The organism is Actinomyces sp. W5033 (assembly GCF_051303165.1).
Genome location: NZ_JBPPGD010000004.1, coordinates 1 through 57,671, shown reverse-complemented (window position 1 = coordinate 57,671; position 57,671 = coordinate 1). Strand labels below are relative to the sequence as shown.

General features: G+C 67.9%; 43 protein-coding genes, 2 tRNA genes, 1 other RNA gene and 5 pseudogenes (1 of these 51 running past the window's edge). 21 read left to right on the top strand and 30 right to left on the bottom strand.

All coding sequences use genetic code 11. The features are described from left to right. From ACSJJR_RS03745 to ACSJJR_RS03735, 3 genes are all read right to left on the bottom strand, one after another. Positions 1 to 126: the 5' end (the start) of a dipeptide/oligopeptide/nickel ABC transporter permease/ATP-binding protein gene (locus ACSJJR_RS03745; RefSeq protein WP_435942154.1), read on the bottom strand. 2,016 nt of this gene lie to the left of the window's left edge; the window shows 126 of its 2,142 coding nt (coding positions 1–126); the start codon lies at positions 124 to 126; its stop codon lies beyond the left edge, outside the window. Continuing rightward, on the bottom strand, positions 126 to 1,091 hold the full coding sequence (locus ACSJJR_RS03740; protein WP_435942153.1) for an ABC transporter permease: 966 nt from the start codon (positions 1,089 to 1,091) through the stop codon (positions 126 to 128). Before ACSJJR_RS03740 ends, ACSJJR_RS03745 begins: the two co-directional genes overlap by 1 nt. A 224-nt stretch (positions 1,092 to 1,315) precedes the next feature. Further along, complete coding sequence (locus ACSJJR_RS03735) at positions 1,316 to 2,941, bottom strand: ABC transporter substrate-binding protein (RefSeq protein WP_435942152.1); 1,626 nt, start codon at positions 2,939 to 2,941, stop codon at positions 1,316 to 1,318. A 242-nt stretch (positions 2,942 to 3,183) separates the two neighbouring features. Between ACSJJR_RS03735 and ACSJJR_RS03730 the strand changes: the two genes are divergently transcribed. Together ACSJJR_RS03730 and ACSJJR_RS03725 are read left to right on the top strand one after the other, a co-directional pair. Further along, positions 3,184 to 3,930 carry a FadR/GntR family transcriptional regulator gene (locus ACSJJR_RS03730; RefSeq protein ID WP_435942151.1) on the top strand — a complete coding sequence of 249 codons (747 nt, stop codon included), beginning with the start codon at positions 3,184 to 3,186 and terminating at the stop codon, positions 3,928 to 3,930. Between the two features lie 143 nt (positions 3,931 to 4,073). Next, positions 4,074 to 6,047, top strand: coding sequence for a solute carrier family 23 protein (locus ACSJJR_RS03725; protein WP_435942150.1), 1,974 nt, complete (start codon positions 4,074 to 4,076; stop codon positions 6,045 to 6,047). Between the two features lie 476 nt (positions 6,048 to 6,523). Here the strand turns inward: ACSJJR_RS03725 and ssrA are convergent. Next, positions 6,524 to 6,894, bottom strand: a transfer-messenger RNA (tmRNA) gene (ssrA, locus tag ACSJJR_RS03720). Positions 6,895 to 7,112: 218 nt separating this feature from the next. Between ssrA and ACSJJR_RS03715 the strand changes: the two genes are divergently transcribed. Continuing rightward, entirely contained in the window at positions 7,113 to 8,108 is a 996-nt protein-coding gene (locus ACSJJR_RS03715) for an aldo/keto reductase (RefSeq protein WP_435942149.1), read from the top strand. A 28-nt stretch (positions 8,109 to 8,136) separates the two neighbouring features. Here ACSJJR_RS03715 and smpB read toward each other — a convergent pair whose 3' ends face one another. The 4 genes from smpB to ftsE all read right to left on the bottom strand — a co-directional run bounded on the left by smpB (position 8,137) and on the right by ftsE (position 11,744). Further along, a complete protein-coding gene (smpB, locus tag ACSJJR_RS03710) occupies positions 8,137 to 8,664 on the bottom strand; it encodes an SsrA-binding protein SmpB (protein WP_435942148.1) in 528 nt (175 codons plus the stop codon). Positions 8,665 to 8,760: 96 nt separating this feature from the next. Further along, positions 8,761 to 10,122 carry a peptidoglycan DD-metalloendopeptidase family protein gene (locus tag ACSJJR_RS03705; RefSeq protein WP_435942147.1) on the bottom strand — a complete coding sequence of 454 codons (1,362 nt, stop codon included), beginning with the start codon at positions 10,120 to 10,122 and terminating at the stop codon, positions 8,761 to 8,763. A gap of 2 nt (positions 10,123 to 10,124) precedes the next feature. Then, the gene (ftsX, locus tag ACSJJR_RS03700; protein ID WP_435942146.1) at positions 10,125 to 11,042 is read right to left on the bottom strand and encodes a permease-like cell division protein FtsX; all 918 of its coding nucleotides are present in this window, start codon (positions 11,040 to 11,042) and stop codon (positions 10,125 to 10,127) included. A 12-nt stretch (positions 11,043 to 11,054) separates the two neighbouring features. Next, entirely contained in the window at positions 11,055 to 11,744 is a 690-nt protein-coding gene (gene ftsE / locus ACSJJR_RS03695; RefSeq protein ID WP_435942145.1) for a cell division ATP-binding protein FtsE, read from the bottom strand. Between the two features lie 156 nt (positions 11,745 to 11,900). On the opposite strand from ftsE, the gene ACSJJR_RS03690 reads away from it, so the two are divergent. Beyond that, positions 11,901 to 12,524 carry a TY-Chap domain-containing protein gene (locus ACSJJR_RS03690; protein ID WP_435942144.1) on the top strand — a complete coding sequence of 208 codons (624 nt, stop codon included), beginning with the start codon at positions 11,901 to 11,903 and terminating at the stop codon, positions 12,522 to 12,524. Positions 12,525 to 12,593: 69 nt separating this feature from the next. On the opposite strand, the gene ACSJJR_RS03685 is transcribed toward ACSJJR_RS03690, so the two are convergent. The 4 genes from ACSJJR_RS03685 to ACSJJR_RS03670 all read right to left on the bottom strand — a co-directional run bounded on the left by ACSJJR_RS03685 (position 12,594) and on the right by ACSJJR_RS03670 (position 16,676). Continuing rightward, complete coding sequence (locus tag ACSJJR_RS03685; protein WP_435942143.1) at positions 12,594 to 13,244, bottom strand: single-stranded DNA-binding protein; 651 nt, start codon at positions 13,242 to 13,244, stop codon at positions 12,594 to 12,596. Positions 13,245 to 13,389: 145 nt separating this feature from the next. Continuing rightward, positions 13,390 to 14,871: a GTPase gene (locus ACSJJR_RS03680; RefSeq protein ID WP_435942256.1), complete on the bottom strand. Its 1,482-nt coding sequence runs from the start codon at positions 14,869 to 14,871 to the stop codon at positions 13,390 to 13,392. 53 nt (positions 14,872 to 14,924) lie between these two features. Next, positions 14,925 to 16,511: a GTPase domain-containing protein gene (locus ACSJJR_RS03675; RefSeq protein ID WP_435942142.1), complete on the bottom strand. Its 1,587-nt coding sequence runs from the start codon at positions 16,509 to 16,511 to the stop codon at positions 14,925 to 14,927. A gap of 89 nt (positions 16,512 to 16,600) precedes the next feature. Further along, positions 16,601 to 16,676: transfer RNA gene (locus ACSJJR_RS03670), tRNA-Arg, on the bottom strand. Positions 16,677 to 17,033: 357 nt separating this feature from the next. On the opposite strand from ACSJJR_RS03670, the gene ACSJJR_RS03665 reads away from it, so the two are divergent. Together ACSJJR_RS03665 and ACSJJR_RS03660 are read left to right on the top strand one after the other, a co-directional pair. Beyond that, the gene (locus ACSJJR_RS03665; RefSeq protein ID WP_435942141.1) at positions 17,034 to 17,360 is read left to right on the top strand and encodes a hypothetical protein; all 327 of its coding nucleotides are present in this window, start codon (positions 17,034 to 17,036) and stop codon (positions 17,358 to 17,360) included. A gap of 167 nt (positions 17,361 to 17,527) precedes the next feature. After that, the gene (locus ACSJJR_RS03660; protein ID WP_435942140.1) at positions 17,528 to 19,045 is read left to right on the top strand and encodes a hypothetical protein; all 1,518 of its coding nucleotides are present in this window, start codon (positions 17,528 to 17,530) and stop codon (positions 19,043 to 19,045) included. Here ACSJJR_RS03660 and ACSJJR_RS03655 read toward each other — a convergent pair. Both ACSJJR_RS03655 and ACSJJR_RS03650 read right to left on the bottom strand, forming a co-directional pair. Continuing rightward, the gene (locus ACSJJR_RS03655) at positions 18,996 to 19,904 is read right to left on the bottom strand and encodes a DNA adenine methylase (protein ID WP_435942139.1); all 909 of its coding nucleotides are present in this window, start codon (positions 19,902 to 19,904) and stop codon (positions 18,996 to 18,998) included. The genes ACSJJR_RS03660 and ACSJJR_RS03655 overlap by 50 nt on opposite strands. 13 nt (positions 19,905 to 19,917) lie before the next feature. After that, positions 19,918 to 20,049 (bottom strand): hypothetical protein, encoded by a 132-nt coding sequence (locus tag ACSJJR_RS03650; protein WP_435942137.1) that lies wholly within the window; start codon positions 20,047 to 20,049, stop codon positions 19,918 to 19,920. A gap of 223 nt (positions 20,050 to 20,272) precedes the next feature. Here ACSJJR_RS03650 and ACSJJR_RS03645 point away from each other — a divergent pair, with 223 nt between their 5' ends. Beyond that, on the top strand, positions 20,273 to 21,271 hold the full coding sequence (locus ACSJJR_RS03645) for a DNA-processing protein DprA (protein WP_435942136.1): 999 nt from the start codon (positions 20,273 to 20,275) through the stop codon (positions 21,269 to 21,271). A gap of 34 nt (positions 21,272 to 21,305) precedes the next feature. Here ACSJJR_RS03645 and ACSJJR_RS03640 read toward each other — a convergent pair whose 3' ends face one another. From ACSJJR_RS03640 to ACSJJR_RS03630, 3 genes and pseudogenes are all read right to left on the bottom strand, one after another. Continuing rightward, positions 21,306 to 21,680 carry a hypothetical protein gene (locus ACSJJR_RS03640; RefSeq protein ID WP_435942134.1) on the bottom strand — a complete coding sequence of 125 codons (375 nt, stop codon included), beginning with the start codon at positions 21,678 to 21,680 and terminating at the stop codon, positions 21,306 to 21,308. Positions 21,681 to 21,820: 140 nt separating this feature from the next. Beyond that, complete coding sequence (gene mobF, locus ACSJJR_RS03635) at positions 21,821 to 25,387, bottom strand: MobF family relaxase (protein WP_435942133.1); 3,567 nt, start codon at positions 25,385 to 25,387, stop codon at positions 21,821 to 21,823. A 61-nt stretch (positions 25,388 to 25,448) separates the two neighbouring features. Next, positions 25,449 to 25,864 (bottom strand): annotated as a pseudogene (locus tag ACSJJR_RS03630) (IS256-like element IS6120 family transposase); the annotation flags it as partial. Between the two features lie 838 nt (positions 25,865 to 26,702). Here ACSJJR_RS03630 and ACSJJR_RS03625 point away from each other — a divergent pair. Beyond that, positions 26,703 to 28,757: a hypothetical protein gene (locus ACSJJR_RS03625; RefSeq protein ID WP_435942131.1), complete on the top strand. Its 2,055-nt coding sequence runs from the start codon at positions 26,703 to 26,705 to the stop codon at positions 28,755 to 28,757. 60 nt (positions 28,758 to 28,817) lie between these two features. After that, positions 28,818 to 30,104 (top strand): Ppx/GppA phosphatase family protein, encoded by a 1,287-nt coding sequence (locus ACSJJR_RS03620; protein ID WP_435942130.1) that lies wholly within the window; start codon positions 28,818 to 28,820, stop codon positions 30,102 to 30,104. A gap of 436 nt (positions 30,105 to 30,540) precedes the next feature. Here the strand turns inward: ACSJJR_RS03620 and ACSJJR_RS03615 are convergent. Further along, positions 30,541 to 31,894: pseudogene (locus ACSJJR_RS03615) on the bottom strand (ISL3 family transposase). A gap of 15 nt (positions 31,895 to 31,909) precedes the next feature. On the opposite strand from ACSJJR_RS03615, the pseudogene ACSJJR_RS03610 reads away from it, so the two are divergent. Beyond that, positions 31,910 to 32,710, top strand: a pseudogene (locus ACSJJR_RS03610) (SCO6880 family protein); the annotation flags it as partial. Between the two features lie 113 nt (positions 32,711 to 32,823). Beyond that, positions 32,824 to 33,315: pseudogene (locus ACSJJR_RS03605) on the top strand (SCO6880 family protein); the annotation flags it as partial. Between the two features lie 21 nt (positions 33,316 to 33,336). Here the strand turns inward: ACSJJR_RS03605 and ACSJJR_RS03600 are convergent. Next, positions 33,337 to 34,116 carry a hypothetical protein gene (locus ACSJJR_RS03600; protein ID WP_435942128.1) on the bottom strand — a complete coding sequence of 260 codons (780 nt, stop codon included), beginning with the start codon at positions 34,114 to 34,116 and terminating at the stop codon, positions 33,337 to 33,339. Between the two features lie 213 nt (positions 34,117 to 34,329). Between ACSJJR_RS03600 and ACSJJR_RS03595 the strand changes: the two genes are divergently transcribed. The 7 genes and pseudogenes from ACSJJR_RS03595 to ACSJJR_RS03565 form a co-directional block, all read left to right on the top strand. Continuing rightward, positions 34,330 to 34,980 carry a hypothetical protein gene (locus ACSJJR_RS03595; RefSeq protein ID WP_435942127.1) on the top strand — a complete coding sequence of 217 codons (651 nt, stop codon included), beginning with the start codon at positions 34,330 to 34,332 and terminating at the stop codon, positions 34,978 to 34,980. After that, entirely contained in the window at positions 34,977 to 36,458 is a 1,482-nt protein-coding gene (locus ACSJJR_RS03590) for an ATP-binding protein (RefSeq protein ID WP_435942125.1), read from the top strand. Before ACSJJR_RS03595 ends, ACSJJR_RS03590 begins: the two co-directional genes overlap by 4 nt. 349 nt (positions 36,459 to 36,807) lie before the next feature. Beyond that, a complete protein-coding gene (locus tag ACSJJR_RS03585; protein ID WP_435942123.1) occupies positions 36,808 to 36,999 on the top strand; it encodes a hypothetical protein in 192 nt (63 codons plus the stop codon). Then, complete coding sequence (locus ACSJJR_RS03580; RefSeq protein ID WP_435942121.1) at positions 36,996 to 38,786, top strand: TraM recognition domain-containing protein; 1,791 nt, start codon at positions 36,996 to 36,998, stop codon at positions 38,784 to 38,786. Before ACSJJR_RS03585 ends, ACSJJR_RS03580 begins: the two co-directional genes overlap by 4 nt. Before the next feature lie 82 nt (positions 38,787 to 38,868). Beyond that, a complete protein-coding gene (locus ACSJJR_RS03575; protein ID WP_435942119.1) occupies positions 38,869 to 39,309 on the top strand; it encodes a single-stranded DNA-binding protein in 441 nt (146 codons plus the stop codon). A 31-nt stretch (positions 39,310 to 39,340) separates the two neighbouring features. Next, positions 39,341 to 39,880 (top strand): hypothetical protein, encoded by a 540-nt coding sequence (locus ACSJJR_RS03570; protein ID WP_435942117.1) that lies wholly within the window; start codon positions 39,341 to 39,343, stop codon positions 39,878 to 39,880. A 383-nt stretch (positions 39,881 to 40,263) separates the two neighbouring features. Next, a pseudogene (locus ACSJJR_RS03565) lies at positions 40,264 to 41,358 on the top strand (recombinase family protein); the annotation flags it as partial. Positions 41,359 to 41,938: 580 nt separating this feature from the next. On the opposite strand, the gene ACSJJR_RS03560 reads toward ACSJJR_RS03565, so the two are convergent. Both ACSJJR_RS03560 and orn read right to left on the bottom strand, forming a co-directional pair. Then, positions 41,939 to 42,014 (bottom strand) — tRNA-His (locus tag ACSJJR_RS03560). Positions 42,015 to 42,184: 170 nt separating this feature from the next. Further along, positions 42,185 to 42,805, bottom strand: a complete 621-nt coding sequence (gene orn / locus ACSJJR_RS03555; protein WP_435942255.1) for an oligoribonuclease — start codon at positions 42,803 to 42,805, stop codon at positions 42,185 to 42,187. Between the two features lie 193 nt (positions 42,806 to 42,998). On the opposite strand from orn, the gene ACSJJR_RS03550 reads away from it, so the two are divergent. Beyond that, positions 42,999 to 43,877, top strand: coding sequence for a polysaccharide deacetylase family protein (locus tag ACSJJR_RS03550; protein WP_435942115.1), 879 nt, complete (start codon positions 42,999 to 43,001; stop codon positions 43,875 to 43,877). 40 nt (positions 43,878 to 43,917) lie between these two features. Here the strand turns inward: ACSJJR_RS03550 and cimA are convergent, their stop codons facing one another. The 3 genes from cimA to ACSJJR_RS03535 all read right to left on the bottom strand — a co-directional run bounded on the left by cimA (position 43,918) and on the right by ACSJJR_RS03535 (position 47,915). Next, positions 43,918 to 45,555, bottom strand: coding sequence for a citramalate synthase (gene cimA, locus ACSJJR_RS03545; protein ID WP_435942254.1), 1,638 nt, complete (start codon positions 45,553 to 45,555; stop codon positions 43,918 to 43,920). A gap of 60 nt (positions 45,556 to 45,615) precedes the next feature. After that, entirely contained in the window at positions 45,616 to 46,779 is a 1,164-nt protein-coding gene (locus ACSJJR_RS03540; RefSeq protein ID WP_435942113.1) for a branched-chain amino acid aminotransferase, read from the bottom strand. A 71-nt stretch (positions 46,780 to 46,850) separates the two neighbouring features. Next, a complete protein-coding gene (locus ACSJJR_RS03535; protein ID WP_435942112.1) occupies positions 46,851 to 47,915 on the bottom strand; it encodes a 3-isopropylmalate dehydrogenase in 1,065 nt (354 codons plus the stop codon). 180 nt (positions 47,916 to 48,095) lie between these two features. Between ACSJJR_RS03535 and ACSJJR_RS03530 the strand changes: the two genes are divergently transcribed. Continuing rightward, positions 48,096 to 48,569 (top strand): DUF4282 domain-containing protein, encoded by a 474-nt coding sequence (locus ACSJJR_RS03530; protein ID WP_435942110.1) that lies wholly within the window; start codon positions 48,096 to 48,098, stop codon positions 48,567 to 48,569. Between the two features lie 79 nt (positions 48,570 to 48,648). Here the strand turns inward: ACSJJR_RS03530 and ACSJJR_RS03525 are convergent, their stop codons facing one another. From ACSJJR_RS03525 to ACSJJR_RS03510, 4 genes are all read right to left on the bottom strand, one after another. Then, positions 48,649 to 49,236, bottom strand: a complete 588-nt coding sequence (locus ACSJJR_RS03525) for a flavodoxin domain-containing protein (RefSeq protein ID WP_435942108.1) — start codon at positions 49,234 to 49,236, stop codon at positions 48,649 to 48,651. 166 nt (positions 49,237 to 49,402) lie between these two features. After that, the gene (gene ilvC, locus ACSJJR_RS03520; RefSeq protein WP_435942107.1) at positions 49,403 to 50,434 is read right to left on the bottom strand and encodes a ketol-acid reductoisomerase; all 1,032 of its coding nucleotides are present in this window, start codon (positions 50,432 to 50,434) and stop codon (positions 49,403 to 49,405) included. A 9-nt stretch (positions 50,435 to 50,443) separates the two neighbouring features. Then, positions 50,444 to 50,956 (bottom strand): acetolactate synthase small subunit, encoded by a 513-nt coding sequence (gene ilvN, locus ACSJJR_RS03515; RefSeq protein ID WP_435942105.1) that lies wholly within the window; start codon positions 50,954 to 50,956, stop codon positions 50,444 to 50,446. A 5-nt stretch (positions 50,957 to 50,961) separates the two neighbouring features. After that, positions 50,962 to 52,746 (bottom strand): acetolactate synthase large subunit, encoded by a 1,785-nt coding sequence (locus ACSJJR_RS03510; RefSeq protein ID WP_435942104.1) that lies wholly within the window; start codon positions 52,744 to 52,746, stop codon positions 50,962 to 50,964. A 380-nt stretch (positions 52,747 to 53,126) separates the two neighbouring features. Between ACSJJR_RS03510 and ACSJJR_RS03505 the strand changes: the two genes are divergently transcribed. Continuing rightward, positions 53,127 to 54,737: an aspartate:alanine exchanger family transporter gene (locus ACSJJR_RS03505; protein ID WP_435942103.1), complete on the top strand. Its 1,611-nt coding sequence runs from the start codon at positions 53,127 to 53,129 to the stop codon at positions 54,735 to 54,737. 76 nt (positions 54,738 to 54,813) lie between these two features. Here ACSJJR_RS03505 and ACSJJR_RS03500 read toward each other — a convergent pair whose 3' ends face one another. Together ACSJJR_RS03500 and ACSJJR_RS03495 are read right to left on the bottom strand one after the other, a co-directional pair. Continuing rightward, a complete protein-coding gene (locus ACSJJR_RS03500) occupies positions 54,814 to 56,097 on the bottom strand; it encodes a threonine/serine ThrE exporter family protein (protein WP_435942253.1) in 1,284 nt (427 codons plus the stop codon). A gap of 169 nt (positions 56,098 to 56,266) precedes the next feature. After that, positions 56,267 to 57,475 (bottom strand): IS110 family transposase, encoded by a 1,209-nt coding sequence (locus ACSJJR_RS03495; RefSeq protein ID WP_435941460.1) that lies wholly within the window; start codon positions 57,473 to 57,475, stop codon positions 56,267 to 56,269. Positions 57,476 to 57,671 lie beyond the last annotated feature (196 nt).

The following is a 57,671-nucleotide window of genomic DNA, read 5'->3' as shown; positions in this document are numbered from 1 at the left end:
GATCGCCACGAGGACGAGGGCCGCCAGGACGGTGACGGCGATCTTGGAGCCCAGGGGCAGCGCCTTCCAGCCCTGGAACCGGGTACCGGGCGCGGCGACCTTGTCGAGTGTGCGGCGGTGCAGCATCAGATGCTCCTGATTCGCGGGTTGACGAGCACGTACAGCATGTCCACCACGATGTTGATGATGATGAACGCGGCGGCGACGGTGATCGACACGCCCTGGACGATGTTGACGTCGTTACGGGTGATGCCCTGGAAGATGAGCTGACCCATACCCTGGATGTTGAAGATGATCTCGATGACGACGGCGCCGCCCATGGCGTAGCCCAGGCGCAGACCGAGGACGGTCAGCGGGGTGATGAGGGCGTTGCGCAGGACGTTGCGTGCGACGACGGTGCTCTTGGGGATGCCGGCGCCGATGGCGGTGCGCACGTAGTCACGGTCGAGCTCCTCGACCATGGCGGTACGCACGATACGGGTCAGGGTGCCGGAGTTCGGGACGGCGATGGCGAAGGCGGGAAGCGCGATCTGGCGCATGTAGGCCCCGGCGTCGTCGGAGAAGTGCACCCAGTCGGTGACGACCGAGGGGAACAGCCCCGCGCCGCCGGGCACGTCCGCGAGCCACTGGATGAGCAACAGCGCCAGCCAGAAGGACGGGGTCGCCAGCGACAGGATGGAGATGACGCGGATGACCTGGTCGGGCCAGCGGTCCCGGTAGAGGGCCGCCACGACGCCCAGGACGAGGGCGATGATGACGGCGAGGAAGATGCCGATGAAGGTCAGCTGGAGGGTGATGGGAAAGGCCTTGGACACAAGGTCCGTGATCCTGACCCCCGTGAAGCTCTCACCGAGATCGCCGCGCACGAGGCCCACCATGTAGGTCCAGTAGCGGAGCAAGAGCGGGTCGTTGAGGTGGTGGGCTTCGCGGTACTGCTCGAGGGCGTCAGCCGAGGCGGACTCACCGAGCGCCAGGCGCGCGGGGTCTGCGTTCGAGAACGACATGACGATGAAGACGAGCAGCGTCACGCCCAGCACCATGAGCGGCAGCGCGACGAGGCGCCGCCCGATCAGGCGGAGGAGGTTGGACACTGGGTGCTCCTTTGCTTCGGTGTCCTGCACCGCACGCGGGTACGCGCGGCTGCAGAGAGGACGACAGCGGTGCCGTCCCCCCTATTGTCTGACGTCTGACGTCAGATGGCAAGCGTTTAGGTGTGTTGTGCCTGACGCCCCTGGGTTTGCCAGGCGCCAGACACAGCGGGTGCCGGGGGCCGCAGCGGACATCCCACTGCGGCCCCCGGCACCCGGAGTCAGTCTCAGACGGTCGTACCGACCTCGACGAAGGACAGACCGGTCAGCGCGATCGGCTTGAAGCCCTGCAGCGTCTCGCTGTTGTAGGCCGTGGGCGTCTTGCGGTGGAAGATCGGGTAGAGCGGCACCTCGGCGGACAGCAGGTCGAAGATCTCCTGCCACTTGGTGAGCTGCTTGTCACCGGTGAGCTGGACGGCCTCGTCGAGCATGGCCTGGACCTTCGTGTAGGTCTCGGTGCCCTTCCAGTGCATACGCGTGTCGGTCCACACGTCGCCGCCGTACCACCAGCGCAGGAGGAGGTCGGCGTCGGAGCCGAAGACCGAGGGGTCACCCGGCGCCACGACGACGTCCCAGGCACCCTCGGCGGAGTCCACGTAGCCGTAGACGTCGGAGGACTTCTTCTCCTGGTAGTTGACCGTGATGCCCAGGGCCTCGAGGTTCTGGCGGATGATCGGGCGGACGTTGGAGAACCAGCCGTGGTCGGTGCACAGCAGGTTGATCTCGGTGACGCCGGCCTCGGCAATGAGGCTCTTGGCCTTCTCGACGTCGTAGGTGTAGACGGTCGAGGCCTTCTTGTAGGCCGGGTGGTCCTCGTGCACGAAGCAGGTGGCCGGGGTGGCCAGGGTGCCCATGCCCGTCTTGCAGATGGAGGCGTAGTCCAGGGCGTACAGGACGGCCTGACGCGCCTTGGCGTCGGTGAGGACGGCGTTGTTGAACATGACGAAGAGCAGACCGAAGCCCTGCTGCGCGGCGACCTTGATCGGGTCCGTCATGGAGGTGAGGTTGGCCACCGGCACGGCGTCGATCGCCTGGACCGTGTTGGAGGTCATGGCGTTGGTGCGCGTGGTGTCGTCCGGTAGGACCTGCCACACCATGGACTTGGCCAGGGCGGGCTTGGAGCCGGTGTAGGCCTCGTTGCGCTCGAAGACGACCTTCTGCGAGCCGGCGCCGTTGTCCGTCATCGTGTAGGGGCCGGTGCCCACGGGCATGAGGTCGAAGGCCTTGGCGTCGGCCTCGACGGCGGCCTTGGGGACGATCTTGACGACGCTGATGCGCTCGGCCACGAGCGAGTAGGCGTACTTGGTCGTGATCGTGACGGTCTTGTCGTCCTTGGCGGTGACGGAGTCAACGAAGGTGATGAACTGGGCGTACAGCGACTTGTTGTCGGGGTTGAGGACGCGCTCGAAGGAGAAGACGACGTCCTCGGTGGTGACGGGGCTGCCGTTGGAGAAGACGGCACCGTCACGCAGGGTGACCTCGTAGGTGGTGTCGTTGACCATCTTGGGCAGCTCGGCGCCGAGGGCGGCGTAGACCTCACGGCTGGCGGGGTGGAGCTCGGTCAGACCCTCCATCGTGTGCCAGTTGGCGGCGACCGTCAGGGCGGAGGTGGTCGTCATCGGGTCGTAGCCGTTGGTGCCCAGCTCGTAGGAGATGCCGGCGGTGATGGTGCCGTCAGAGCTGGTGGCCGCGGGAGCCTCAGACGCAGCGCCACCCTGGGTGGAGGTGGAGGTCGAGCCGCTGTCGCTACCACCGCAGGCGGCCAGGGTGGCGGCGACGCCGGCAGCCAGGCCGAGGGTGGAGGTGATGCGGATGAAGTCGCGCCGGGAAGCGCGGGGGGTTGAGATCGCCATTGATGGTCTCCTGAAGTCTGACGTCTGTTGTCTGACGTTGGTAGGATCACTATAACACACGTGACGCCGCTTCGTCGCCCCGTCACGCGTCACGTCACATTGTGCGCCGCAGGCAGGCTGCGGGCACGCTGTGCGTGGGGAGGGGGAGCACGGGCCGGCGCGTCACCACCCACGGACACCACGCGCAGCAGCACCTGCGCTCAATACCCTAGAACGACCGGACACCGGGGACAATGACGCCCATGGCACCCACGCGCGGCACCTACACATCCTTCACCGACGCCAACACGACACAAGCCTCGACGGCCATCAACGCGATCAAGGACTACATCCTCGCCAAGCACCTGCAGCCCGGCGACCCCCTGCCCACCGAGTCCCAGCTCTGTGCGGTCCTCGGCGTGTCGCGCTCCTCCGTCCGCGAGGCAGTGCGCACCCTCGTGGCCCTCGACATCGTCACCGTGCGCCACGGGCACGGCACCTTCGTGGGCCAGGTCTCCATGCGCCCCATGGTCGAGTCCCTCGTCTTCCGCGGGCTGCTCAAGCCCGGTGACGACTTCCGGTCCCTGCGCGACGTCGTCGAGGTGCGCGTCACCCTCGACGCCGCCCTCGCCGAGGAGGTGGTGGCCGCGTGGAAGGGCCGTGAGGACCCCACGATCGACGCCGTCGTCGAGGAGATGGAGGAGCTGGCTGCCGCCGGGAGCACCTTCACCGACCAGGACCACCAGTTCCACTCCATGCTCCTGGAGCCGCTGCCCAACCAGCTCTTCCGCCACCTCATCAATGCCTTCTGGGCCGTCCACACCCTCACCGTGCCGCTGCTGGGCGCCCCGACCCCCGAGGACATCCAGCACACCGCCATGGCCCACCGAGCCATGCTCGAGGCCGCGCGCGCCGGCGACCCCGAGGCCTACCGGCGCGCCATCATCGACCACTACGCGCCACTGCTGCACGTGCTGGAGGCCAACCGGGGGGCGCAGGGCGCCTCGTGACGCGCCCTGCCGCCCGCGGACGCCCTCGTGCCCCGGGGCGCGCCGTGACGTCCTCGTCACACCGTGCCCTGGGTCATGCACCCGGCGTCGGGAACTGATCTCACAATAGGTCTGACATCCCCTGTCCCGACCTAGGAGTCCCCGTGTCATCAGGCCTGACCACTCCCACCGGACCCGCCGCCCCGCCCACCCGGGCGAAGGACCCCGTCGACGCCGTGCCGCCCCTCGGGCGTCTGACGGTCCTCGGCGTCCAGCACGTCCTGGCCTTCTACGCCGGCGCCGTCGTCGTCCCCCTCGTCATCGCCACGGGGCTCAACCTCGACAGCGCCACGACCATCCACCTCATCAACGCCGACCTGCTGACCTGCGGCATCGCCACCATCATCCAGTCCGCCGGACTGGGCCCGCGCATCGGCGTGCGCCTGCCCCTCATCCAGGGCGTGACCTTCACCGCCGTCTCGCCGCTCATCGCCATCGGCCTGGCCGCCTCCGGCGGCGCCGGCGGCACCCAGGGCCTGGCCGCCATGTACGGCTCGATCATCGCCGCAGGCCTCGTCACCTTCCTCGTGGCCCCCTGGTTCGCCCGGCTGCTGCGCTTCTTCCCGCCCGTCGTCACCGGCACCCTGCTCACCGTCATGGGCACCACGCTCATGAGCGTGTCCGCCAACGACATCGTCAGCTGGGGAACCGCCGCGGCGGCGGCCGGGCAGGACCCCGCGGGCCCCACCCTGCGCGGCCTGGGATACGCCTTCCTCACCCTCGCGCTCATCGTGCTCGTCCAGCGCATCTTCAAGGGCTTCGTCTCCACGATCTCCGTGCTCATCGGCCTGCTGCTGGCCACCGCCGTCGCCTGGGCCCTGGGCGACGCGAGCTTCTCGGGTGTCGCCGAGGCCGACGCCCTGGGGATCACCACGCCCTTCTTCTTCGGCCTGCCCGAGTTCACCCTCACCGGCATCGTGTCCATGCTCATCGTCATGGCCGTCACGGCCGTGGAGACCACGGGCGACGTCTTCGCCACCGGTGAGGTCGTCGGCCGCCGCATCACCCCCGCGCACGTCGCCAACGCCCTGCGGGCCGACGGCCTGTCCACCGTGCTCGGCGGCATCATGAACTCCTTCCCCTACACCTGCTTCGCACAGAACGTCGGCCTGGTGCGCCTGACCCAGGTCAAGTCCCGCTGGGTCGTCACCTGCGCGGGCGTCATCATGATCATCCTGGGGCTGCTGCCCAAGGCGGCCGCCGTCGTCCAGGCCATCCCCACCCCCGTCATCGGCGGCGCCAGCCTGGCGATGTTCGCCTCCGTCGCCGTCGTCGGCATCCAGACCCTCGGCAAGGTCGACATGACCGACAACCGCAACGCGGTCATCGTCTCCACCTCAGTGGGTCTGGCGCTGCTGGTGACCTTCAAGCCGGACATCGCCACGATGGTGCCGTCCTGGCTGGCGATCCTCTTCGGCTCGGGCGTCACCATCGGTGCGCTCACCGCCATCATCCTCAACCTCCTGTTCTTCCACGTCGGCCGTCAGAAGGGGGCCGACGTCGCCCGCGTCGAGGGCCGGCCCCTGGGCCTGGACGACGTCAACGCCATGGACCGCGACGAGTTCGTGCGGGTCTTCTCCCGCCTGCACGCCGGCGCCACCTGGCCGGCCGAGCGAGTGTGGGGCGCGCGCCCCTTCGCCACGACGACGGCCCTGCGCCAGGCCTTCGAGGACGAGGTCCTCGCCGCCTCCAGCCAGGAGCAGGAGGCCCTCATCGCCGGCTACACCGACGTCGTCGACCTCCTGCTGGGCACGGGCGGAGACGAGCAGGCGCGCCTGGACACCGCCTCACTGGCGCTGGGCGAGCCCGACGACGCCGAGCAGGCCGAGCTGCGGGGCCTGTCCGAGGCCTACCGCAGCAAGTTCGACCGCCCGCTCATCATGTGCGTCGAGAGGGTCGCCGACCGCCGCCAGCTCATCGCCCGCGGCTGGGCCCGGGTCGAGGGGTCCCCGACGCGCGAGGCACGCACCGCCGTCGGCGAGGTCATCGACATCGCCGACGAGCGCTTCAGCGAGATGGTCGCCGACGCCAACCCCATCCGCTCCGCCTGGGCACGCAAGTTCGAGCAGCTCGGCTGAGGCCAGACCCGGCCCGTGAGGTGGGGCCCCTGCGACTCGCACGGGGCGCCACCTCACGTTGTGCCTGGGGGTCCCGCTCAGGCAGGTAGCAAGGCCCCTCACCCCTGAGGAAGGAGGCCGAGGGGCGTGCACGATGCTCCCGTGTCTGAGCGTCTCGCCTCCGTCGTCCTCAGGTCAGATGTGCACAGCGGCTCAAGGTGGGTGCGCAGGACCGGGCGCGGGCTCCCTCGGCCGGCACCATGACGACCCCTTCGAGGGGGCCCAGCGGGAAAGGCGGTGCTCAAGCGCAGGGGACGACCCTCGGTCACGAGGAAAGCAACAGTGAGACCGCCAGTGCTCATCAGCCACGGAAGGCCTGGAGCCCTGCCTCACACAGCACCTCGATGCCGCCAGGCTCAACGAGGCTCTCGACCACCGACACGACAATGGGGAGCTGCGGGCTCGAGCCCGAAGGCGCAAGCTTGCAGCTCCCCTTGTGGTGGAGATGGGGGGAATCGAACCCCCGTCCGACGGTGGTGCAACAGGACTTCTCCGGGTGCAGCTCGCTGCTGCTTTTCTCAGCCCCGGCGTCTCACGCGAGCAAGGACGCCGACGGGCTCAGTCACCTCAAAGTCCCGAGGTCCCCGGTGACGAAGGACCTCAGCAGTGGCTCCCTGGATGACGCCAGGAACCGGGGCGGAAGCAGTCCCCGGGCTGACGGACTTCGAGGCTCGCTCAGGCGGCGAGGGCGAAGTCGGTGCGAGTGTTATCGGCACCTATTGGTTCGCACAGAGCGTTGACGAGATGACTGTGCGTCCTCGACCCGCTTCTCCTGAACCCACGACCGTCGTCGAAACCGATCATCCCCTGTGCAGTTGTGCCCGGCTGCCCGGGCGCACACGCTCCTGACGGAGCCTCTGCACTCTAGCAGCGCACCGTCCCGCCGCGCCAGAGGCGGCTGTCACTCGCCGTCGCCCCAGCACCGCGTGTCGATACCGGTCCCGCTCGCTCCCCCGGCCGCCGTCGACTTGGAAGGATGGCCCCGTCCTCCTCCTCAGGAGGGCGAGCACGACGAAGGAGCACGTCATGGAGTCACGCCCGCTGCCCGCGCTGGAGCGCAGCATCTCAAGCATCGGTATCGGGACCTGGCAGCTGGGCACCGACTGGGGCGAGGTCACGCCCGCCGACGCCGAGGCGACCCTCCAGGCCGCGGTCGACGCCGGCGTCACCTTCATCGACACCGCCGACGTCTACGGCGACGGACGCTCCGAGCGCCTCGTCGGGGCCTTCGTCAGGGCGCGGCCCGAGGCGGGGCTGACCGTGGCGACCAAGATGGGCCGCCGCGCGGAGCAGACCTATGAGAGCTACAACCGGGACAGCTTCCTGGCCTGGAACGACCGCTCCCGCCAGAACCTCGGGGTCGAGACCATCGACCTGGTCCAGCTGCACTGCCCACCCAGCGAGGTCATCGAGGCCCAGCGCACCTGGGACTGGCTCGACGAGATGGTCGCCGAGGGGCGCGTGCGCGCCTACGGGGTGAGCGTGGAGACCTGTGCGCAGGCCCTGGAGGCCATGCGCCGTCCGGCCTGCGCGAGCGTGCAGATCATCCTCAACATCCTGCGTCGCAAGCCCCTGGAGGAGGTCCTGCCCGCTGCCCTGGCCACCGGCACCGCGATCATCGCGCGCGTCCCACTGGCCTCCGGCCTGCTGTCGGGGCGCTACCGCGAGGACACGGTCTTCGCCGCGAGCGACCACCGCTCCTACAACCGCGACGGCTCCGCCTTCGACGTCGGCGAGACCTTCTCCGGGGTCCCCTACGAGGTCGGCGTGGCGGCGGCCCGTGAGCTCACCGCCCTGGCCCGCGAGCTCGGCCCCGAGGGCGCGAGCCCGGCCCAGGTGGCGCTGCGCTGGGTCATCGACCAGCCGGGAGTCACGACCGTCATCCCCGGCGCCCGCAACGCCGCGCAAGCACGGGCCAACGCCGAGGCGGGCTCACTGCCCCCGCTGAGCGCGGACCTTGAGGCGGCGCTGGCCGAGCTGTACGAGCGTCTCATCCGCGAGCACGTGCACACGCGCTGGTGAGACGGGCCCCTCGGGCCCCTCAGCCCCCTCAGCCCCGACGGCGGTTGGCGTCCGCCATGGCGCGCGCGGCCTCACGCCGGTCCTGGGCCTCGCGCAGTGAATGGCGCTTGTCCCAGTCCTGCTTGCCCCGGGCGAGCGCGATCTCGACCTTGACGCGCCCACCGACGAAGTACAGCTCCAGAGGCACGATCGTGTAGCCCTTGGCCTGCACCCGCATGGCCAGACGCTCGATCTCGTTGCGGTGCAGGAGCAGCTTGCGCTTGCGCCTGGGCGCGTGGTTGTTCCACGTGCCCTGGAGGTACTCGGGGATGTGGGCGCCCTGGAGCCACGCCTCGCCCCGGTCGATCTCGACCCAGGCCTCGGTCAGGGAGGCGCGGCCCATGCGCAGCGCCTTGACCTCGGTTCCGGTCAGGGCCAGCCCCGCCTCGAAGCGGTCCTCGATGAAGTAGTCGTGGCTCGCCTTCTTGTTGCGGGCGATGGTCTTGTGGGCGTCGGAAGCCGCCTTGGCCCGCTCACCCGCGGTCGGCTTCCTCGGCCTCGTCGGCTGCTTGGCCATGCGACTCCTCTCCTGGCCCGTGCGCCCGCCGTGCGCGGGGCAGGGGCCCACCCTACGCGGGCTCCAGCCGGGGCAGAAACCCGGCAGGACGAGCGCTCAGAAACCCGGCAGGGTCATGGGGTCGATGGAGGAGCCGTTGAGGTAGACCTCGAAGTGCACATGAGGCCCCGTGGCGCCCCCGGTGGCGCCGGTCAGGCCGATCTGGTCGCCCTTGGTGACGTAGGAGCCGTTGCCCGCAGTGATCGAGGACATGTGGCAGTAGTACAGGACGACGGACTGGCCGTTGATGACGCCGCCGTTGATCATCACGCCATTGCCACACGAGCTGTTGATGTTGTACGTGAGTGTGCCCGAGACAGCGGCGTACTGGGGCACGCCCTGGGCGGCGACGAGATCGACCCCCGCGTGCAGGGCACTGGCGCCGGTGATGGGGTGGATGCGGTAGCCGTAGGGCGAGGCGACCGTCAGCGGCCCGGTGATGGGGTGGCCGATGGCGCCAGAGCCGAGCGTCGCCGCAGCAACGGAGCCGGACGAGGCCCCCGTGTAGCCGGCGCTGGCCTGGTTGGAGGCGTCGATCTGCGCGATGGTGGCGGCCGCCGCCTCCTGGTCCGCCTGGGCCTGGGCCAGCTGGTCCTGGAGCCCCACCTTGCGGCTCTCAAGAGCGGCAGCGGCCGCCTCCCTGCCGGCGGTGAGGGTCGCGACCTCGTCACGCCGGGCCTGCGCCGCGTCCGCAGCCTCCTGCGCCTCGGACTCAGCGGCGTCGGCCTCCTCCTTGAGCATGCTGACGCGCTCGGCGACAGCGTCCTGGCGGGTGCGCCGGTTGGCGGTCTGGGCCCGCTCCTGCTCGGCGGCGGTCAGGACCGAGGACTGCACGCCGGAGGCGATCTCCATGGTCGAGGCCCGCCGGGTCAGCTCCTCCACGGAGTCGGAGGCGAGCACGTAGGACCAGGAGGTGATGGCGGAGTCGCCCTGGTAGGCGGAGACCACGAGCGAGGCCACAGAGTCCTTGTTCACCGAGGCGCTGCGCTCGGAGGCGGCGGCCTCGCTCTCCAGGGCCGAGAGCTGGGACTGGGCGACGTCGAGCCGGTCCGCAGCCGCCTGCTGCGCGCGCTCCTTCTCCGCCAGCACCACCTCCGCGCCGGCCAACGCCGTCTCTGCGGCCGTCAGCTCGCTCTGGGCCGCCTGCAGGTCGAGGTAGGCCTGGCCGAGCTCTGCGGAGACGCCCTCGAGCGAGGCGGTGATCTCACTGGCGCGCTGCTCGGCCTGGTCCCGGTCCACGACGGCGTCGGAGCGCTCGTCGGCTGTGGCGGCCGGCAGGAGCACGCTCACCGGCGCCGCGAGCAGGCACAGGGACGCAAGGACGGCCATGCCGCGGCGGGCCGCGGGCCCTGCCCTGTGCCACAGGCTCCGTGGGTGGCGGCGTCCGGCGTCGGTGAGGCGGTGCGGGAGCGGAAGCATTGTCAGACCCTCGTGTACTTCGACAGGGACAAAGCGGATGAGACGGCCGCGATGACGATGGCCGCCAGGATGAGCCAGGGGGCGACGCGCAGGACGTCGTCGGTGCTGATGAAGGCGGTCGTGAAGGAGATCGACTTCGCGAGCCACCCCTCGACGAGGTAGTGCACGCCCGCGTAGAGGCCACCGACGGCCAGCAAGGCGCCCGCGAGGGCCGCGAGCGCCCCCTCAAGCATGAAGGGCAGCTGGATGAAGAGGTTGGAGGCGCCGACCAGACGCATGATGCCGGTCTCACGCGAGCGGCTCATGGCAGACAGCCGGATCGTCGTCGTGATGAGCAGGACGGCGGCGACGGCCATGATGGCGGCCAGCCCTGCCGTGACCCAGGAGGCACGGTTCATCACGAGGAACAGGGGCTCAAGGGTGGCCCGCTGGTCAACAACGCGCTCGACACCGCTGCGTCCCGCGAACTGCTCGGAGACCACCTGGTACTGCTCGGCGTCAACGAGCTTGATGCGGAAGGACACGGGCATCATGTCCTCGGTCGCGTTCTGGCCGATCTGGGTGTCGCCGTAGCCCTTCATGAAGCTCTCGTAGGCCTCGGCCTTCGACTCGATCGTGTAGCTGGCGATGTAGGGGGCCAGGGCGTTGGAGGTGACGAGGTCCTCGATGGCGTCGATCTGCTCCTGGGTGGCCTCCCCGTCCGCGCACTCCGCCCGGGCGGAGGAGGCCGGGCACATGTAGACGCTCACCTCGACCTTGTCATACCAGTCGCCCTTCATCGTGCTGATCTGGGCCTGCAGGAGGGCCGAGGCACCCACGAAGAGCAGCGAGACGAAGGCGACGAGGATGACGGAGACCGTCATCGCAAGGTTGCGCGTGAGCCCCTTGAGGGTCTCGGTCAGGATGAGGCGGAATCGCATGCTGGTGCTCCTTCAGCGGTCAGAGCCGTAGACGCCGCGGTCCTGGTCGCGCACGACCCTGCCGTCCTTGAGCTCGATGACGCGCTTGCGCATCTGGTCGACGATCTCGTCGTCGTGGGTGGCCATGACGACGGTGGTGCCCTGGCGGTTGATCCGGTCGAACAGCCGCATGATGCCGACGGAGGTGGAGGGGTCGAGGTTGCCGGTCGGCTCGTCGGCCAGGAGCAGCTTGGGGCGGTTGACCATCGCGCGGGCGATGGCGACGCGCTGCTGCTCGCCACCACTGAGCTCGTGGGGCCTGCGGTCCTCCTTGCCGGCGAGGTCGACGAGCTCCAGGGCCTCGGGGACCGCGGAGAGGATGTAGTGGCGAGGCTTGCCAATGACCTGGGAGGCGAGGGCGACGTTCTCCAGCACGGTCTTGTTCTCCAGGAGCCGGAAGTCCTGGAAGACGAAGCCCATCTCCCGGCGCAGCTGAGGCACCTTCCAGGAGGACACCTGGGACAGGTCGCGCCCCAGGACGTGGATGCGCCCGGAGGTGGGGCGCTCCTCGCGCAGGGTCAGGCGCAGGAAGGTGGACTTGCCGGAGCCGGAGGCACCGACGAGGAAGACGAACTCGTCCTTCCCGATCTCGATATCGACGCCGTCGAGGGCGGGGCGCGCTCCCCTCTTATAGACCTTGGAGACGTGGTCGAAACGGATCATGGGTGGGGTCTGCTCTCCTGGCTGACGGCTGGCTCCCTGCGACGCGGCGCGCCCGGGCTCCCTGCCACCGTATCCAGCAGGGCCGCGTACGCGGCCGAGACACGCCCAGGACCGGCTGTGGTGAGCCCCGCGCGCTGGGCCGCTAGCGTGCGGGGCGTGAGTCCCTCCCCCACGCCCGCAGCCTGCTTCCCCGACCCCGCCGACGGCGCAGCAGCTGCCGACACCACGGTGCCCGCCGGCGCCGCGGTGGCCTCAGGCGCTCAAGCACCCGGTGGACCGTTCTCCTTAGACGGCGTCCTGCCCCCGTTCGACGACCTCGTGGACCTGGGCTCCTGGGCCGCCTTCGAGCCCTCGCTGGCGGCCCTGCTCGACGGCCAGTCCCTGTCAGGGCCGGGCAGGAAGGGGCTCACGCTCCTGCTCACCGCGCCGTGCGCGGTGGTCACGCAGGCGCAGCTCGAGCAGCGTCTGGGGCTGCGCTCCCTGCTGCGCGGCCGCCGCAGACTCCTGCCCTCGCCCGAGGTGCCGGGCCTCGTCGTTGTCGCACGGGCCGACGGGGTCGAGGTGGACGTCCCGGTGCTCGACGGCGAGGGCCGCCACCTGCTGGGGCCCGACGCCCGTGAGGCCCTCGGGCGGCTGGGATGGGTGCTGCGGGAGGACGTCATGGTCCGGCTGCTGCCCGACGGCGCGTCGGCAGCGCAGGCCGTCACACGGGTGCTCATCGAGATGCTGAGCGTCGCCCACCCTGCCGACCTCGACCACCTCATCACGGTCACCGGCTAGGGGTGGCCAGCCCCGCACCCGGGGCGGTGCCACGGCTACGCCTTGAGCACCACGCGTGGGCATCGGCTGCTACACGTTGACGTCGACCACCTCGTAGGACAGCTCGGCCTCGGTGAAGCCACCGCCGTCACCGTCCAGGGGCGGCAGGGACGTGGTCCAGGGGTCCTCGTCCGGGTCGGCTCCGCAGGAGCCCGCGTGGGTCCCAGAGCCCGTCTGGGCAGCCACGCTGCTACCGGCCTCGGCACCCGTCTCCAGGCCGGGCCCAGGCACCGTTCCCGGGCCGGCAGCCGTCGTCCCTGGTGAGTCCGCCGAGGGCGCGCAGGCGGACGTCTCGGCACCGCGCGGTGGGCTCATGACCGGCTCGACCCGCATGTAGGAGGAGGCTCCCCGGTTGAGGTCGTGACCGCCCGAGGTGACGGTGATGACGTTGCTGGTCTGCACGGGACCGCTCTCAGGGTGCCAGGTCTCCTGGGTGAGACGGCCCTGGAGCAGGACGGGGTCGCCCTTGCGCAGGCTGCGTGCCAGGTTCTCCGCCAAGGGTCCCCAGGCCTTGGCCGTGAACCACAGGGTCTCCTCGTCGTGCCACTGCCCGGTGGCGTCACGGTAGGCCGGGGTGGAGGCGACGCGGAAACGGCAGTAGGCACGGCGGTTGGGCGTGGTGGCGACGGTGGGCGTCGTGCCCACGACGCCCTGGACGGTGATGTCGATCTGGCGGCTCATGGAAGCTCCTCCTGATGCTGGTGCCGGCGGCGTTGCCGACGTGCCAACCGTGCCGCCGTGGGGGCACCGGCGCGAGGAGTCCGCCACCCGCCTGTGGACACCAGCGTCCTTGGGTGCCCCGCAGGGCACCTGTGGAGCCCGGCCGTCAGCCGCTCAGGCCCAGCGCCCTGCGCAGCTGCGCATGGCGCTCGAGCACCCGCGTGGCGGGCGAGACCAGTCCCCGCTCCACCACCGAGTCCACACGTGTGCGCACCAGCCGGGCGTAGACCGCGGCCTCCCGTCCTGCCCGGCGGCGACGGGCCCACGCCGCCCACCCGGCGGCCGCGCAGCCCAGCAGGGCCGCCAGTACCGGCCCGAGGAGGGTGTCCCAGGCCAGCAGCGGTACACCGCCCCCGCCCAGCAGGGACAGTGCGAGCCAGGCCGCAGCCCCCAGGACAGCGAGCAGACCCGCCCACCACCCCAGGTCGATGAGCGTCGAGCGCGGTGAGGGCAGGGGGACGGAGCCGACCCCCTCAGCCGTCTGCGCGCCCAGGGCGTCCGGGCCGGCCACGGCCTCCTCGACGGAGCGCGCCCAGGCCCCGGGCAGGCCATGGGTGACACGGGCGAGCCACTGGCTGCGGGCGGAGGCGACAGCCGCGCGGGCCGGCGGCTCAGGGCGGGCCAGGGCGCCGGGCAGCGCCCTGGACAGGCTGGTGGCGACGCTGGCCTCGACCGCTCGGGCCCCCGAGGCCTGCACGAGCGCGTCCACCACCTCGGTGCGCGGTCCGTCCTCCACGTGCCTGGCAGTGGCGGCGACGGTGCCCGCCAGGCGGGCGGCGATGGCGTTGAGCTCGGCCTCGGCGGTACGCGCCGCGTTGGACGGCCTCGCAACCCGCTCGATGAGCAGCCGCCGGACCTGGTCGAGGTTGTCGCCGCGCACGGCGGAGACGGGCAGCACGGTGACGTCGGCAAGGCCGTCCTCCACCAGGAGGGCGCGCACGTCCTCCAGGAGCTGGTCCTGGCCGGAGGCCGGCAGCTCGTCGATGTGGTTGACGAGCACGAGCATGTCCTCCTGCCGGGCGCCCAGCCTGCGCAGGTAGCCGTCATGAAGGGCGGAGTCCGCGTACTTCTGCGGGTCGAGCACCCACACGAGGATGTCCGCCAGCGGCACGAGCCGGTCCACCTGGAGGGCGTGGGCCGTCGTGACCGAGTCGTAGTCCGGCACGTCCAGCAGCACAAGGCCGGCGAGCTCGTCCTGGTCGGCGGCGTCCAGGAGGGACTCGCGGCGGATGCGTCGGCCCTGGTCCACCCCCAGGAAGGTGAGCAGGGCGCTCGCGTCGTCACCCCAGGAGCAGGCGGCGGCCCTGGAGGTGGTCGGCCGGCGGGCGCCGACGTCGGCGAACTCCAGGGCACTGAGCGCGTTGAACAGGGAGGACTTGCCGGAGCCGGTGCCTCCGAAGAGGGCGACGACGGTGTGGTCCACCCCGAGGGCGAGCCTCTCGGCGACGGCGTCCAGGCCCGCGCGGGCCGGCAGGGCGAGCGCGGCGGGGACCTCCGTGGGGCAGGCGTCCAGGGCGGCACGCATCGCGGCGAGCCGGGAGTCGAGGACGGCCGCGGGGCTCGGCGTCAGGGTGGCCGGGTGAGTCATGTCCTCGTCGCTCTCCTTGGTGGTCTCACTCATACCTGCGTCCTTGGCCCGCGTCACTGGTCACCGGGACGCACGAGCACGGACAGCTCGCCGGCACGCAGACGCAGGGCGGCGGCGAGGTCAGGGTCCGGGACCAGGCTGAGCCCGGAGCCCGCCCTCACGGCGGCCTCAAGCGCCGCCGTGAGGGCACTGGCCAGGCGGGCTCGCGCCTCATCGACGGCCTCCGCCAGGCCCAGCCGGGCGGAGGCGGCGCGGGCGCCCTCAAGGCCGCAGGCGGCCACAATGACGAGATGGCCGGCGGCCGGCGCGTCCAGGCCCTTGACAGGCGTCGTGGCACTGAGCGTGCCCTCCACCCACGAGGCCACCGCCTCCTGGGCGCCGGGCCCGCGGCCCAGCAGCCGACCGGCGTGCTCAGCCGCGCCGGCGGCGGACCATGCGCCCGTGGCCTCCTGCGTGACAGCGGCCAGGTCAGCCGTCAGGCGCAGGACCAGGGCGTCACGCAGGTCATCGACGACCTCGGCCAGGGCACGGCAGCGGGCCCTGGCGGTGCGGCCGAACCAGCCCGCGCGCAGGCGCGAGCCTGTGGCCAGTGCGGCGAGAGGCCCTCCAGCCGAGGCGTGGGAGACCCACCGGGTGGTCGGTGCGCCCTCCGCAAGTACCCCGCGCTCGACGTCGTCCCGCAGGGCGCGACAGGGCCCGGCCAGCAGGTCGCGGCCCGCCTGCTCCAGGCGGCGTCCGGCGTCCCCCTGGGCGTCAACGGCGTCGGCCAGCGCGAGGAGGTCACGGCGCAGGGCGGGCCACAGCTCACGGTCCGCGCGGCGCACGAGGCCCGCCGCGCGGTGGCGGCCGGCCAGCAGCTGCATCCAGTCGCGCAGCTCACGCACCGCCCCGGCCGGAAGCAGGCCCTCGTGGGGACCGACGTCGGGCACGACGAAGAAGGGCGAGCCGGCCAGCCCGAGCCCGTCGAGCCTCTCGACGAGGTCGAGACGGACCTCGCCCAGGACAGCCGCAGGCACGCGGTTGAGCACGACGGCGATAGAGGCGCCACGGGAGACCGCCTCCTCGAGCGTGGCCCAGGGGGTGTGGTCGCCGTAGCGTGCGGCGGTGGTGACGAAGAGCCACAGGTCGCAGGCCTCGAGCAGCCGGGCGGCGAGGGCTCGGTTGCCCGCCTGGACGGAGTCGAGGTCCGAGGCGTCGATGAGGGTGAGTCCGGCCGGCTGCGCCTCGCAGACGACGGTCTGGACGACCTCGCTGACAGGGTGGGTCTCGAGGGCGGGGGCGTCCTCGGGGTTGACGACGAGGACGGGGACACGGGTCGTGGGGCGCAGGACGCCGGCCTCGGAGACCTCGGTGCCCAGGACGGAGTTGACGAGGGTGGACTTGCCCGCCCCCGTGGAGCCGCCGACGACGACGACAGCCGGCACGTCGGCGTCCTCCAGGCGCGGCAGGACGTGGTCACGCAGCTGGCCGGTCACGCTCGCGCACAGGCGGCGCGCGTCCCCCACGCCGTCCACCGTCAGTGTCAGGGGCAGCGCCTCAAGGTCCCGGACGGTGTCGGACAGGACGTCGATGAGGCGTCCACGGCTGATGACCGTGGAGGGGACACCGAGGCCGTCGGCCTGAGGGCGGGAGGATGGCATAGGCCAACACTAGGGGCGCGGTGGTCTTCTGGCCGCATTGAGCGCCCTCGGGGCCGGCCGCGTGGCGCGCGGGCAGGCGCACGGGCAGGTGGTGCCCCCACCCGGACTCGAACCGGGAACCTGCGGATTAGAAGGCCGTTGCTCTATCCATTGAGCTATGGAGGCACGTCGCCCTGCCGGTGGCGCCCGGCGCGGACGGCGACGGCCTGGGCCGCGAGGCGCACAATACCAAGCGCGCGGCCTGGAGCCGACGTTGTGAGCCAACGAGCACGGTGCCACGCACGACGTCCACGTCCTCGCAGCGCAGTAAGCTGCCCGCACCCCTGTGAGCCCAACAGGCCCCGTCCTGCCGGGCACCAACTTCTTGTGGGACACCGGGGCAAACAAGTGGGGTGCCTGAGTAGCACGTTCGGCAACTCTGCCCCCAGAACGAAGGCCCTGGTCAACCGCTTGAATCGTGGGGTCTACGGGGTGTCCCGACGGCCCGGAAGCACTGCCCCGAGGGATGATCGTGGTCCTGTTGTGGGGACTGTCGAGACGGCTCAAACTTTCCTCACGGCCGCCGAGGTGGACGCGCTCGTGGGTGACTACCTGGCCGGGATGAGCGTGAAGTCTCTCGCCGAGACCTACGGCATCCACCGCGCCACGGTGTTCTCGCACCTACGCCGGCGTAACGTGCCGAGTCGCCGGCCGGGGCTGGGTCTGGACGAGAAGGCGGAGGCGGTGAGGCTGGCCCGAGCTGGTGTCTCGATGCGGGCGATCGCTCGTCTGACGGGAGTGGACCGCAAGGCCGTACGCGCAGCGCTGGTTGAGGCAGGACTCATCGTGGGTGGCGCCGATGCCTCATAGCGCTGTTCCGGGTCGCTGGTCGTGGAGAGTTTTGCCGGACATCGTCGCTCTCGTCGTGTCTCGCCCCACAGACCGAAACAGAAGGCTAGCGTTCGGCATGAACGACTGCTCTCGCCGGTTGGCCGAGGGCGTGGATCGCCGGACGGAGCACGAGAGCGGGGCTGGGTATGGCTTACGAGCAGCTACCGATAGTCGAGGTCGACCTCGATCAGCTCTTCCTTGACCTGGAGAACTACCGCATACCGACGCGCCGCGACGACGAAGCTGGTGCGCTGAAGTACTTGTTTGCGTCGGAGGACGTCCTCGGAGCGGCGCGACTGATCCTCCGTGACGGTTACTTCGACAACGAAGTCCCGATTGTGACGTCGGCATCGGACTCCGGGAGCGGTTCCCCATACACCGTGTTGGAAGGCAACCGTCGAGTCAGTGCGCTCAAGGCGCTTCGGGACCCGACGATCGTGCCCGGCCATGAGGCAGAGATTCGAGCCCTGCTGAAGCGGTACGCAGTGGAGGCGGAGAATCTTCCGGAACGAGTTCGTGTGATCGTCGCTCCCGACCGAGCGGCAGCGGCACCTCACGTAGCAAGGTTGCATACCGGCATCTCGAAGAGGCGCTGGAGCCGTGATCAGCAGGCCACCTTCTACTATTCGCTCATCGACGAGCAGACCACGGTTGACGATGTGAAGGCGCAGTACCCGGACGTCGAGGTCGCCAGGTTCATGAAAATGGCCGTAATGCGGCGCTTCCTAAGTGCAGCACCGTTTTCTGATCACTCTCTCCGCGAGTATGCTCAAAGTGACGCCTTGAAGATGTCAGCCTTCGAATATGCCTACCGAAACAAGGAGATTGCCTCTGCGATCGGCGTGGAGTTCGATAAGGATGGCATGCTCCTGCCGCGGGCATCGACGCCCGAAAAGATTGCTGTGAAGTTGACGAAAGAGAAGCTCAGCGCTTTGGAGTATCTCGTCGGCGAGTTTCGTGCCGGCCATCTCAACACTCGCTCGCCAGAGTTCAAGAAGAGCAAGCAGGAATATCAGTCCCTGGTGAATCGCCTCAACGGCGTCTCGACTCCTACTTCGCCACAACCAGCGCCGCCCGATCTTCCCGCGCAACCAACGCCATCAGGACCATCCCAAGGCGGTCCGTCCAGTGTGTCCGGCGGGCCCGGCAGTGGTCGGGGTGGAACCGGCCTGACTCCACCTGGCGCACCTGGTGGCACCGGCAGCCGTGGGCCCAACCATCCAGACACGAAGGACACGCTTGACCTGTCGGGGCTTGACTACGAGAACGCGCCACTGAATCTCAAGCTGCGATACTTCGAGCTGCGCAGGATCAGCCTCACGAATCTCCCAATCGCGGCCGCGATCCTCATGCGCTCAGTATTGGAGGCGACCATCAAGGTCCATTTCGAGGGCGACCCAAACCCCGCCACCGGCCAGTTGAGCGATGCATTCAAGCATGTCGTGCAGGCCTACGGTCAAGAGAAGTCTCTCAAGTCGACCATTGCCACTATTCAGTCGGGTAACGCTCACAAGCACGGGTCGATCCAGTGGTTCAACCTCATCGCGCACAGCGCCGATGCTTCCGTTAGCGCGGATGACGTCCGGCAGGCATGGAAGGTCGTGAACCCGCTGCTTAGGCGTTTGTTGCGCCAGTCATCGCGGGCGTCGTCAGCGACGACTTGATCACCCGCGCGACCGAAGTGGATGCTACGAGCAGCTCTTCCGCCTGTCCCGGATACCTAGCGGAGTAGGTGAGCTCTAGTCGGCACTGGAACTGATCTCGGTACAGCTTTTCGATCAGTGGAGCCGCGTCATAGGTTATTAACCAGTGCGCCTCTTCGACTGAGTTGACGATCGTCGAGAGGGCCTTGTGGTCCCGCCCGTCGAAGGCGTTTAAGTAAAGTTGCGATCCTGCCTGCACGTAGGGTGGGTCGATGTACATAAACGATCGCTCATCGTGAGAGTACTGCTGAATCACGGTCCGGCCATCGAGGTCAGAGACCGTGATGTGATCTGCCAGGTCGCCGATTGCCGTCAACCGTTGAACGAGAGTTTGTCGGTTGAACCGGGCATCAATCTTGTACTTCCCCTCCTGGCGCTGCCCACCGATAACACCTGCGTTCAGAATCCCCGAGCGATTAGTGCGGTTCAGGAAGAAGAAGGCGAATCCGAGACGGAGTATATCGCTCTCATCTCGGCTCCGATATATCTCTCGTTGCCTCAGCCACTCGTCTATGGTCAACGGCGTTGACTCGACCAGCTCAACAAAGCTCGCATTGTGGGCAACGACAGACCTCCAAAAGGCATGGACGGCCGGGTCGATGTCATTGATAACCAAGTGCCGAACGATGCCCTCACGAAGTAGCGCGATCCCTGCGCCTGCGCCCCCGGCGTAGGGCTCGATGTATCGGGCTTCTTCGACGCCCAGGGCGGTGATGATGTCAGCAAAGAACCCCGCGAGCGCTGACTTACCGCCTGGGTATCGAAGCGGGGAGAGTGTGCCGTAACGGCGTGATCCAACGACACGCAGGCTGTCATTCATTGGAGTCTTTCCCTCACTCGATGTGCAGCAACTCGGCAGCGAGCAGAGCAGAAACGCGCGTCACCTCGGCCGAGAAAGGGGTCGCCGCAGTGCTCACAATCTCGCCATGCGTCGCGACGACGAAGGCGCTCGCGACGCAGAGCACGGTCCAACTCTGTTAGGCCAGCCTCAGGTAGATCGCCCAGACTCTTCATGTTACGAATAGTACTCGTTACGCGGCGAGCTGCGAGTTGCAACGCGGACAGTGCGCCAGGTGTGGATCTTCGGCGGCACCGCCTTCGCGCTCAGAGCGGAGGGAGCTCCGAGCCTCGTTGCCGCGAGATGCTCAGTGCGCACCTCCTCGGCAGGAAAGCCGAGAGGAAGCGAAGATGGCTGGCTTGACCGACCTTGCAGGTGATGAGCGGGCGGCGCGGATGGTGTTGTCCCTTCTTGTTGAGCCCAATGATCGGGTGACGGGTCGTCTTCTTGCTCGGCTTGGAGCGGTGGGGACGCTCTGGCTTGCCGAGCACGACAGCGCGGTGGTGGGCCTCAGCCCTGTGGACGCGCAGTTCTGGCGGGGCCACTTCGACGTCCCCGCGGTGAAGGGCATCGCCTCCCGTCTGGACCAGGTTCAGCGGTCAGGGGTTCGGGCACTCATTCCCGGTGATGCCGACTGGCCTGCTGCACTCAATGATCTGGGCGTGGGAGCCCCGTACGTGTTGTGGGCTCGTGGTGCGTCGTCATTTCTCGCTCGCCCGGTGCAGGACTTCATCACGATCACGGGGGCACGCGCTTCCACTTCTTACGGCGACCATGTTGCCCGCGAGCTCGCCGCTTCGATGGCTGCGGACGAGCGGGGGGTCGTCGCCGGTGGCGCGTATGGGATCGACGGTGCTGTGCATCAGGCGGCGCTCGCCGCAGGTGGGGACACGATCGCGATTCTCGCTAACGGAGTTGACCGCCCCTATCCTGCTGGCCACCGTGACCTACTCGAACGCGTGGCCGATGTCGGGCTTCTTGTCAGCGAGGTGCCGCCCGGTGCAGTTCCGACCAGGAATCGGTTCATCGCCCGCGCGCGGCTGATGGCGGCGCTCTCGTCCGCGACGGTCGTCGTCGAGGCGGGAAGCCGGTCGGGCTCCTTGGTGGTGGCGCGTCACGCTTTCGAGTTGGGTCGGGGCGTGGGGGCCGTACCAGGCCCGGTGACGAGTGTCGCGAGCATCGGGTCGCATCGTCTGCTTCGGGATGGCACCTCTTCGCTGGTCGCCGACACGTCTGATCTTGCACGTCTGGCGGAACGCGGCTCTGGCCACCGTGTTTCGGTGCCACGTGCGCAGATCAAGACGGATCGACTCCGCGCAGCCACGCCTGAGCCTGCACACACGTTGTAACCGGGTACCGGCGGTCGAACGGCGGAGCTCTGTCTCAGCGGTTGATTCGAGCGAGTTCGGGCTGAGACAGCTCATCGTGCGCGCTGGGCTCGACACGATGCCTGGCCCGGTTGTCGTGGGCGCGAGCCCTAACCAGCAGCACCACGCTCACTGGGCCGATGACGACCATCTTGAAAGCGTTCCAGATGCAGACCAGCACGACGATGTGGAGCCATCCGGGGCCACCGTTGTCGATGAGCCCGGTGCACCAGACGGCTATGGCCAGGTAGGGAACGGCCAGCAGCATCGCCGGCACGCCCCACTTCAGTCCTCGCCTGGTCCGGATGAGATCGAGGACGATGTTGCTTGGCATGTAGCGGCGCAGGAAGTAGCGGGCCTTGACGCTCAGCCCCCACAGAAAGTCGATCATGATGGGCTCCTCTCAACACGCAGGTGCATCGTTGAGGCGGTGCGTGGAGAGCGACCCGAAGGTCTGCCGCGGAGGGCCCAAAGGTAAGGAGAAATCCGCCTCACCTCAAGGCTACGCCTACCGCCGGACAATCGGAAGCGTCACATGCTGCGTCCAGTCTGGGCCTGACTCCTCCTCACGGCCTGGAGCCCAGCCGCCGAAGCGGGGTTCTCCTCTGAGAGGCGGAGCACCCGGTCAAGAGCGGCCCGCGCTCGCGCGGCGTCGATCTTCTGCGTCGCGGTGGCTGGTTCCGGGCCGAGGGGTGTTTGGCTGGTGATGCGGTATCGGTCGCGGTATGCGGCGACTGTGCGTGCGGCCCTCCGCCAGACCGCGGCTTGGTGTTGGTCGCTGGGTGGGGTTCCGATGGCTTTGGTCCAGGGCGCGTTCTCGGTCAGGGCGGTGTCGAGGACGGCGTCGGCGCGCGTTTCGATGAGTGCTTCTCGTTCGTGGAGGGCGGCTCGCATCTCGGTGTCGCTCACGCCGTGGGCGTGTGGGATGAGGCCGGCGATGAGGCGTGGCGGTTTCCTAGTTCGTCCTGATCCTGCTGGCCGCGCGGTGGTTCGTTCGATGCGGTGGTGGAGGATGGCGGCGATGTCGTCGGCGTCACCGAACCCCCGGACAGCGACGAGCCGCGGCAGGAGGGCATCAAGGTCGTGGTGGTTGGCTTCGGCTCGGCGGAGTTCGGCGGTGAGCGGGCCAAACGCTTCGGATCCGATGGCGCGGTCGGCTTCGTCTGCGGTGAGGCCAGAAGTGCGGATGAGGGTGGCCAAGCGGTCGTGTTGGGCGGCTGCGGCGATGGTTTCGTATTCGGCGGCGAGTTGCGCGATCGAGCCCCACTGGTCGTGTTCGGCGGTGATGGCCTGGTGGGCGGAGAGTTCGGCTCCGGAGTGTTGTAGTACTCCGTAGAGCACGCTGCGCGCGGTCACGTGCGGGTTGTCCCCGGGGTGTGGCTGGGTGTGGTCGTCGGCGCGGTCGAGGGTGACGTAGGCGTGGTTGGAGTGCCGGCCGCGGGTCATCGCGACGTAGAAGGTTTCCCTGGTAGAGGTGGGTTCGACGAGCACGTGCGCGGTGTCGGTGGTGGTGCCTTGGGCGCGGTAGGCGGTGACCGCGTAGCCGAGGTCGACGTGTTCGGCAACGTAGGCGGCTGGGAGGAGGATGCTGCCGCCGAACCGGTATCCGGGCTTGCGGATCGTGAGGGTGCCGTCGTCGCCGACGCCGGTGATGGTCCAGATGTCGCCGTTGCGTACCCAGTCCCGCCCACTGGCGGTGCGGAGTCTGCGGTTGTTGAGACGGGTGATGATCGTGTCGCCGATTCCGGCGGTGGTGCCGTCGCTCAGTTCGACCTCGCGGCTGGGGGTCAGGGTGCCGTCGAGGATCAGGTCGGCTCGGGCGCGTCGGTTGAGGGCGGACACGTCTTCGTGGGTTTCGGCGATCAGCAGCGAGACGAGACCTTGGTCGCGGTCGGCCCGCCACGCGGTGTAGGCGGCGTCGGTCATGGTGTCGTGGTCGCCGTCGGTGATGCGGTGGTGGTCGAGGTAGGTGTCGATGACGTGGGGGTGTCCGTGACGCAGCCCGAGGGATGCGGTCTTCTCCCAAACGTGGGTGAACCGGTACACGTCGACCAGTTCTGGCGTGTCGACCCGGTTGTTGGTGATCATTGCGAACGCGCCGCCGGCGTCCACGGATTGCAGTTGGGCGTAGTCACCGACCAGCAGTACCTTCGCCCCGGCAGTGTGGGCGAGGTGGGTGATGCGGTCCAACGAGAGGGTGCCGGCGAGGGAGGCTTCGTCGATGATGACGAGTTGCCCCGGCTGGAAGGTGGTGCCGTGCAGGAGATGGCTCTGCCACCATTTCGCCGTGTTCTCGGTCGCGATCCCGAGATCGTCGGCCAACACTTGGGCGGCGACCGCTGAGGGGGCGAGACCGACGACGGAACCAGGCCCGTGTTCGGCTTCCCAAGCGCGGCGCAGCGCGTTCATGGCGGTGGTCTTGCCCGCCCCCGCGGGGCCGACCAGGACGTCGAGCATCCGCCCGGAGGCGGCGATGCGGGTCAGGGCGTCGGCTTGGTCGTCACCGAGCATCCGCCCATCCGAGTCCGGTCTACCGGTGGCCTTCTCGACCGTCGCCAGCGTCACTGTTGGCCCGGTGAGGTCGTTGGCGCGGTGCAGGAGCCGGTCCTCGGCCGCCAATAGGGCCTCGGAGGAGAACACGGTCGAGTCTTTCGGCCGGAACACCGTCGAGCCGTCCGCCCGACGGAACACCAACGGGGAACTGGCCAGGTCTGGTGGGGTCAATCGGAGTGATGCGTGTTGGGCGGCGTCGGCGACCATCGCGATGATCGTTTCCCGGTCCTGCATGGTGGCGAATCGCCAGCCCATCGTCTGCCGGGACGCCTCCGCTATGAGGTTCCAGCGCCGCCAGGTCGAACGCTTCTCCCCGACGGCCTCCACCACGCGCTGGCCGATCTCGCCGATCATATCGAGCGGCACATCGTCGGCGCGGAGCAGTAGCGGCTGCTCGTTGTTGGTGACCTCGCGTGCCCACAGGGTCGCGTCCCGGCCCAGGATCGTGGTGGCCCGGGTCCGCCAGCCGGCGGTGAGATCGGCCAGGGACCGGACCTGCTTGTCCGGCCGGGTCGTCAACGTCGCCTGCGCCCGCAGTTTCACGACCACCGCAGTGGACGGCCGTCGCCCATGCTCCTCGACATAGGCCGCAATGAGCCGATCAGTTTCGGCGTCGATGTGCCGGGCGCGGGTCGAGAACTCGGTCACCAGATCCTCCGGCACGCCCGAGATCGCCCACGCCGGGTTCCGGTCGCGGCCCATCTCCCGCGGCTCCCACTCGACGCCGAACGTGCGGGTCATGTGGTCGGCGAACACCGCCTCATGCAGCTCCGAGAGCGCGACCACTGCGGCGTGCATCGGGCGACCATCCAAGCTGCGCCATCTGCCGTCCAGGACCGTCTTGGCCTTGTTGCTGATCACCACATGCGTGTGGAGATGGGGATCGCCGGCACGGGAGTCGAAATGATCGAACGCGGTCGCGACCAGCCCGGTGACATCAACCTGTGCAACCGCGCCATCCCCACCGGTTGCGCCCGTGCGGGTGGCTGCAACCTCCTGCTCCATGAACGCAACCACCTCCGCAACCGCCCGATGATGCGCCTCCCCAATCAGTGCCTGCACCCCGGCATCCGCCACGGCCCACAACACGGATGCGGACTTCGGAACCGAGAACGTGAAGTCGAACCCCGCCACCGCCCGCCGGGTACCCCGGGCCGTCTCCTCGGCCACGATCTGGGCGACCACCTCGCCCTTCGCCCCCGGCGACAATGCCGGGTCGACAGCGGCGATCCGGGCATCGATCCGCCCCGTCTGGCTCTTGTACACCGGGAAGGCGCGGCCCAGTGGATCCCCGGTGATCGGGTCACACCCCGCGCCCATCAGAAGCTGAAGCTGGGCCTCGGACACCCGATCGCCCACCCGCAGCTCGCCGGCCCCCAGCGCAGCCACACCCGCCCCAAGCCAACGGCCAGGCGGCGTGCCCTCCTCCAAGTAGTAGCGAGTCAACGGCGTCGACAACGACCGGACGCCATCAGCCACCGTCACCGTCTTCAACAGGTACCTGTAACCGTCACCCGCCGACATCACCCGCATCGAAACCGTCACACCCACCTCCGCTCCCAATCGGCAGGTGAGCGCCCACACTCGCTGTGCCCTGTACCCCTCGATCTGCAAGAGGCGTGGTCAGGCGAGTCACAGACGAGGCAGACAGATCAGCCGTCGAGCCTACGAACTGCCACAGGGCGGGCACAGAGTCGACACTGGACAGACCATCCACATACAGCAGCGGCAGCACCTCGGCCACGCCCGGGGACATTCCCGTCCAAGCCGACAGGCCCGCCGAGGGGAACCGATTCCGTTGGCCGTTGTGATCGACGCGCTCGTCGTTGACCGTGGCTGACGTACCGGATGCCGTGGCGACCCCGCGCGGTACGTGGGAGCCATTGCGGCACCGGTCGGTGACCGTGCTCATTGACATCGCTCCCGGAGGATGACATAGGCGGGGACCTCGGCTAGCAACGCCGCCGCGAGCATCTGCCGGGCGTTATCTGGGGCGATCTCATCGAGCAACGACCCGCTCACCGCCGCCGGGCCTGCGTTCCACGCCGTTAGCGCCCACGCGGACTCCGGATTTGCCTCGGGAGGGCGCTCACACCTGGATCCCAGCGTTCGGGTGCGATGCGCACGGTCTGCTCGACGACGGTGCCCAATGGACGATCTGCGTCAGCCTCGAAGCCGATCGTGCCCTCCCACGACGACGCACGGACTAGCAACCGATGCTCGTCAACACCGCCGCGAGATCTCATCGTTCCATTCGCGGCGCCGAGTTCGGCCGACGGAGACACCTATCGCTGAAGATGCTGAACCCCCGTCTCAGTGCCCCGCGACCACCAACAGCTACCTGAGTAGGTCTTCTCTGGCCCGGATGCCTGAATACCGAGGCAGGTGTGGAACTCGGGCCGGGACTTGCCGCTGGGACCATGTCTCTCCCCAATCACTGCGCGCATGGGCGTACCTCCTTAAGCGGGGGCGCTAATGGCGTCAGCACCGACCCGAACCTGAGCACGGCTTCGATCCTGAACGGGAGGCTCGCACCATCTGACGTCGGCTCGCTGAGGGTCATCCACAGGTTCTGATCTCAAGACCAGTGCACGAGTCCCAGCGACCAAGTGTCGCTAGTGCTGTACAATCGTTCCCGAAACCGAGACTGTTGAGACAAGCCCGGGAAGGAGATGATCTTGAGGCAGGCGTTGGTCGTTTGCGTGCCACGCACTCCTCGTTCCTCCTCCAGGGACGGGAGTAGGGATGCCTGCCAACTCGGCGTCTCAGGGGCAATCGCTGACTACAGTCAGGATTCTCGCGTCGGTGACGGCTCCGGAGGAGCGAGGCTTCGGTTGTGACGAAGGATCGCGTGCTAGTCGTGACTGCCAACACGCACGAGACGGACGCCTTTCTTGCGCTTGAGAGCATGCAAGGGTGTTCGGGGCGTCGTTCCGGGAGTTCAACAGATCCGAACTTCTACCAGGTGGCCGATGTTGGCTCTTACGAAGTGGTTCATTTCGAGCTACTTCAACAAGGATCTGCGCGCGCCGACGCTTCGCTGCCGTCCATCATATCCGCGATCGACGAATGGAACCCTCGCGGAGTGATCCTTCTGGGGATCGCGTTCGGGAAAGATGACGGTAGCCCTGGTCCGGGACGACAGAGAATCGGTGACGTGCTCGTCTCTGCTACGGTCATCGATTATGAGAGCGGAAAAGTAGGCCCACAAGGCTTTCAGTCGGACGCTTCGATTCCGGATTCGGGAAGGTTTCTTTATTCTGCGTTCAAGCACGGGTCACGCACTTGGAATCCTGACCCCAACCTTGGAAGGCCAAGCTGTATTCTCGGACCTATTCTGTCGGGCGACAAAGTGGTTAATGACCCAGTGTTCAAGAAGCAGCTGTTGGATAGATTTCCACGCGCCATTGGCGGCGAAATGGAGGGCCGTGGCGCATATGCCGCCTGTCGACATCGAGAGATCGGAGAATGGCTTATTGTCAAAGGAATCTGCGACTGGGGCATGAATAAGGAAACGCCTACGAAGGAGGAGGACCAGATTTTGGCTGCGCGAACAGCGGCCTCGCTGCTGGAACACGTACTCCTGCAAGGTGGGATCTTCAGTGGACCTGTGCCGCCGAATGGGGGGCTCCAGTATCAAGATGTCTCGTTTCCTCGAGGGTATGTCATATACGTTGGCACAACCTCTAGTCGGCTGTTTGAGATAACGGGTGACTACCGCCTCCGTGAAATAGGCTTAATGAGCTATGAGATATCAGACCCAGATGCTCCGGGCTACCTTGATGGGATCATTGACCACGTTAGCGAGAAGGTCCTCCCTCGTATGAAGGAGGGGCCGTCGAAAAAGCTCCAAAAGGTCTTCGTGGATGCGCGCTTTGAAAACATATTCCAAGCCGATGTAGATGCCATGGTCAAACGGGACTTTATTCGGCGATTCTATGAGAGGACGGGGCTGTACTTCAATCAGCTAACGAAAGCACAAACTGAAGAGAACCTCCGACGCTTGTTCAGCAACTCTATCGAGGACGGAACGGCAATCGTGACAATCGGCTCTCTCGGAGTTGACATTCTTCTTTACAGCGGGGGCTACTTCGAGGCCCGATACTTGGACATTTCGCTGGAACAGGTCGAGGCGAGCGCTGAAGCCCTGGGCTTGGGGGACGTGTGGAATGAGCAGGACGTCACCCAGTTGAAGAAGCAGTTCAAGGGGCGAATAGCGGAGCGCTTGCGGGGCCTGCGTTCAAAGCAGGCAATCATCCTAAAGGGTGAGCTTAAGTTCATGAAGGATACTGGTTACAGGCTTCGGACGATGCACGGCGGGCTGCAGCTAACGCAGAAAGAGTATGTGAGTGACAATCGGAAACTCCTTTTCTGTGTCGACTATTCGGCTCTCTTAAGGGAGCGGTATCCTGAGGCGGATGTAAACGCCCTTGCGCGGTTGAAGGGTTTCCGCTACGGGCACCTTCTCATTGAAGCGATTCTAGAGACTTTGGGGAACCAGCGAGTGATTCCACGTGACGACCTAACGGTGCACGGGAATCCGATGAATGCTTACGTATTCAATGTGGTCATCAGCGGCAGTACCAATGAAGGTCGTGACCGCCATGTCGTAGATGCTTACCGCAAGATCAGTAAAATTGGCGCCAATGTCCTCAGTCCTCAGGTAATCGACGGGGTGCTGAGTCGGCCGGCTACGGACGAGACCGAGTATGAACACTTGCGTGCGATCGATGCCTGTGATGTCCTGTTCATTAGCAATCCGGCGAATGGTGGATACGTGGGTAACTCTACGAAGCGCGAGATCTATTACGCATACGCGCTTATGAAGACAATCGCATGCTGGCACCCGCTCCCTGATGAGGACTGTCTCCGCTTCATTCCGTTCGAAGATTGGAGTATCATAAACGATGTGTGATTCGATCGAAATCTGCTGCGGTGGGCGTTTCTGTGGCTCCGTGCGACAGGGAGGGTTAGGGTGCGTTACCTCGTCGACCTAGGTTCATCGAGTGTTAAGGTTTACGAAGTCAGAGGAGATGGCCCTCGTCTCGTCAGCGTTAGAACCTTGGACTTTAAGTCGGAGTTCAGTCCTGCAGAGGGCATAACTGAGACCAAGTATCTTGGGCTCTTGAATTACATTGAGGCGCTCCGTCAAGACGGTCTTCGGTTAGTGAAGAGCAATTCGAAGGTTTTCGCTACTGGCGTATTCCGCGAAGTTCTGGCGAGGCAAGCATTGGTCGAGAAATTCTATGCTGATACGGGTCTGTTTCTCAACATTATCAGTCACGACCTAGAGCAGTTCTACTTAGAGGGGGCTCTTGCTGGCTTGGCTCGATCCAACAGACCTCTCCTTGGGATCAACATTGGGGGGCGGACCACGGAGCTAGTCTTCTATTCAGAGCTCTCGGTTCGCGAGAGGGTTCCCCTGGACGTTGGTGTAGGGACCGTTCTTAAGGATTTCCCGGGCCTCAACGATGCTCACAGTGCCCATCCGCTCGACAGCGTTGTGTCGCAGCTAAAGTCGTCTCTTCCACTTCCCTCCGGAGAGGCGCCAGCAATTGCACTATACACGGGCGGTGAGTTAAACTACATGCGTTTGGCGAATTACGGCTTGGTACCCAATGCGATCTTTAGTGACGACGCACATCCGTCTATGATAACGCTTCCGCAGTACGTGGCCGATAATCGGCGCGTCTTTTCTCAGGTCACGATGGACGACCTTCGAAGCAAGATGCCCTCCAACCCTGATTGGATGAACGGTGCGCGTGCGTGCTCTGCATTGGCCCAGGCGATCTGTGAGCACTATGGTGTGAACCTGATCGTGCCTTCGGACTGGAATCTGATCGATGGAGTGGTTTACCAAGAAGCCCGATCCGTGGTGTTGTGTGGGAGCTTCAATCGTCACCTTGAAGAGATCGGTCGGTTAGCGGATCGTCTCAGGGCAGTCGGGATTCGAGTACTGAGCCCAGTTAGTACCCGCGTAGTGGGGGAGGTGAATGGATTTGTTCTCTTCGAAGGTGATTCGATGGTTAATCGATGTACATGGTCTGTTGAGTCACATCATCTCAAGGCTATCGAGGCCGCGGACATGGTTGTTGTATGCAATTTCGATGATTATGTGGGCTCCAAAACCGCCCTGGAGATCGGGTATGCGTACAAGCTTGGCAAGCGTCTAGTTTTCCTAAAGGATGGACCGTCGGTAGCTGATTTCGACGTTCCCAGCGAGGTCGGGCTTGTTGGTTCGATACAGGACGTCACTGGGTAATCGTCGATGTTGGCTGCGGGGGAATTGTCTGTTCATCTGGATGTGGGCTCTCGGAATCTGAGAATGTCAACGGGTCGTTGTCAGTTTTGTTGGTCGGAATGCGCGGACTAGGCTAAGCCACGATCCACCGGTGGCCTGGTCGGGTGGGCGCCTCGTGCAGTGAGAATGCCCTTGCGGGCGGGAGAATCGGAGTTCTTCAGGGAACGATTCCACTGCGACGCGAAGGGCATCTCGTAGATGCGACTCTCTCACGCTCTGGGCCGGACATCGGCGGTGTTCGACGATCCTAGCCTTGTGTCTGCCTCCGGGCTGGTCCCGGTACTTGCCTTGGCCGATGCTGCTGGGCTTCGGCAGCTGGCCGATGAGCAACTCACGGTCCCCGCCGATAGGGGCTCTTCGTGTTTGAGGGTGTGGTAGGTGGGGCTTGTCGGCTGGTTTAGGTGGTTGCTGCCAGGTGGTCTTTGAGGCGTCCGGTGTGGATGAGGCTGCGGATGGTGTAGCTGGCCAGGTTGCGGAAGCCCAGGGCGATGCCGCGTAGGTGCTCCAGGCGTCCGTTGATCGCCTCAGTGGGGCCGTTGGAGGTACGGGGGCGGTCAAAGTAGGCCAGGGGTGTCGGAGGCTCTTTCGGTCAGGGTCTTTGCCAGTGTCTGGATCTCCTCAAGCCCTTCTGGGATGGCCTGCTTCAGGGAGTCGATGAGCCGTTGCATCAGGTACTTTCCCAGGCCCGGGTCCTCGGTGTGGTAGGCCTGGATGAGGCGCTGGTAGACGCCCCAGGAGGCCTGGACCGCGGCGTGGCGATCATCAGCGAACAGGGTCTCGAGACGCTCGGTCTGGGCGTCGGTGAGCAGGCCGGCCCCGGTGTGCAGGGTGCGCCGGGCCCGGTAGAGCCGGTCACCCGCCCGGCCCCGCCGGCCCGTGATCGCCCGTTGGATGCGACGGCGGCACTGGTCGAGCTTGCTGGCAGCCAGGGACACGACGTGAAAGGGGTCCATCACCGCCCGGGCCTGTGGGAGCTCCTCGCCGGCGGCGCTCTTGAACCCGGTGAAACCGCCCCGTGGCTACCACCTCGACCCGCCCACGCCAGTCCTGGTCGCGCTGGGAGAGCCAGGTCTTGAGGACCTTCTTGGACCGGCCTGGGACCACGTCCACAAGCCGGGCCGGACCACTGCGGCCGCGTACGGGGGTCAGGTCGATGATGACGGTGACATAGCGGTCGCCCCGCCTGGTGTGGCGCCACACAGAGGGGGTGCCTCCCGCATGAGAGCGAAGCGCGCGGGGGAATCGTCGACGCCGAGGACCTCCACGCCATCGAAGCGGTGGGGATCGTCTAACAGCGTGGCCTGAGCGCTTGTCAGGATCGCGTTGTTGGCGGTGTGCCAGGAGATCCCCAGAGCGGCTGCCACCCGGGAGACCGACATGCACTCCAGGGCAAGGGCCCGCAGCCCCCACTCCACCGCCGAGCGGGTCAGCCGCGCCCTGGGCTCAGCCAAGCTGGAGGTGTCCTGTCTCCACACCCGGTGGCAGTGGGTGCAGGCGAAGCGCCGCAGGCGCACCACCAGCTGCGTGGGCCTCCACCCCACCGGCACGTGGGCCAGGTGCCGGGCCACCGTCCCACGGGATACTCCCTGGGCGCCGCAGGCTCTGCAGAAGGGGTCCTCGAACCCGATCGGCATACGGCACTCGATCACCGCGCGCTTGGCTGTGAGGTACTGGCCCACCGCGGTCAGTCCCAAGGCGTCCAGGCCCAGGAAGGTCGTCAGATCAGGGCCGGTGAAGGTAGTCTCAGGCACGTCGAGGTCTCTCAGGTGGCGTGTGTAGCAGCTCCCATCATCGGGGGACCTCGACCCCTACCCGGCGTAACGACGCGCCCGCCCCACCTATACACTTCAATAGGCTTCACCTACCACACCCTCAAACGCGAAGAGCCCCCAATCTGGGTACTCGCCGCCGCCCTGACCTGGATACCCGTAGCGGGCCGACCGATCGTGGAATGGCTCCCCATCGCCTTCTGGTGGGCCTGGCGCACCACGGGCGGGCAACTGCTGTACCGACGCAGGATCGTCGTCCCACGCCCCGCTGGCACGCTCGCACTCCCCGGAGACATGGCCAGGCTACGCGAGTACACCGACCCCGACACCGGAGCCGGGATGATCCACGACTCCCACCAAGCAACCCTGACCGTGATGTGCGAAGTCACACATCCCGCATTCGTGCTCCTCGACCCCGGCGAACAAGAACGCCGCGTCACCTCCTGGGGCAGAGTCCTCGCCACTGTGTGCCGCACCGGACGAATCGCAACCCTCCAAGTCCTCGAACGCACCCTCTCAGACTCCGGCACCGGCCTGGCAGAATGGTGGGCAGCCCACGACACCCCCGACCAGACGTGGGCCGCAAACACCTACGCCGAACTCATCGACCGCGCCGGACCCGCTGGTGAACGACACGCCACCACACTGTCACTCAGCCTCGACATGAAAACGGCAGCCCGGCAGATCAGAACCGCCGGAGGAGGAATACGAGGTGCTGCCGCAGTCCTCCGCCAAGAAATGAACACCCTCGTCGCAGCCCTCCGCTCAGCCGACTTCACACCCTCCGGATGGCTCACACCGGGTCAGATCGGGTCATGCTGCGCTCCGCCTACGACCCAGCCATCGCCGCCACCCTGGAACGCCATGGCCAACTCGGTCAACAACTCGCCACCGCCTGACCAGTCGCCGTCACCGAAACCTGGAACCGACTACGCACCGACAGCGCACACCACGCCGTGCTCTGGATCTCGGAATGGCCACGCTCCCTCGTCTACCCAGGCTTCCTCTCACCGGTCCTCCTCTCCACCGGCATCCAACGATTCTTCTCCCTCGTCTCCACCCCAATGCGCTCCGACCAAGCCGCCCGCGACATCCGCAAGAAGACGGTCGAGCACATCTCCGACCAAGCCCAACTCGCCAAGATCGGACAGATCGAAGACGCCTCCCAGACCGCCGAATACCATGACGTCCTCCAACAAGAAGCCGACCTCACCGCCTACCACGGCATCCTCCGCTACACCGGCCTCATCGCCATCTCCGCATCCACCGTGGAGGAACTCGACGCCCACGTCGCCGCCATCGAACAAGCAGCCATCCAAGCCTCCTGCGAAACCCGCCTCCTCGTCGGCCAGCAAGCCGCAGCGTTCACCGCCGCCGCACTCCCGCTGTGTCGGCGGGTCTAAACGAAAGGGCGTGGGAGCTACTCAGTCGCCTTCTTGGGGTAGCTGGCGGAACTCTTCCTGGGCAGGGCGATTGACTCTCGCAAGCACGCTTGCCAACTCGGCCAGCGTCTCTTCGCCGAGCATTGAAGGATCAGTGACCATCCTGGACATCAGCTCCCGCACCTCACTGGGCGGCAGTTCTACGATCTTCGATTCTACCTCGGCGATGTTCTCCACATCGAGGATGTCCGCGCTCCGAACCATCCTCATCTGCTCCTCACTGAACGCGCGCGCGGCCATGGCTGCGAGATACCGGGCTTGGGCTTCAGCGCTGGACATCTTCGGGCGAGGTACGGCTACAGCGATCTCAACTGAGGATTGATCCGAGTCAACGGGGAGGCGGTCAGATTCGAGGGAGGCGCGGTCTGCCTTCGATGGGCGTTTTGGACGCAACTTGGGCAAGCGGGCGCGTTGTTTGCCTACGAATGGACGAACTGACTCCGTCCACCACTTCTTGACGTGGGGCTTGGCTCGCTCGATTCCCTTGTCCATGAACACGATGAGCACTTCGCTGATGAGATCAGCCAGCTCTTGTTGTTCTGGGGTCAGGCGTCTTTCCTCAGCCGGGACGTAAACGTGCTCTGTCACGTACTCCGTGACATAAGCGGGATCGGAGTCAACCTCATCGGCAGGGACGAACCGCGCGCTTCCTTTCAAGCATCCGTCGGCATCGAACAGGTTCTGATGGAGCCCGCCCTCCTTCTTGCGTCCGGGGGTCAAGTCGTCATCGTCCCACTCGTAGTAGCCCGGAATGCGTTTCACGGGCCTCATCGTAGCAGGCGGTCGGACGGGCCGACCGATGCAGATCGCTCAGGCGTACCTCTCGGAGAGACCGTGTTCAAGGAGGTTCATGATGGCTACGTTCTTCGCTTCGGCTGCCGATGCTGGTGAGACCTCGGAGGCGTTGCGGGGGTTGGCGCACGCGAGTCGGGGAGTTGTTGAGCCGGCGCAGATGTATGGGGGGGGATCGGGGAGTTGTCGGCGGCGATGCGGTCGTTGCGGCAGGTGCTTGATCAACTGGCCGTTGTCCATGAGTGTGAGACCGGGCGTGCGTTCGACGATGCCGGGGACCACGAGGCGGGGGTGCGGGACGCGCTCGCTGCGGCGGCGGGGCTTCATCAGGCGGCGAACCTGGTCGACCGGGCCTACGACCGGCTCGCGGAGGGTTTCGTTGCGGCTGGCCGGATCGCGTGGCACGGCGATCCGGCGGTGGAGGAGAGCGTGTCGCGGTGGGTCAGTGTGGTGTTCCTCCAGGGGGATGAGGCCGATCGGGCGTTGCGCATCCTTGACGAGGCGGGTCCTGCTGATGCGGTGGACTACCTGACCCTCTGGGATTACGGCGACGAGACCACACTGGCTTCGTTGACGTACGGATACGTCTACGATCAGCCTGGCGAGGGCACCAACGATCAGGTGATGACGTGCGGCGATTACGCGCTGGTCGTCAACACCGGCATCGGTTACGTTTCGCTGCTGCGCCGCTACCTCGAACCCGACATTGAGGCTGGGCAGAGCGGCCCGGTCGTACCGTCGGCGACACGGTCTGGCGTGTCCGTGCCGGAGGGGTCGTGGTTCCAGCCGACCCGGAGCACGGGGGTCGGGCCGAGTCGGGGGTTGGAGCTGTGACCCAGGATCGGGAGCAGTTCCATACCGCTGTTTTGGTGGCGCCGTCGCAGGAACGTAGGCGGCTGCGGAGGCAGCGTCGTCGTGCGGAGGCCCGGTTGCACGCCGAGCAGCGGAAGGCCACGCTCGCGGCCGCGAAGGCCAAGGCGGAGCAGGAGCGGGCGGAGCGGCGCGCCACGGTCTATCTACCGCGGACGGGTGAGTCGGGTGCTGCCCGGCTGCGGACGCCGGGCCGGTTCCGGTTGCCCAGGCATCAGGACACGTCCGCCACGTTGGCTGGCGCGTACCCGTTCGTCGCCGAGGGCGGGCTGGGTGCGGATGGGGTATTCGTGGGCCAGGACCTGTATTCGGGAGGGTCGTTCGTGTACGACCCGTGGGTGTTGTACGCGCGTGGGGTCATCACCGCGCCGAATGTGGTGCTGGCTGGGATCGTTGGGTCCGGGAAGTCGGCCCTGGCGAAGTCCTTGTACACGCGGTCGTTGCCGTTCGGGCGGCGCGTGTACGTGCCCGGTGATCCGAAAGGCGAACACACCGCGGTCGCCAACACTGTCGGCGGCCGAGCCATCGTCCTCGGCCACGGCCTCAACACCCGCCTGAACCCGCTTGATGAGGGCCACCGCCCCGCTGGCCTATCCGACGCGCAGTGGGCTTCGACGGTCGCAGCGCGACGGCGGGACCTGATCGGCACTCTGGCGGAGACGGTGCTGGCACGCGGGCTGTCGCCGTTGGAGCACACCGCGATCGACCTGGCTTTGACCGCCACGGTCTCGGAGAACGCGGTGCCGATCCTGCCGATGGTCGTCGAGCGCATCCTCAACCCCGGCCGTGACGATGGCAGGCTCGCAGACGACGGGCGGCTCGTCGGCCACGCGCTGCGCCGTCTGGTGGCTGGTGACCTGGCCGGATTGTTTGACGGCCCGTCCACCGTCAGGTTCGACCCGAGCCTGCCGATGATCTCCCTGGACCTGTCCCGAGTCACGGAGAACTCGACGCTGATCAGTGTGTTGATGACCTGCTCGTCGGCGTGGATGGAGTCCGCACTGCTGGACCCGGATGGTGGACAGCGGTGGGTGATCTACGACGAGGCTTGGCGGCTGATGTCGCACCCGGCGTTGCTACGCCGGATGGACGCGCACTGGCGGCTGGCCAGGCACTACGGGATCGCGAACATGCTGATCTTCCACAAACTCACCGACCTCGACAATGTGGGCGACCAGGGTTCGGCGATGCGGTCCTTGGCGAACAGCTTGTTGGCGAACGCGGAGACCCGGATCGTGTACCGGCAGGAGTCCGACCAACTCGGGCCCACCGCCACCGCGCTCGGCCTGACCGGCACCGAACAACAACTGCTGCCGAACCTGGGCGTGGGGCAAGGCCTGTGGCGGATCAAGGCCAGGAGCTTCGTCACCCAACACCAACTGCACCCCGCCGAACTCGCTCTGTTCGACACCAGCAGCCGAGCAGCCGGAGACTACCGATGAACCCCCTCCGACCGCGCCGACCCCACCAGACCGGAGAACCCGACACCCCGGTCGAACTCCCGCACGTGCTGGTCAGGGTCGCTCCCGACGGGACACTCACCGCCACAGTCGACGGAACCCCATTCCCAGCAGCAGCGGAGAGCGGAGCGTGGACGCGGGCCACGTTCGGACAGCTCACGGATGCCATCACCCAAGACCGCACGATCACGGTCCGCGTAGAGGTACGCGAGAGCGACGGGACCGTCTTCACCGACATCATCCACGCCCGCAAACCCCCTCGTACCGCGGTGCCGCCCGACAACCGACTCATCGGGCACGCAGGCAGCGCCACACTCGCCGACCATGTTCAGTGGACGCGACCGCCGACGGTTTCATCCCCGGGAAAGAAGTCGCCGTCGCCCTGATCATCGCCCACACCAACGCCACCGAAACCGGTCAAGCCCGTGCGGGCATCGACGCCGACCCCATCCCTGCCACTGGGCAGGAAGTGATCCTGTTGGGGCGGGTGTCGGGAACCCTTGCGGTACGGAGGCTGGCATGAGCCAGCAGCAGACCGGCAGCGTGGGCGACGAACTCACCAATGCCGCCCTGGTCGGACTGATCGGCCTGGTCGGGATCGCTCTCGTCCTACGAGCCGCCGCCAGCGTCACCGCCTACCTCACCGGGCTACCCCAGCCGGACGCCGGACCGGCGGCAGGTCTGGCCGTGCTGTTCAACCCCACCGACCCCGCCACGGCACTCGGTGTAGCCGGCCTCAACCCGGCCGCCTACTGGCTCGTCAGCGCCGGCATCCTCGCAGCCCTCACCACCGTCGCGATCCGGCTGTGGATCGCGTGGCGCCGCCACACCCACAAAGCCGAGACCGACCCACACCACCTCGCCGGTATCGCAACCCGCCACGACGTGCAGACAACCGCGTCGACGAAAGCCCTACTCCGCCGGGCCAGAACACTACGCCCCTCCCTGGACTCCCCGACCCCAGCGGACGTCGGCTACCTCCTCGGCACCAGCCACGGCACGAAGGTCTGGGCATCGGTCGAAGACTCGATCCTGCTCATCGGCCCGCCCCGCTCCGGCAAAGGCCTCCACATCGTCATCAACGCGATCCTCGACGCGCCCGGCGCCGTCGTCACCACCAGCACCAGACCCGACAACCTCACCGCCACACTCCACGCCCGACAGCGCCACGGCGGACCGGTCGCCGTATTCGACCCCCAGCACCTCGCCGAAGGCATCCCCGCCGGGCTGCGATGGTCACCGGTACGCGGCTGCCACGACCCAATCACCGCGATGATCCGCGCCAACGGCCTCGCCGCCGCCACCGGACTCTCCGCCGGTGGCGTCGAATCCGGCGGTTTCTGGGAAGGCAAGACCCGCACCGCCCTCCAAAGCCTGCTGCACGCCGCCGCCTTGGAAGGCCGACCACCAGCAGAACTATTCCGCTGGACCCTCGACCCGGCCGCCGCGTCCGAAGCAGTCGCGATCCTCAACTCCCACCCCAACGCCGCCATCGGCTGGGACGACTCACTCGCCGCGATGATCGACGCCGACCCCAAGACCCGCGACAGCATCTGGCAAGGAGTCGCACTCGCCCTCGCCGCCCTGGCCGACCCCCGAGTCCTCCACACCGTCACCCCCGAACCCCACGAACAGTTCGACCCCGAAGAGTTCCTCACCGAACACGGAACCTTCTACCTGCTCGCCACCGGCGCAGGCGCCGGAGCATCCGCTGCCCTGGTCGCCGCATTCGTCGAAGACCTCATCGAAACCGCCCGCAGGCTCGCCGCCCGCTCACCCGGAGCACGGCTCGACCCACCCCTGCTGCTCGCCCTCGACGAGATCGGGAACCTCGCGCCCCTCCCATCGTTGCCCGTGCTGATGGCAGAAGGCGGCGGCACCGGGATCACCACCATGCCCGTCCTGCAATCCCTCGCCCAAGCCCGAGACCGGTGGAGCGAGCACCAAGCCAGCGCGATCTGGGACGCCAGCATCGTCAAGATCATCCTCGGCGGCGCCTCCAACAGCCGAGACCTCCAAGACCTCACCACCCTTATCGGCGAACGCGACGAATACACCGACAGCATCACCCTCGGTGGCCACGGCGCCCGCTCCAACCAGCGCTCCATCCGCCGCGTCCCCATCCTCCCGCCGGACCGCATCCGCACCCTGCCCTTCGGCACGGGCATCACCCTGCTCCGCTCCACACCCCCCATCGTCACCAACCTTCGCGCCTGGCCCACCCGTCCCGACGCCCAGCAACTCCGCACCGACCGCGACAACCTCGAAGCACTCCTATGCCAGCGTTCGCCTCTCAACGATCCCTCCTGACGACGACGCCCGGGAGGCTCGGGCGCACCTGCCAGGTACAGCGGCCACACAGCTGACCGCCCAAGACCAGGAGGACGCCGTCATGGCCATTCACACCCACCAGTCCATTTCGGGTTTCGTTGCCTCGGAGCCCCAACTCAGTTACACCGAGCGCGGCGACGCACGCCTGTACCTGAAGATCGGGATCGAGCACTACCGCAAGGAACCTGACAACACCTTCACTCAGTTGGAGACGACCTTCCACGACCTCGTCGCCTATCGGGGTGCTGCCGAGCAGGGAGCGGAGCGGTTGGCCAAAGGTGACAACATCATCGCGGACGGCCGGGTGCGTGACTATTCCTACGAACGTAACGGCCAGCGCTTCGAGGGTGAGGAGTTCATCGCGAGCAGGATCGGCCATGACCTTGCCCGTACTCGCTACGAGGTAGATCGCAGTGGGCGCTCAGCATCCGGGCGCGACTCCGCAGCGTTCGCCGCGCCTCAGCAGCCCACGCCGTCCAACGCGACCGCTATCGGCATGTGAGCGATCATGACCGATCAGTTTCTCCCGACCGATGACGACATCCCGCCCGAGGTGGGGCCGGCGTCAGCCCGACTCGACATTCCGGAGCCGCCGCACCCGATCAACTGGAATCTGCTTACCGCGAACGATCTCGAAGCCGAACTGCTCGAAACTCAACCGCTGGGTCGATTGGCTGCGCCACACCTACGGACTTCCGGCGAGCGTGATCCCGCCGTGCTGGCACCGCCACCCCGAACTGCTCTGGGAGCTCTCCGCGCTGCACCTTCACTGGCTGTGCGCCTACGACCCCGACCAGAACGGCTCGGCACCGCTGGGCTGGCATCGCGACTTCGCCGACGCCCGAGCCCGCCTACGGGACTGGGTGGCGACATCCGGAACCCGTCTGGACCGGGACCGACCCACACGCCAGACGAACTGGCCGGGTGAAGACCCGGCGCCGCCCATTGAGGAGACGCCGATCACCGACCGTGACGAGGACTTCGTCCAGTTCGTCCTGGACGAGGTTGCGGCCCGGCAAGAAGCAGAGGACGCCTTCTTCGCTGCCATCGATCCCGACAGCGGTGAGGTGTGAATCGTGGTGCGCCGCTACGTTCGCAAGACGGGGCAGCGCCAGCAGAGTGAACGCGTACTGACGATCCGAGCCGAGTTCCACCAGCCGCCCGACCTGGACAAGCTGAGTGAACTGCTGATCCGCCTGGCACTCCAACAATCCGGCGCGGGTCGCTCGCCAGACACGGCTCAGCCCGAACGGCCTTGTGCTTCGACGCACCCGCCGTCGTAGAATGAGCACACCCGTCGCGGACGGCGGATGTTGTGGTCCTAGCGCTTCGCCACGGCGAGGCAAAGCAAACGTGGCCGACTCGGCCTAGTCCTACAGTCCCCGGGCTCTTCTCACGATCAACATCCGGCAGGCTCGTCAGTCCGCGTCGGGAGACCAGTGACGTGAGAAGGGCCATGACGATGATCGACGCACACCGAACCGCGATAGACAGTCTCGTCGCGCCGACCCCGTTCCCAGGTTCGGTCGCGGTGTCCTATCTGCGGGTCTCCACGAAGGAGCAGGCGGAGAAGGGCGGGAACGCCGAGGGTTTCTCGATCCCGGCGCAGCGGGAGGCGAATCAACGTAAGGCCGATCAGCTTGGTGCGACGATTGTGGAGGAGTTCGTCGACGCGGGTGAGTCGGCGCGTAAGGCGGATCGGCCCGAGTTGATGCGGATGATCCAGTACGTCACCCGGCACAAGACGAACTACTGCATCGTGCACAAGGTGGACCGGTTAGCCCGGAACCGGGCTGATGATGTGACGATCCATCTGGCGCTGAAGGACGCCGGGGTGACGTTGGTGTCGGCCACCGAGAACATCGACGAGACTCCGTCGAGGATGTTGCTGCACGGGATCATGTCCTCGATCGCGGAGTTCTACTCGCGGAACCTGGCCACCGAGGTGGTGAAGGGGCTGTCGCAGAAGGCGGCGCAGGGTGGCACGGTGACGAGGGCGCCGATCGGGTATCGCAATGTGGGGGTGCGTGACGAGTTCGGTCGTGAGGTGCGCACGGTCGAGATCGACCAGGATCGGGCGCCGCTGGTGCGGTGGGCGTTCCAGGTGTTCGCGTCGGGGGACTGGACGACCAGCCAGTTGCATCGGGAGCTGGTGGCGCGGGGGTTGACCACGCCGGCCACGCCACGGCGGCCGTCGCGGCCGATCGGTAAGTCGTCGGTGCATCGGATGCTGACGAATCCGTATTACAAGGGGAGCGTCCGCTACCAGGGTGTCACCTATCCGGGGGTCCATGAGGCGCTCGTGGCGAGCGAGGTGTGGGATCAGGTCCAGACCGTGCTGGGTACGCACCGGTCGGCTGCGGACGCGACCCAGGTGCACGAGCACTATTTGAAGGGGACGGTGTTTTGTGGGCAGTGCGGGTCGCGGCTGTTGGTGTGTCATGCCAGGAGTGGCCGGGGCCGGATCTACCCGTACTTTGTGTGTTCGGCGCGGCACGCGGGCCGGGGGGACTGTACCCGGCAGGCGATGCTGATCGAGCAGGTGGAGCGGCTGGTTGAACGGTTCTACGAGACGGTTCAGATCGACCCGGAGACCCGGCAGGCGCTGTCGGGGATGTTGCATGCGAGGTTTGATCAGATGATGGCTGAGGGCGCGGGGGAGTTGGCTGATCTGGCTGCCCGCCGGACCCGTCTGGAGGACGAGCAGCGCAAACTGTTGCAGGCCCACTACACGGGTGCGGTCCCGTTGGGGTTGTTGAAGCGGGAGCAGGACCGGATCACCGGGTCGTTGGAGACCATCGAGTACCGGCTGGCCGCGCATCACGGGCATTATGCGGATGCGCGGGCGAACCTGGACGACTCGTTGCTGCTGCTGCTGTCCCGTGTGAGTGACATCTATGCCCGTGCCGATGATGCGAACCGTCGGTTGTGTAATCAGGCGTTGTTCAAGGCGATCTACATCGACGAGGACAACGGCATCCGGGTCGGGTATCGGAGTCCCTACGACGGGCTCGCCAACACCGATCTACAGGCCGACGCCCTGACCTGGGCCGCCCGGGCACGAGAACAGGGCCAGGACGGAACCCCGACCAAGGGTGGTCCCTTGGTCGAAAGTTCACACCTGACCCATCTGGGGTGGCTGACGGGGCTTGAACCCGCGACCTCCTGGACCACAACCAAGCGCTCTGCCAACTGAGCTACAGCCACCACTGTCACGAGCCTGCTCGCGACGAGGGGAACTTTATCGGGTTGGCGCCAAGGGCACCAATCCGCACCCCGTGCACTGCATCACGTCAGGCCCTCCGCGTCCCTCGGTGCGGCGGGCGCCGCCCGGTCAGGCACGGGGCCGCACCCTCCAGGGCAGGCCCCGGTGCCCGTCAGGCCTGCGCCGTCGTCGGGTGGGCGAGGATGTCGGCGGCCGCCTGGCGGCACTGCTCACTGCTGGGCCCCTCCCCCGCAGGGAAGAGCACGTTGCGGTAGTAGCGCAGCTCGTCGATGGACTCGAGGATGTCCGCGAGCGCACGGTGCCCGCCACTCTTCCTCGGGGACTGGAAGTAGGCGCGCGGGTACCAGCGCTTGGCGAGCTCCTTGAGGGAGGAGACATCGACGACGCGGTAGTGCAGGTAGTCGATGAGCTCGGGCATGTCCCGGGCGAGGAAGGCCTTGTCCGTGCCGACGGAGTTGCCGGCGAGCTGGGCCGTTCCCGCCGTGGGCACGAGGGAGCGCACGTGGTCGAGGACAACCCGCTGCGCCTCGGCCATCGTCAGGCCCTGCTCGAGCTCGGCCAGCAGACCGGAGGAGGTGTGCATCTGGCGCACAAAGTCGTTCATCTGCTCCAGGGCGCCGGCCGGTGGCGCGATGAGGACGTCGAGCCCCTCCCCGAGCGGCCTGAGCTCGTAGTCGGTGACGACCACGGCGACCTCGATCAACGCGTCAGCGCCCAGGTCGAGTCCGGTCATCTCGCAGTCGATCCACACCAGCGGGTCGGAGGTCGTCATCTGTCGGCTCACGGCACGGCAGTCTAGCCCGCGGCGCAACGCCCTCCGCGCGCCCGGGGCGTGTGAGGCCTCGCGCCCAGGGCCCACGGCCGGCCGGGTGGTGACGTGCCCCCTCCCCCAGCAGGAGGCGTCACCGCCCCAGTCCTGGCATGCTGTGCCCCGTCAGCACACCACCGTCACCTCAGGAGCACCCGTGCGACGTCGAGACTTCATGCTCATGCTGGCCGCCGGCACCGCGGCCGCGACCGGTGCCTGCGCCGCCCCCGGCGACAGCGGGGCCTCCCCCGCGGCCACCGGCTCACCGGGCCCCGCGACGTCCTTGTCCCCGAGCCCGACGCCCAGCCCCACCCCGAGCCCGACGCCCAGCCCCACGCCCACGAGGGACCCGCTGTTCCTCCAGGACGGCCCTCCCCCGCTGCCGGGCCCGCAGCCGCTGGACGGCAGCGTCCTGACCGGCCTGCCCGAGGCGGTGGGCAACACCGTCGCCATCACCATCGACGACGGCGCCTCGACCGAGGTCGTCGACGCCTACCTGGACTTCGCAGCCGCCTCGGGCGTGCGCCTGACCTTCTTCGTCACCGGCTGCTACCCGTCCTGGACCGAGTGCCGGGACAAGATGCTCCCGCTCGTCGAGTCCGGGCAGGTCCAGCTCGGCAACCACACGTGGACGCACGCCGGGCTCACGAGCCTGACCGAGGCCGGGATCATCGACGAGCTGAGCCAGTGCGAGGCCCTCCTCAACGACCAGTACGGGGTGACGGGAGCCCCCTTCGTCCGCCCGCCCTACGGGTACCGCGACGAGTGGACGGACTCGGTGTGCGCCAGGCTCGGCTACACCGCCCCGACGATGTGGTACGGCTCCTTCGGCGACTCGGGGCTGCTTACCGAGGACGTGCTGCTCGGTGAGGCCCAGAAGTGGCTGCAGGCCCAGCACATCGTCATCGGCCACGCGAACTTCCCCACGGTCACGCACCTGTACGGCCAGATCATCGACATCCTCCGCGAGCGCTCGCTGCTCACCGCGACGCTCGACGACGTCTACTTCGGTCCCGGGCACGACCGCCACGTGTGAGTGCACCAGGCGGCGCCTGGGACCGGCCCTCAGGACCGGCTCACCGCGGCTGAACGCCTGAGCGCAGGAGCCCGACGACGTGCCCGTCGGTCAGGGCCTCCCAGGAGGCCTCGATGATGTCCGTGCCGACGCCGACGGTGGACCACGTGCGCTCGCCGTCGGTGATGTCGATGAGGACGCGCACGATCGAGCGGGTGCCGCGCTCGGAGTCGAGCAGACGCACCTTGAAGTCCGTCAGCTCGAAGGCCCGGATCTCCGGGTAGACGGTGGCCAGGGCGTCGCACAGGGCGTGGTCCAGGGCGTTGACCGGGCCGTTGCCCTCGCCGAGGACGGCGTGGCGGCGCCCGCCGGTCCACAGGCGCACCGTCGCCTCGGAGTCGGTGACGGTGGCCCCGTCGTCGGGCAGCAGCTCCTCCCCCGGCCCGGGGCGGGCCGTGATGGAGGCGCGCCAGGACTCGACGCGGAAGTACTCGGGCAGGTCGCCGCGCGCCTGGCGCAGCAGGAGCTCGAAGGAGCCGTCCGCGGCGTCGTAGGCGTAGCCGCGCGCCTCGCGCTCCTTGACGGCCTCGGTGACCCGGGTGAGCAGGTCCCTGTCCCCAGCGGTGTCGATGCCGAGCTCACGGGCCTTGAGCTCGATGCTCGCCCGGCCGGCCATCTCTGAGACCAGCATGGTCATGGTGTTGCCCACGCGGGCCGGGTCGGTGTGCTGGTAGAGGCCAGGGTCCACCTTGATGGCAGAGGCGTGCAGGCCGGCCTTGTGGGCGAAGGCCTTGGCCCCCACGTAGGGCAGGCGCCCTGAGGGTGTCCGGTTGGCAATCTCACCGATCCTGCGGGAGACGGCGGACAGCTCGGTGAGGCGGGCGGCGCGCTCCTCCTCCTCGCCTGGCAGGACCCGGTAGCGGGTCTTGAGCTCGAGGTTGGCGATGAGGGTCAGGAGGTTGGCGTTACCGGTGCGCTCGCCGTAGCCGTTGACGCAGCCCTGCACCTGGCGGGCCCCGGCCGTGACGGCCGCCATGGCGCCGGCCACGGCGAGACCGGAGTCGTCGTGGGTGTGGATGCCCACGACGCAGCCGCCGTGACCGGCGTCGTCGAGGGCCGTGCGCAAGGCTCGCACGCCCTGGGCCACCTCCTCGGGAAGGCTTCCTCCGTTGGTGTCGCATGCGATCACGGCGTCGGCTCCCGCGCCGGCCGCGGCCAGGGCGACGTCGAGGCCGTAGGAGGGGTCGCGCCTGAGGCCGTCGAAAAAGTGCTCGAGGTCCACCATGGCCTCGCGCCCGGCCCGCACGAGCACGGCGACGGTGTGCGCCACCATGCGCAGGTTCTCCTCGCGGGTGGTGCGCAGGGCGCGCTCGACGTGGGCCGGGTCCGACTTGGCGACGATGGTGACGGCCTCGGCCCCGGAGTCGATGAGGGCACGGACCTGCGGGTCCTGCGCGGCCGGGGTCCCGGGGCGGCAGGTGGAGCCGAAGGCGACCAAGCGCGCGGTGCTCAGGCGCAGCTCGTCGCGGGCCCGGGCGAAGAGCTCGGTGTCCTTGGGCACGGCGCCGGGCCAACCGGCCTCGATGTAGGCGACGCCGAGCGCGTCGAGCAGGCGCGCGACAGCGAGCTTGTCCTCCACGGTGAAGGAGACGGACTGCTGCTGGGCGCCGTCGCGCAGCGTCGTGTCGTAGGCGGCCACGCGCGCGCTGTCGTCGGGTGCGTTCACGGTGCTCCTGCGCTGTCCGGCGGGCGCCGGCCGTCAGGCCAGGCGGTACATCCAACCGTAGGGGTCCTCGAGCCGACCGTACTGGATGCCGGTGAGGCGGTCGTGGATCTCGTGGGTGACCTCGGAGCCGGTGATCTCGACGTCGAAGTCCCTGCCCATGAGCCTGCCCAGGGGCACGACGACGGCAGCGGTGCCGCAGGCGAAGACCTCGGTGACCGTGCCGCGGCGGATGCCCTCGACGAGACTGTCAAGGCTGATGGTGTCCTCCACGACGCGGCGCCCGGCGTCGGTGAGCAGACGGATGATCGCGGAGCGGGTGCTGCCCTCGAGGATCGTGCCGGTCAGCCGCGGGGTGCGCACGGTGCCGTCGGCATCGACGACCATGATGTTCATGCCGCCGAGCTCCTCGAGGTTGGTCTGGGTGACGTCGTCGAGGAAGCAGACCTGGTCGCAGCCCTTGGCCGCCGCCTCCTGCTGCGGCAGGAGGGAGGAGGCGTAGTTGCCCCCGGTCTTGGCGAAGCCGGTGCCGCCTCGGCCGGCGCGGTGGTAGTCCTGGGTGACCCAGATGCTGATCGGCGTCAGGCCGTGGGTGAAGTAGGCGCCCGAGGGGGAGGCGATGACGTAGTAGTCCACGACGCCGGCGGCGTGCACGCCCAGGAAGGCCTCGGAGGCGAACATGAAGGGCCGCAGGTAGAGGGACTCGCCCCGCCCGGAGGGGACCCAGGCCTCGTCGGTGCGCACGAGGTCGACGAGGGAGGCGATGAAGTCCTCCTCGGGCAGCTCGGGCAGGGCCAGGCGCCGGGCGGAGACGTTGAGGCGGGTCGCGTTGTAGCGGGGCCGGAAGGTCCACACGGAGCCGTCCTCATGGCGGTAGGCCTTGATGCCCTCGAAGACCTCCTGGCCGTAGTGCAGGACGGCCGAGGCCGGGGACAGGGCGAGGTCGCCGTAGGGCATGACCTCGTGGTCCGCCCACCCCTCGCCGCGGCTGAAGCGGGCGTGGGCCATGTGGTCAGTGAAGACGGCGCCGAAGTGGAGGTCGCGCAGGGCCTGGGCGCGGTCAGCGTCGGAGGCGCAGCGCGGGTTGCGCTGGAGCCTGAAGCGTCCACTGAGCTCCGTGGCGGCGGGGACGGGCAGGCTGGCGGCCCGCGACAGGGGTGTCTCGAGGGAGGGGTGCACGGTGGCTGCTGGCTCAGGCATAGGCCCAGCCTACCGCGAGCCCAAGCAATGGACTCCGTCCTCTCGGATACTGACCCTGACGGCGGGGCGGCTCACAGGGCGGCGGCGATGGCGTCGCCGATCTCGCTCGTGGAGCGCACCAGGGGGACGCCCGCCCGGCTGGCGGCCGCACGCGCCGCCATGTCCGCATCGACGGCGGCGCTCACGCGGGCGGCAGCCTGGTGGTGGCCGAGGTGGGCCAGGAGCAGGGCGACGGCGGAGACCGTGGCGGTCGGGTCGGCCAGGCCCTGCCCCGCGATGTCCGGCGCCGAGCCGTGGACCGGCTCGAACATCGAGGGGTGCGCGCCCGACGGGTCGAGGTTGCCCGAGGCGGACAGACCGATGCCACCGGTGACGGCTCCGGCCTCGTCGGTGAGGATGTCGCCGAAGAGGTTGTCGGTGACGATGACGTCGAAGCGCCCGGGGTCGGTGACCATGTAGATGGTGGCGGCGTCCACGTGGCAGTAGCTGACACTGACCTCGGGGTACTCGGCCCCGACGGACTCGACGACGCGGCGCCACAGGTGGCCGGCGTGGACGAGGACGTTGTGCTTGTGCACGAGCGTGAGGTGCTTGCGACGGGCCTGAGCCTGCTCGAAGGCGTAGCGCACGACCCGCTCGACGCCGAAGGCGGTGTTGACGCTCACCTCGGTGGCGATCTCGTGGGGGGTCCCCAGGCGCACGGAGCCGCCGTTGCCGCAGTACAGGCCCTCCGTGCCCTCGCGCACGACGACGAAGTCGATGTCGCCCGGCTCGGCCAGAGGGGTCGGCACTCCCGGGTAGTAGCGCGAGGGACGCAGGTTGACGTAGTGGTCGAGCTCGAAGCGCAGGCGCAGCAGCAGGCCGCGCTCGAGGACGCCGGAGGGCACGCTCGGGTCGCCGACCGCGCCGAGCAGGATGGCGTCGTGCTCGGCGAGGGCGGCGAGGTCCTTGTCCGTGAGGGTCTCTCCGGTGCGGTGCCAGCGCTCCGCCCCCAGGTCGAACAGGGTGGTCTCGACGGTGGTGCCGGTGCCCGCCAGGACGGCGTCGAGGACCTTGAGGCCCTCGGGCACGACCTCCTTGCCGATGCCGTCGCCGGGGATCACCGCGAGCCTGATGGTGTGGGGAGCCTGAGTCATGGGCCCAGGCTACGGCGCTTTGCCACCATGCGAGACGCGCGGTCCGTATCCTGGGCCAGCAGGGGGTGTCATCGGGCCGCAATGCCCGCAGGACGGGCGGTCCCACCAGCGCCGTGCCCCCACGTCCTAGCATGTGCCTACCGAGGTGCACCCGCCCTCACCCTAGTCAGGAGACCTCAGATGCAGAACCCTCCCGCTCCCGAGCCCAGCAGCCCCGTGCCCAACGGCGGCTACGACGCCTACCCGTCAGCCCCCTCCGCCGGCGCACCGACCCAGCCCTACGGCCAGCCCCCCGTCTACGGCGCGCCGCCGGCCCCTGCCTACGGCCTGCCGCCGCAGGTCCCCGCCTACACGCAGCCGCAGGGCGACGGGTTCTTCAAGGCACTGTTCGACATGTCCTTCTCCAGGTACATCACCCTGAGCTTCGCCAAGTTCATCTACATCGCCTTCATCGCGCTGTGCGCCCTGGGCTGGCTGTTCATGGTCATCGCCGGCTTCTCGCAGGACGCCAGCGTCGGCATCATGGCCTTCCTCTTCGGCTGGATCCCGGCCCTCGTCTACATCATCCTCATCCGGCTGGGTCTTGAGACCTCCGTCGCGCTCATCCGCACCGCCCGGAACACCTCTGAGCTGGTCGAGCAGGCCAGGCGCTGAAAGCCCCCTGCCCCTCAGCCCCACGCACGTCCCCGTGCGGCCACTGACCGGCCGCACGGGGACGTCGGCGTCAGGGCGCTCAGCCCAGGCCGAGCCTCTGGCGGGCCATCGCGATGAGCGGCTCGATCTGCTCGGGAGAGGAGTGGTCGTAGCCCTCGGCGATGGAGTCCGCCACGGCCACGGCCCACTCGCCGCGGTGGCGGTAGCGCTGGACCCGCTTGGAGAACAGGCGCAGCAGCCTGTCCTCCACCAGGTTCAGGCCCTCGTAGCGCACGCCTCCCTCAACGTAGACGAAGGGGTAGCGCCCCTGGGCCAGCTCGGCCTTGGTGAAGGTGGCCGCGGGGACCCTCCAGTCCCGGTCGGGGTGCTGCGGGGTCCCGCCGTTGGCCCACACGAGCACCCTGCCCGAGTCCGCCAGCCCCTGGCGCTCCAGCCGACGCCGGAAGGCCGAGAAGCCTCGGATCCGGCTCATGCGCACGCCCGCCCCGTAGACGATGAGGTCGTAGCCGCCCAGGGGCAGCGTGCGGGCGCGCTCCCAGGGCACGAGCTCGGCACCGATGGCCTCGGCGACCCATCCCCCGTAGGTCTCGGCGAAGCCGGTGACGGAGTTGTGGATGACGATGGCGCGCGGGGCGCCGTGGGGCTCGGCGCCGTTCTTTGGTGACACGGGGTGCTGTCCTTCGTGGTGGTCGGGCTCTGGGGCGCCCGACAACGTAGGCGGGCCCGACGGCGTCGTCCAGGAAGGTGAGCCTGCGCAGGCCCGCCCGGCGGCACGACGAACGAGGGCGCCGCCTCCCTGCAGGAGACGGCGCCCTCGTGCGCGAAGGGTGGCCTCAGCGGGCGACAGATCCCTCGACGTAGTCCTTGTCAACCTCCGCACGCCAGGAGAACATCGAGCGGACCTCACGGCCCACCTTCTCGATGGGGTGGCTCTCACCCTTGGCGCGCAGCGCCTTGAACTCGGGGGCTCCGGCAGCCTGGTCGTCCATGAACCGCTTGGCGAAGGAGCCGTCCTGGATGTCGCCGAGGACCTCCTTCATGTGCTCCTTGACGTCCGGGGTGATAACACGCGGGCCGGAGACGTAGTCGCCGTACTCGGCGGTGTCGGAGCAGGACCAGCGCTGCTTGGAGATACCGCCCTCGACGATAAGGTCCACGATGAGCTTCATCTCGTGGCAGACCTCGAAGTAGGCCATCTCCGGCTGGTAGCCGGCCTCGACCAGCGTCTCGAAGCCGTACTGGATGAGCTGGGAGACGCCACCGCACAGGACGGCCTGCTCACCGAAGAGGTCGGTCTCGGTCTCCTCGCGGAAGGTCGTCTTGATGGCGCCCGCGCGGGTGCCGCCGATGGCCTTGGCGTAGGACAGCGCGGTCTGCCAGGCGGAGCCGGTGGCGTCCTGCTCGACGCACACGAGCACCGGCACGCCACGGCCGCCCTCGAACTCGCGGCGCACCGTGTGCCCGGGGCCCTTGGGGGCCACCATGACGACGTCGATCTCCGCGGCCGGCTTGATGTAGCCGAAGTGGATGTTGAAGCCGTGGGAGAACAGCAGGGCGGAGCCAGGCTTGATGTTGGGCGCGATCTGCTCGGTGTACAGCGTCGCCTGGACCTGGTCCGGGGCGAGCACGACGATGACGTCGCCCCAGGCGACCGCCTCGGCAACCGGCATGACCGTCAGGCCCGCCTCCTCGGCCTTGGCGACGGAGGCAGAGCCCTCGCGCAGGCCGACGACGACCTCGACGCCCGAGTCGCGCAGGTTGAGGGCGTGGGCGTGTCCCTGGGAGCCGTAGCCGATAACCGCAACCTTCTTGGACTGGATGACGGACAGGTCGGCGTCGTCGTCGTAGAACTTCTCAGCTGCCATAGTGGATTCTCACTTCTCCTTGAGTTGGTCGGTGATGGAACGGGGGCCGCGCGTGATGGCGACGGCGCCTGACTGGACGATCTCCTTGACCCCGTAGGGCCGCAGGGCATCGAGCAGGGCCTTGACCTTGGACTCCGAGCCCACGGTCTCGATGACCACCGAGGTCGGGCAGACATCGACGACGTGCGCACGGAAGAGGTCCACGATCTGCAGCACCGCGGTGCGGTTGGCGTCGTCGGCGCGGACCTTGATGAGGTAGAGCTCGCGGCCGACGGAGGTCTCAGGGTCGAGCTCAACGATCTTGAGCACGTTGACCAGCTTGTTGAGCTGCTTGGTCACCTGCTCCATGGCCAGGCCCTCGGCGTCGGCGATCACCGTGATGCGCGAGATGTCCTCGTGCTCGGTGGGGCCCACAGCCAGGGAGTGGATGTTGAAGCCGCGTCGGGTGAACAGCGCCGACACGCGCGTGAGCACGCCGGGCTTGTTCTCCACCAGGACAGACAGCGTGTGCTTGGCACTCACGTCGCTCACTCCTCTTCCCACGTGGGGCTCATGCCCCGGGCGATCTGGATCTCGTCGTTGGACACGCCGGCTGCGACCATCGGCCAGACCTGGGAGTCGGCGGACACGATGAAGTCGATGACGACGGGGCGGTCGTTGATCGCGTTGGCCTGGGCGATGACGTCGTCAACGTCCTCCAGGCGCTCGCAGCGCAGCCCGACGGCGCCGTAGGCCTGTGCGAGCGTGACGAAGTCGGGGACCCGGGCCGTGTCCGCGCCGGTGTGCAGGTCCGTGTTGGAGTAGCGCTGCCCGTAGAACAGCGTCTGCCACTGGCGGACCATGCCCAGGGAGGAGTTGTTGATGATGGCGACCTTGATCGGGATGTTGTTGAGCGTCGCGGTCGCCAGCTCCTGGTTGGTCATCTGGAAGCAGCCGTCGCCGTCGATGAGCCAGACCGTCCGCTCGGGCGCACCGACCTTGGCCCCCATGGCCGCGGGGACTCCGTAGCCCATGGTGCCGGCGCCGGCGGAGGTGAGCCAGGAGCGGGAGCGGTTGAACCTCAGGTAGTGGGCGGACCACATCTGGTGCTGGCCGACGCCGGTGACCCAGATCGTGTCCTCGGGGGCCTGGGCGGCCAGGTGGTTGATGACCTCCTGCGGCTGGAGGAGGCCGTCATCGGTGTCCGTCCACGTCGTCGGGTAGGTCGCGCGGATGTGGGCGACCTCCGTCAGCCACTGGTCGGTGTCGGCGCGCGGCTCCGCACTGAACTGGGCGCGGCAGGCGGCGCTCAGGGCGGGGACGACGTCCTTGAGGTCACCGACGATGGGGATGTCGGCGGTGCGGATCTTGGAGATCTCCGCCGGATCGACATCGACGTGGATGACACTGGCGCGCCGGGCGAAGGTGTCCACCTTGCCGGTGACGCGGTCGTCGAAACGGGCACCGAGACACACGATGAGGTCTGCGCGCTGCAGGGCGCCGACGGCGGCGACGGTGCCGTGCATGCCCGGCATGCCGAGGTTGAGCGGGTGGGCGCTGGGCAGCACGTCCAGCGCCGTGAGGGTCGTGGTGAAGGGCGCCCCAATGAGATCGACGAGCTCGGTGAGCGCCTCGGTGGGCAGCCCGGAGCGGTTGAGGCCGCCGCCGAGGTAGAGGACGGGGCGCTCGGCGGAGGCGATGGCCTCGGCCGCCTGCTGGACACGGCGCTGGTTGGGCCTGCCGGGCAGGGTGTAACCGGGCAGGTCGAGCCTGCCGGGGGCCTGGTACTCGATGAGGCCCTCCTGAGCGTTCTTCGAGACGTCGATGAGCACGGGGCCCGGGCGGCCGGTGGCGGCCAGGTGGAAGGCCTCGGCGACGCGGGCGGGGATCTCCTCGGGGTCGGTGACGAGGAAGGAGTGCTTGACGAAGGGCATCGTCGCGCCCACGATGTCCGCCTCCTGGAAGGCGTCGGTGCCGATCGCGCGGGCGCCGACCTGCCCGGTGATGGCGAGCATGGGCACGGAGTCCATGTGGGCGTCGCCGATGGCGGTGATGAGGTTGGTCGCGCCGGGGCCGGAGGTCGCCACGCACACGCCCACGCGCCCGGTGGCCAGCGCGTAGCCCTCAGCCGCGTGGCCGGCGCCCTGCTCGTGGCGCACGAGGATGTGGCGGATCTTCTCGCTCGCGAGCAGGGGGTCGTAGAAGGGCAGGATGGCGCCTCCGGGCATGCCGAAGATGTCCGTCACCCCGACGTCCTCAAGAGCGCGTACCAGCGCGGCTGCTCCTGTCATCAGCCGGCGGTCATCGGCCGACGGTGCGCCTGCGCGTGCCATGCTGCCCTCCTGTGTCCTGGGTTCGGCGGCCCACTGCTCTCGGTCGGGGCCGGTGCCGCCAACGTTATGCCGTCCCACGATCCGAGTCACCATGCGGCCCGCTGGTCTCATATCGTGGGACCACGGGCGTGCTGGCGAGAGACAGCCCGCTTGGTCCCTCCACATGTGTGCGCCACAGCACGGCCCGCGCCCCGGCGGAGCGGACGGTGCGCACACGGGCCGGTGGGCGGGGCGGGGCGCACGGCCCGCGCCCCGGCGGAGCGGACCGAAGTCCAGGACCGTGTCGCCAGCGGCGGTGAGACAATCCTCATGCTCCCTGCCCGATTCTCTACCCACGCCCGGTCCCGCCGTCCGGGCGCACGAAAGGCTGGCACACCACCGTGGTCCCCGTCCTCACGCACCTGGCGGACAACCCCGTCCTCGTGCTGTTCCTCCTCATCGGCCTCGGCATGCTCGTCGGGCACATCAAGGTCAAGGGCGTGAGCCTCGGCGCCGCCGCCGTGCTCTTCGCCGGCATCGTCCTGGCCGCCTGGGGCGTTGCCCAGGGCGTCACCATCGAGGTCCCCTCCGCCATGGGCATCCTCGGCCTGGCGGTCTTCACCTTCGCCATCGGCGTGCAGTCCGGCCCCAACTTCTTCCACGTCATCCGCACGGCCGCCGGGCCCCTGGCCCTCATGCTGCTGGTCTTCATCGTCGCCGCCGCCTGCGGCCTCGGCGTCGGCCACGTGCTGGGCATGGACTCCGCCCTCATCGCGGGCACCTTCGCCGGGGCTATCACCAACACCCCTGCCCTGGCCGCTGCCGGCAACGCCGCGACCATGGCGGGCAACCCCGACGGCGTCGCCATCGCCACGGTCGGCTACGCCGTCGCCTACCTCTACGGCGTCATCGGGATGCTCTTCTTCAGCCTCCTGGCGCTGCGCTACCGCCGCTCCGACAGGGACAAGCCCTCGCCACTGACGAACCGCACGATCCGCGTCGAGCGTGACGACTCCCCCATGATCGGCGACCTGCTCGCCACCGTGTCGGGAGAGCTGCGCTTCTCGCGCCTGCGCCGCGGTGAGACCGGGCCCATCACGCGTCCCGTTTCCGAGGACCGAGTCAACCGCGATGACCTCGTCACCGTCGTCGGGACCCAGGATGCCGTCAGCCAGGTCATCAAGGCTCTGGGCCACGGCTCCTCCCACTCCCTCATCGAGGACCGCCGCTACCTCGACTTCCGCCGTATCACCGTCTCCGACCCGAAGATCGCGGGCCACACCATCGCCGACCTCGGCGTGGACCACACCTTCGGCGCGACCATCTCGCGGGTGCGCCGTGGGGACACGGACATGGTGGGCACCCCCGACCTCGTCCTCCAGCTCGGCGACCGCGTGCGCGTCGTCGCCCCGACGGGCCGGATGAAGGAGGTCTCGGCCTTCTTCGGAGACTCCGCCCGTGGCCTGTCCTCCATCAACCCGGTGGCTCTCGGCCTGGGCATGGCCCTGGGCATCTTCATCGGTGAGTGGAAGTTCCTGACGCCCACCGGGGCGACCTTCTCCATCGGATCGGCCGCGGGCACGCTGCTCGTCGGACTCGTCTTCGGCAAGATCGGCAGGATCAAGGGCTTTGTCACCGCCCTGCCCTTCACCGCAACGGCGGTGCTCTCCGAGCTCGGGCTGCTCATCTTCCTCGCGCAGGCCGGTACCAAGGCCGGAGGCCAGATCGCCAACGCCTTCACCGGGGGCGACTGGTGGAAGATCCTCGTCACCGGGTTCGTCATCACGACCATCGTCGGTCTGGGGATCTACGCCTCGATGCGCTGGGTCGTCAAGATGGGCGGCACCCGCCTGTCCGGCCTCCTGGGCGGCGCCCAGACCCAGCCTGCGGTCCTGGCCTTCGCCAACGAGCGCACCGGTGCGGACCCGCGCGTTGCCCTGGGCTACGCCATGGTCTACCCCGTGGCCATGATCGCCAAGATCTTCATCGCCCAGATCCTCGGGGGGCTGTGAGCACAACCGCTGCGACAGCGAGGGGGCTGGTCACCACACAGGTGACCGGCCCCCTCGCTGTGTACCGTGCGCCCTGTCAGCGCTGGGCCCGTGGCGAGACCAGAGGCAGTGAGGTCGGAACGTCATGGCGCCAGTTGCGGTCGGTGAGGATGCGCGCCATCGCCAGCCCGACTCCGATCGCCGTGACAACGAGGAAGACCTCGGTGAGGTTGGTGGCCGCGGTGCCGATCGCGACATGAGCCTCCGCGGTCTGGTCGTTGAGGGCGGAGACCGCCCGGTAGAAGGGGACCCCGGGGATCATGATGACGACGGCCGGCACCGACAGGGCCACACGAGACAAGGAGGCGCGCGAGACGAAGGCCTGGGCGAGCAGTCCGATGGTCACCGCCGCCAGGCCGACGGCCAGCTGCCACGGCACGCCCAGCTCGTCGATGAGAACAAGACGGCCCGTGTTGGCCACCGCGCCGACGACCGCCGCCAGGCCGGCCGCCCTGGGAGCGGCGTTGAACAGGACGGCGAAGCCGTAGGCGGCGACGAAGGAGCACAGCGCGCGCAGCGCGTAGAGCACGGGCCCGTCAGGCAGGAAGACGTAGGTGGCCTCCACCTCCCAGTCGAAGACAAAGGTCACCGTCCACACCGCCACACCAGCTGCCGCCATGACGAGCACGACGTACGAGGCCCGTGAGAGCGCAGAGGAGAAGTCCTGACGCACGAGGTCGAGCATCGCCGTCACCAGCGGGAAGCCGGGGATGAGGAAGAGGATTGCGGAGATGATGCCGCCCTGGTGGTTGCCGTCAGTGACGCCCGCGAGGTCGAGGAGGCTGACGCCGGCCATGTAGAGCCCCGAGGCAACCACGCCGCACACGATCCACGTGAAGAAGTGCTGGAAGTGGCGCCCGAGCATCTGACGGCGCACCGCCTGACCCACGCAGGCCGCCAGCAGCACCGCAAGGCACTCGACCCACCCACCCTGGTTGAGGAAGCAGAAGCCCGCACAGGCCACACCAGAGGCGAGGGCGTTGGCGACGCCCCCGTACAGCGGGCGGGCAGCGACGATCTCGTCAAGCTTCGCGTCCAGGTCCTCCACGCTGACGTGCTCAGGAAGGTCATGGACCAGGCGGCGCAGTGCCTCAAGGCGCGCGACGTTGACACCCACACGCCGGATCTCCGCCGCCTCCGTGCGGAAGCGGTCACCGGTGTAGGACGAGGTGACGATCTCCGTCATCGTCACCGTCGCCTCGTGCCTGTCGAGGCCGACGGCCGCAGCCGCCCTCGCCATCGAGGACTTCACGCGGTAGGAGCTCGCGCCGCAGGCGAGCATGAGCTTGCCCAGGCGCAGGACGACACCTGACTGGTGCATGAGCTGGTCGGCGTCAAGAGGCAGGTCGAGATCGGCAGGGCCGGAGGAACCAGGATTGTGTGTCACGTACCCATGCTGCCCGAGGACTGCCGTGTGTGGGGTGCGTGAGTGCGGGGCGTTGTGTGTGGTGTTGGGTGCACTGTGTGGGGGGGTGCCCCTATGTGGTGTGTCAAGCGGCGGCGGGTAGTTTCGTGGCTGGTTGTGGGTCGTAGAGGGCTCCATCTCGGATCATGGCGTGCAGGGTCAGGATGCGGCGGTGGGCCAGGGCGAGAACGGCCTGGTTATGACGCTTGCCCTGGTCTCGTTTGCGCTGGTAGTAGGCCCGGGAGACGGGGTCGGAGCGCAGGGAGGCGAAGGCGGACAGGAACATGGCGCGCTTGAGCCTCTTGTTGCCGCCGTGGGAGACGTGCTCACCACGGATCGATGAGCCGGAGCGGCGTGTGACGGGAGCGAGCCCGGCGTAGGAGGCCAGCTGGGCGCCGGTGTCGAAGGTCTTGCCCAGGGTCTCGGCCAGGAAGACGGCGGCGGTCCTGACCCCGATCCCGGGCATGGAGATCAGGACCTCATAAAGAGGGTGGGCCTCCACCAGGGCCTCGACCTGGGCGGCGACATCGGCCCGCTGAGCGTGCAGGGCGATGAGCTGCCTGGCCAGGTGAGGTAGCACCGTTGCGGCGGCGTCGGTGCCGGCGACCACCACGGTCTGGTGCTCCAGGGCCGAGACGATCTGGCCGGCCCAGGTGGCGTGCCGCCTGCACCCGTGCTTCTTGAGCCTGGCGTCAATCCTTGCCTTGCCCGCTCGCTTCAGATCGGCTGGGGTGGGCCAGGCGGCGATGACCTCCAAGACGGCGTCGTGCTCCAGCCAGGGCCCCACCACGGCCTCGAGGGCGGGGTGGATCTGGGTGTACAGGCCCCGGATCCGGTTAGCGCTCTGGTTGACCTGGCGGGCCAGGTCCAGGTCGAATCCCGTGAGCATCGACAAGGCGGCCGCGTCCTCGTCCGAGGCGCTGACGGCTCTCAGGGTGTGAGGCATGCTCCTGGCCGCGCCGGCGATGACGGCCGCGTCCTTCGCGTCGGTCTTGGCGCTGCCCGGCGTCAGGTCGGCGATGCGTCGCATCGACAGTCCGGGCAGGTAGCCCACGGTGATGCCCATGTCCTGGGCCACCGCCACGGCCAGGGCCCCGATGGTGGCGGGCTGGTCGACCACCACCAGCAGCCTCCCGTGGTCGGCCAGCTTGCCGTAAAGGGAACGCAGACGTGCCTCGTCATTGGGAAGGGGCTTGTCGAGGACCTTCCGCCCGTCCCGGCTCAGGGCCGTGGCCCAGTGGTCCGTCTTGCCGACGTCGATGCCGATGAAGACCTCGATGTCCTCGATATCCATCTCTCCTGCCGCCTCTCGGTCAAGTCGATACGGGGCCAGCCGGTGGACGACCGGTTCCGCACCCACGTTACGAAAGACCTCACACGCGGTGGGTCGTTCCCCTTATCAGCGGTCACCAGCGTCCGGCTGCTGCGGGTGACAACACCCCCCGGATCATCTACGGACAGGGGCAAGACATCATGCCCACAGCAACTGG

Coding starts and splice junctions, on each gene's coding strand:
- ACSJJR_RS03645 (WP_435942136.1), top strand. CDS start 20,273: ATGGCTGGCTTGACCGACCTTGCAGGTGATGAGCGGGCGGCGCGGATG.
- ACSJJR_RS03685 (WP_435942143.1), bottom strand. CDS start 13,244: ATGAGCCGCCAGATCGACATCACCGTCCAGGGCGTCGTGGGCACGACG.
- ACSJJR_RS03715 (WP_435942149.1), top strand. CDS start 7,113: ATGGAGTCACGCCCGCTGCCCGCGCTGGAGCGCAGCATCTCAAGCATC.
- ACSJJR_RS03730 (WP_435942151.1), top strand. CDS start 3,184: ATGGCACCCACGCGCGGCACCTACACATCCTTCACCGACGCCAACACG.
- ilvC (WP_435942107.1), bottom strand. CDS start 50,434: ATGGCAGCTGAGAAGTTCTACGACGACGACGCCGACCTGTCCGTCATC.
- ACSJJR_RS03500 (WP_435942253.1), bottom strand. CDS start 56,097: ATGCACCAGTCAGGTGTCGTCCTGCGCCTGGGCAAGCTCATGCTCGCC.
- ACSJJR_RS03580 (WP_435942121.1), top strand. CDS start 36,996: ATGAGCCAGCAGCAGACCGGCAGCGTGGGCGACGAACTCACCAATGCC.
- ACSJJR_RS03570 (WP_435942117.1), top strand. CDS start 39,341: ATGACGACATCCCGCCCGAGGTGGGGCCGGCGTCAGCCCGACTCGACA.
- ACSJJR_RS03675 (WP_435942142.1), bottom strand. CDS start 16,511: ATGCCATCCTCCCGCCCTCAGGCCGACGGCCTCGGTGTCCCCTCCACG.
- ACSJJR_RS03575 (WP_435942119.1), top strand. CDS start 38,869: ATGGCCATTCACACCCACCAGTCCATTTCGGGTTTCGTTGCCTCGGAG.
- ACSJJR_RS03510 (WP_435942104.1), bottom strand. CDS start 52,746: ATGGCACGCGCAGGCGCACCGTCGGCCGATGACCGCCGGCTGATGACA.
- ACSJJR_RS03495 (WP_435941460.1), bottom strand. CDS start 57,475: ATGGATATCGAGGACATCGAGGTCTTCATCGGCATCGACGTCGGCAAG.
- orn (WP_435942255.1), bottom strand. CDS start 42,805: ATGACGACCTCCGACCCGCTGGTGTGGATCGACTGCGAGATGACCGGA.
- ftsE (WP_435942145.1), bottom strand. CDS start 11,744: ATGATCCGTTTCGACCACGTCTCCAAGGTCTATAAGAGGGGAGCGCGC.
- ACSJJR_RS03680 (WP_435942256.1), bottom strand. CDS start 14,871: ATGACTCACCCGGCCACCCTGACGCCGAGCCCCGCGGCCGTCCTCGAC.
- smpB (WP_435942148.1), bottom strand. CDS start 8,664: ATGGCCAAGCAGCCGACGAGGCCGAGGAAGCCGACCGCGGGTGAGCGG.
- ACSJJR_RS03660 (WP_435942140.1), top strand. CDS start 17,528: ATGGCTTACGAGCAGCTACCGATAGTCGAGGTCGACCTCGATCAGCTC.
- ACSJJR_RS03540 (WP_435942113.1), bottom strand. CDS start 46,779: ATGCCTGAGCCAGCAGCCACCGTGCACCCCTCCCTCGAGACACCCCTG.
- ACSJJR_RS03535 (WP_435942112.1), bottom strand. CDS start 47,915: ATGACTCAGGCTCCCCACACCATCAGGCTCGCGGTGATCCCCGGCGAC.
- ACSJJR_RS03705 (WP_435942147.1), bottom strand. CDS start 10,122: ATGCTTCCGCTCCCGCACCGCCTCACCGACGCCGGACGCCGCCACCCA.
- ACSJJR_RS03655 (WP_435942139.1), bottom strand. CDS start 19,904: ATGAATGACAGCCTGCGTGTCGTTGGATCACGCCGTTACGGCACACTC.
- ACSJJR_RS03640 (WP_435942134.1), bottom strand. CDS start 21,680: ATGATCGACTTTCTGTGGGGGCTGAGCGTCAAGGCCCGCTACTTCCTG.
- ACSJJR_RS03735 (WP_435942152.1), bottom strand. CDS start 2,941: ATGGCGATCTCAACCCCCCGCGCTTCCCGGCGCGACTTCATCCGCATC.
- ACSJJR_RS03530 (WP_435942110.1), top strand. CDS start 48,096: ATGCAGAACCCTCCCGCTCCCGAGCCCAGCAGCCCCGTGCCCAACGGC.
- ftsX (WP_435942146.1), bottom strand. CDS start 11,042: ATGCGATTCCGCCTCATCCTGACCGAGACCCTCAAGGGGCTCACGCGC.